At 71.7% G+C, this 56,987-nt stretch carries 49 protein-coding genes (2 of these 49 running past the window's edge); 26 read left to right on the top strand and 23 right to left on the bottom strand.

Going from position 1 to position 56,987, the window contains the following annotated elements; genetic code table 11:
* Positions 1 to 1,892: the 3' portion of an ABC transporter ATP-binding protein gene (locus ABZV42_RS16520; protein WP_355976333.1), read on the top strand. Its footprint begins 37 nt before the window's first position; 1,892 of the gene's 1,929 nt are visible here — the last part of the coding sequence; its start codon lies beyond the left edge, outside the window; it ends in the stop codon at positions 1,890 to 1,892.
* A gap of 69 nt (positions 1,893 to 1,961) precedes the next feature.
* Here the strand turns inward: ABZV42_RS16520 and ABZV42_RS16515 are convergent, their stop codons facing one another.
* The 5 genes from ABZV42_RS16515 to ABZV42_RS16495 all read right to left on the bottom strand — a co-directional run bounded on the left by ABZV42_RS16515 (position 1,962) and on the right by ABZV42_RS16495 (position 9,276).
* Positions 1,962 to 3,266, bottom strand: coding sequence for an RNA polymerase sigma factor (locus tag ABZV42_RS16515; protein WP_355976335.1), 1,305 nt, complete (start codon positions 3,264 to 3,266; stop codon positions 1,962 to 1,964).
* 236 nt (positions 3,267 to 3,502) lie between these two features.
* A complete protein-coding gene (gene dnaG / locus ABZV42_RS16510) occupies positions 3,503 to 5,407 on the bottom strand; it encodes a DNA primase (protein WP_356052328.1) in 1,905 nt (634 codons plus the stop codon).
* A gap of 157 nt (positions 5,408 to 5,564) precedes the next feature.
* On the bottom strand, positions 5,565 to 6,830 hold the full coding sequence (locus ABZV42_RS16505; protein ID WP_355976339.1) for an FAD-dependent oxidoreductase: 1,266 nt from the start codon (positions 6,828 to 6,830) through the stop codon (positions 5,565 to 5,567).
* Between the two features lie 93 nt (positions 6,831 to 6,923).
* On the bottom strand, positions 6,924 to 8,378 hold the full coding sequence (locus ABZV42_RS16500) for a deoxyguanosinetriphosphate triphosphohydrolase (RefSeq protein WP_355976341.1): 1,455 nt from the start codon (positions 8,376 to 8,378) through the stop codon (positions 6,924 to 6,926).
* Positions 8,379 to 8,460: 82 nt separating this feature from the next.
* Positions 8,461 to 9,276 carry a sirohydrochlorin chelatase gene (locus tag ABZV42_RS16495; protein ID WP_355976752.1) on the bottom strand — a complete coding sequence of 272 codons (816 nt, stop codon included), beginning with the start codon at positions 9,274 to 9,276 and terminating at the stop codon, positions 8,461 to 8,463.
* A 430-nt stretch (positions 9,277 to 9,706) separates the two neighbouring features.
* On the opposite strand from ABZV42_RS16495, the gene ABZV42_RS16490 reads away from it, so the two are divergent.
* Both ABZV42_RS16490 and ABZV42_RS16485 read left to right on the top strand, forming a co-directional pair.
* Positions 9,707 to 10,429, top strand: coding sequence for an ElyC/SanA/YdcF family protein (locus ABZV42_RS16490; RefSeq protein WP_355976343.1), 723 nt, complete (start codon positions 9,707 to 9,709; stop codon positions 10,427 to 10,429).
* Positions 10,430 to 10,525: 96 nt separating this feature from the next.
* Positions 10,526 to 12,673, top strand: coding sequence for a molybdopterin oxidoreductase family protein (locus ABZV42_RS16485; RefSeq protein ID WP_356052326.1), 2,148 nt, complete (start codon positions 10,526 to 10,528; stop codon positions 12,671 to 12,673).
* A 93-nt stretch (positions 12,674 to 12,766) separates the two neighbouring features.
* On the opposite strand, the gene ABZV42_RS16480 is transcribed toward ABZV42_RS16485, so the two are convergent.
* The 3 genes from ABZV42_RS16480 to cutA form a co-directional block, all read right to left on the bottom strand.
* Complete coding sequence (locus ABZV42_RS16480) at positions 12,767 to 12,958, bottom strand: twin-arginine translocation signal domain-containing protein (RefSeq protein WP_355976347.1); 192 nt, start codon at positions 12,956 to 12,958, stop codon at positions 12,767 to 12,769.
* Positions 12,959 to 13,220: 262 nt separating this feature from the next.
* The gene (locus ABZV42_RS16475; protein ID WP_356052324.1) at positions 13,221 to 13,688 is read right to left on the bottom strand and encodes a gamma-glutamylcyclotransferase family protein; all 468 of its coding nucleotides are present in this window, start codon (positions 13,686 to 13,688) and stop codon (positions 13,221 to 13,223) included.
* On the bottom strand, positions 13,685 to 14,011 hold the full coding sequence (gene cutA, locus ABZV42_RS16470; RefSeq protein WP_356052322.1) for a divalent-cation tolerance protein CutA: 327 nt from the start codon (positions 14,009 to 14,011) through the stop codon (positions 13,685 to 13,687). Before cutA ends, ABZV42_RS16475 begins: the two co-directional genes overlap by 4 nt.
* Before the next feature lie 188 nt (positions 14,012 to 14,199).
* On the opposite strand from cutA, the gene ABZV42_RS16465 reads away from it, so the two are divergent.
* The 3 genes from ABZV42_RS16465 (at position 14,200) to ABZV42_RS16455 (ending at position 17,874) form a co-directional block, all read left to right on the top strand.
* Positions 14,200 to 15,843, top strand: coding sequence for a M4 family metallopeptidase (locus tag ABZV42_RS16465; protein WP_356052320.1), 1,644 nt, complete (start codon positions 14,200 to 14,202; stop codon positions 15,841 to 15,843).
* A gap of 721 nt (positions 15,844 to 16,564) precedes the next feature.
* The gene (locus tag ABZV42_RS16460; protein ID WP_355976354.1) at positions 16,565 to 17,083 is read left to right on the top strand and encodes a hypothetical protein; all 519 of its coding nucleotides are present in this window, start codon (positions 16,565 to 16,567) and stop codon (positions 17,081 to 17,083) included.
* A 167-nt stretch (positions 17,084 to 17,250) separates the two neighbouring features.
* Positions 17,251 to 17,874: a class F sortase gene (locus tag ABZV42_RS16455; protein WP_355976357.1), complete on the top strand. Its 624-nt coding sequence runs from the start codon at positions 17,251 to 17,253 to the stop codon at positions 17,872 to 17,874.
* Between the two features lie 161 nt (positions 17,875 to 18,035).
* Here ABZV42_RS16455 and ABZV42_RS16450 read toward each other — a convergent pair whose 3' ends face one another.
* From ABZV42_RS16450 to ABZV42_RS16435, 4 genes are all read right to left on the bottom strand, one after another.
* The gene (locus tag ABZV42_RS16450) at positions 18,036 to 18,818 is read right to left on the bottom strand and encodes a TSUP family transporter (RefSeq protein ID WP_356052318.1); all 783 of its coding nucleotides are present in this window, start codon (positions 18,816 to 18,818) and stop codon (positions 18,036 to 18,038) included.
* A 118-nt stretch (positions 18,819 to 18,936) separates the two neighbouring features.
* Entirely contained in the window at positions 18,937 to 19,584 is a 648-nt protein-coding gene (locus tag ABZV42_RS16445; protein WP_355976361.1) for a response regulator transcription factor, read from the bottom strand.
* A gap of 20 nt (positions 19,585 to 19,604) precedes the next feature.
* Positions 19,605 to 20,882, bottom strand: a complete 1,278-nt coding sequence (locus tag ABZV42_RS16440; RefSeq protein ID WP_356052316.1) for a sensor domain-containing protein — start codon at positions 20,880 to 20,882, stop codon at positions 19,605 to 19,607.
* A 10-nt stretch (positions 20,883 to 20,892) separates the two neighbouring features.
* A complete protein-coding gene (locus ABZV42_RS16435) occupies positions 20,893 to 21,648 on the bottom strand; it encodes a hypothetical protein (protein ID WP_356052315.1) in 756 nt (251 codons plus the stop codon).
* A gap of 270 nt (positions 21,649 to 21,918) precedes the next feature.
* On the opposite strand from ABZV42_RS16435, the gene ABZV42_RS16430 reads away from it, so the two are divergent.
* From ABZV42_RS16430 to nirD, 3 genes are read left to right on the top strand one after another with little or no spacing between them, the layout of a single operon-like run.
* Positions 21,919 to 23,187 (top strand): FAD-dependent oxidoreductase, encoded by a 1,269-nt coding sequence (locus tag ABZV42_RS16430; protein WP_355976368.1) that lies wholly within the window; start codon positions 21,919 to 21,921, stop codon positions 23,185 to 23,187.
* Entirely contained in the window at positions 23,187 to 25,796 is a 2,610-nt protein-coding gene (gene nirB, locus ABZV42_RS16425; protein ID WP_355976370.1) for a nitrite reductase large subunit NirB, read from the top strand. Before ABZV42_RS16430 ends, nirB begins: the two co-directional genes overlap by 1 nt.
* Complete coding sequence (gene nirD, locus ABZV42_RS16420) at positions 25,793 to 26,155, top strand: nitrite reductase small subunit NirD (RefSeq protein WP_356052313.1); 363 nt, start codon at positions 25,793 to 25,795, stop codon at positions 26,153 to 26,155. The genes nirB and nirD overlap by 4 nt, the downstream gene beginning before the upstream one ends.
* A gap of 15 nt (positions 26,156 to 26,170) precedes the next feature.
* Here the strand turns inward: nirD and ABZV42_RS16415 are convergent, their stop codons facing one another.
* Positions 26,171 to 27,100 carry an oxidoreductase gene (locus tag ABZV42_RS16415; protein ID WP_356052311.1) on the bottom strand — a complete coding sequence of 310 codons (930 nt, stop codon included), beginning with the start codon at positions 27,098 to 27,100 and terminating at the stop codon, positions 26,171 to 26,173.
* A gap of 470 nt (positions 27,101 to 27,570) precedes the next feature.
* Here ABZV42_RS16415 and ABZV42_RS16410 point away from each other — a divergent pair, with 470 nt between their 5' ends.
* Together ABZV42_RS16410 and ABZV42_RS16405 are read left to right on the top strand one after the other, a co-directional pair.
* Positions 27,571 to 28,941 carry a hypothetical protein gene (locus ABZV42_RS16410; protein ID WP_356052310.1) on the top strand — a complete coding sequence of 457 codons (1,371 nt, stop codon included), beginning with the start codon at positions 27,571 to 27,573 and terminating at the stop codon, positions 28,939 to 28,941.
* Positions 28,931 to 29,485 carry an NUDIX hydrolase gene (locus ABZV42_RS16405; RefSeq protein ID WP_355976379.1) on the top strand — a complete coding sequence of 185 codons (555 nt, stop codon included), beginning with the start codon at positions 28,931 to 28,933 and terminating at the stop codon, positions 29,483 to 29,485. Before ABZV42_RS16410 ends, ABZV42_RS16405 begins: the two co-directional genes overlap by 11 nt.
* Positions 29,486 to 30,213: 728 nt before the next feature.
* On the opposite strand, the gene ppdK is transcribed toward ABZV42_RS16405, so the two are convergent.
* Both ppdK and ABZV42_RS16395 read right to left on the bottom strand, forming a co-directional pair.
* Entirely contained in the window at positions 30,214 to 32,955 is a 2,742-nt protein-coding gene (gene ppdK / locus ABZV42_RS16400; protein ID WP_355976381.1) for a pyruvate, phosphate dikinase, read from the bottom strand.
* A 455-nt stretch (positions 32,956 to 33,410) separates the two neighbouring features.
* Entirely contained in the window at positions 33,411 to 34,637 is a 1,227-nt protein-coding gene (locus ABZV42_RS16395) for an ROK family protein (RefSeq protein WP_355976383.1), read from the bottom strand.
* A gap of 161 nt (positions 34,638 to 34,798) precedes the next feature.
* Between ABZV42_RS16395 and ABZV42_RS16390 the strand changes: the two genes are divergently transcribed.
* Positions 34,799 to 36,409 carry a hypothetical protein gene (locus tag ABZV42_RS16390; RefSeq protein WP_355976755.1) on the top strand — a complete coding sequence of 537 codons (1,611 nt, stop codon included), beginning with the start codon at positions 34,799 to 34,801 and terminating at the stop codon, positions 36,407 to 36,409.
* A complete protein-coding gene (locus ABZV42_RS16385) occupies positions 36,406 to 38,343 on the top strand; it encodes a glycogen debranching N-terminal domain-containing protein (RefSeq protein ID WP_355976385.1) in 1,938 nt (645 codons plus the stop codon). The genes ABZV42_RS16390 and ABZV42_RS16385 overlap by 4 nt, the downstream gene beginning before the upstream one ends.
* Positions 38,344 to 38,503: 160 nt before the next feature.
* Here ABZV42_RS16385 and dusB read toward each other — a convergent pair whose 3' ends face one another.
* Positions 38,504 to 39,658 (bottom strand): tRNA dihydrouridine synthase DusB, encoded by a 1,155-nt coding sequence (dusB, locus tag ABZV42_RS16380; RefSeq protein ID WP_355976387.1) that lies wholly within the window; start codon positions 39,656 to 39,658, stop codon positions 38,504 to 38,506.
* A 96-nt stretch (positions 39,659 to 39,754) separates the two neighbouring features.
* Here dusB and ABZV42_RS16375 point away from each other — a divergent pair, with 96 nt between their 5' ends.
* A complete protein-coding gene (locus tag ABZV42_RS16375) occupies positions 39,755 to 41,218 on the top strand; it encodes an MFS transporter (RefSeq protein WP_355976389.1) in 1,464 nt (487 codons plus the stop codon).
* Between the two features lie 99 nt (positions 41,219 to 41,317).
* On the opposite strand, the gene ABZV42_RS16370 is transcribed toward ABZV42_RS16375, so the two are convergent.
* Positions 41,318 to 42,292, bottom strand: a complete 975-nt coding sequence (locus ABZV42_RS16370; protein ID WP_355976391.1) for a helix-turn-helix transcriptional regulator — start codon at positions 42,290 to 42,292, stop codon at positions 41,318 to 41,320.
* 101 nt (positions 42,293 to 42,393) lie between these two features.
* On the opposite strand from ABZV42_RS16370, the gene ABZV42_RS16365 reads away from it, so the two are divergent.
* The 6 genes from ABZV42_RS16365 (at position 42,394) to ABZV42_RS16340 (ending at position 47,963) form a co-directional block, all read left to right on the top strand.
* Positions 42,394 to 43,824: an MFS transporter gene (locus ABZV42_RS16365; protein ID WP_355976393.1), complete on the top strand. Its 1,431-nt coding sequence runs from the start codon at positions 42,394 to 42,396 to the stop codon at positions 43,822 to 43,824.
* A 333-nt stretch (positions 43,825 to 44,157) separates the two neighbouring features.
* Entirely contained in the window at positions 44,158 to 45,552 is a 1,395-nt protein-coding gene (locus ABZV42_RS16360; protein WP_355976395.1) for a M14 family zinc carboxypeptidase, read from the top strand.
* Between the two features lie 114 nt (positions 45,553 to 45,666).
* Positions 45,667 to 45,882 carry a hypothetical protein gene (locus tag ABZV42_RS16355; protein WP_355976397.1) on the top strand — a complete coding sequence of 72 codons (216 nt, stop codon included), beginning with the start codon at positions 45,667 to 45,669 and terminating at the stop codon, positions 45,880 to 45,882.
* 107 nt (positions 45,883 to 45,989) lie between these two features.
* On the top strand, positions 45,990 to 46,628 hold the full coding sequence (locus tag ABZV42_RS16350; protein WP_356052309.1) for a hypothetical protein: 639 nt from the start codon (positions 45,990 to 45,992) through the stop codon (positions 46,626 to 46,628).
* A complete protein-coding gene (locus ABZV42_RS16345) occupies positions 46,625 to 46,789 on the top strand; it encodes a hypothetical protein (RefSeq protein ID WP_355976401.1) in 165 nt (54 codons plus the stop codon). Before ABZV42_RS16350 ends, ABZV42_RS16345 begins: the two co-directional genes overlap by 4 nt.
* A 121-nt stretch (positions 46,790 to 46,910) precedes the next feature.
* A complete protein-coding gene (locus ABZV42_RS16340) occupies positions 46,911 to 47,963 on the top strand; it encodes a chitinase (RefSeq protein WP_355976404.1) in 1,053 nt (350 codons plus the stop codon).
* Positions 47,964 to 48,149: 186 nt separating this feature from the next.
* Here the strand turns inward: ABZV42_RS16340 and ABZV42_RS16335 are convergent, their stop codons facing one another.
* Positions 48,150 to 49,532, bottom strand: coding sequence for a glycine--tRNA ligase (locus ABZV42_RS16335; RefSeq protein ID WP_355976406.1), 1,383 nt, complete (start codon positions 49,530 to 49,532; stop codon positions 48,150 to 48,152).
* A gap of 197 nt (positions 49,533 to 49,729) precedes the next feature.
* On the opposite strand from ABZV42_RS16335, the gene ABZV42_RS16330 reads away from it, so the two are divergent.
* Genes ABZV42_RS16330 through ABZV42_RS16315 form a run of 4 tightly spaced genes read left to right on the top strand, consistent with a single transcriptional unit; the run spans position 49,730 to position 52,854 of the window.
* Positions 49,730 to 50,692 (top strand): zinc ABC transporter substrate-binding protein, encoded by a 963-nt coding sequence (locus tag ABZV42_RS16330; protein WP_355976408.1) that lies wholly within the window; start codon positions 49,730 to 49,732, stop codon positions 50,690 to 50,692.
* Positions 50,692 to 51,477: a metal ABC transporter ATP-binding protein gene (locus ABZV42_RS16325; RefSeq protein WP_355976758.1), complete on the top strand. Its 786-nt coding sequence runs from the start codon at positions 50,692 to 50,694 to the stop codon at positions 51,475 to 51,477. The genes ABZV42_RS16330 and ABZV42_RS16325 overlap by 1 nt, the downstream gene beginning before the upstream one ends.
* Positions 51,477 to 52,379 carry a metal ABC transporter permease gene (locus ABZV42_RS16320; RefSeq protein ID WP_355976410.1) on the top strand — a complete coding sequence of 301 codons (903 nt, stop codon included), beginning with the start codon at positions 51,477 to 51,479 and terminating at the stop codon, positions 52,377 to 52,379. The genes ABZV42_RS16325 and ABZV42_RS16320 overlap by 1 nt, the downstream gene beginning before the upstream one ends.
* A gap of 58 nt (positions 52,380 to 52,437) precedes the next feature.
* On the top strand, positions 52,438 to 52,854 hold the full coding sequence (locus tag ABZV42_RS16315) for a transcriptional repressor (RefSeq protein WP_356052307.1): 417 nt from the start codon (positions 52,438 to 52,440) through the stop codon (positions 52,852 to 52,854).
* A gap of 13 nt (positions 52,855 to 52,867) precedes the next feature.
* Here ABZV42_RS16315 and ABZV42_RS16310 read toward each other — a convergent pair whose 3' ends face one another.
* The 5 genes from ABZV42_RS16310 to ABZV42_RS16290 all read right to left on the bottom strand — a co-directional run bounded on the left by ABZV42_RS16310 (position 52,868) and on the right by ABZV42_RS16290 (position 55,908).
* Positions 52,868 to 53,458 carry a YcxB family protein gene (locus ABZV42_RS16310; RefSeq protein WP_356052304.1) on the bottom strand — a complete coding sequence of 197 codons (591 nt, stop codon included), beginning with the start codon at positions 53,456 to 53,458 and terminating at the stop codon, positions 52,868 to 52,870.
* 73 nt (positions 53,459 to 53,531) lie between these two features.
* Positions 53,532 to 54,377: an isoprenyl transferase gene (locus ABZV42_RS16305; RefSeq protein ID WP_355976416.1), complete on the bottom strand. Its 846-nt coding sequence runs from the start codon at positions 54,375 to 54,377 to the stop codon at positions 53,532 to 53,534.
* Between the two features lie 133 nt (positions 54,378 to 54,510).
* Positions 54,511 to 55,257: a DNA repair protein RecO gene (gene recO, locus ABZV42_RS16300; RefSeq protein ID WP_339129238.1), complete on the bottom strand. Its 747-nt coding sequence runs from the start codon at positions 55,255 to 55,257 to the stop codon at positions 54,511 to 54,513.
* A 118-nt stretch (positions 55,258 to 55,375) separates the two neighbouring features.
* Positions 55,376 to 55,597, bottom strand: a complete 222-nt coding sequence (locus tag ABZV42_RS16295; RefSeq protein WP_355976418.1) for a hypothetical protein — start codon at positions 55,595 to 55,597, stop codon at positions 55,376 to 55,378.
* Positions 55,594 to 55,908 (bottom strand): hypothetical protein, encoded by a 315-nt coding sequence (locus tag ABZV42_RS16290; protein WP_356052302.1) that lies wholly within the window; start codon positions 55,906 to 55,908, stop codon positions 55,594 to 55,596. The genes ABZV42_RS16295 and ABZV42_RS16290 overlap by 4 nt, the downstream gene beginning before the upstream one ends.
* Positions 55,909 to 55,983: 75 nt before the next feature.
* Between ABZV42_RS16290 and ABZV42_RS16285 the strand changes: the two genes are divergently transcribed.
* Positions 55,984 to 56,817, top strand: coding sequence for a helix-turn-helix transcriptional regulator (locus ABZV42_RS16285; RefSeq protein WP_356052300.1), 834 nt, complete (start codon positions 55,984 to 55,986; stop codon positions 56,815 to 56,817).
* On the top strand, positions 56,799 to 56,987 hold the 5' portion of the coding sequence (locus ABZV42_RS16280; RefSeq protein WP_356052297.1) for a DUF397 domain-containing protein. The gene runs 6 nt beyond the window's last position; only the first 189 of its 195 coding nucleotides appear in the window; it begins with the start codon at positions 56,799 to 56,801; the stop codon falls past the right edge of the window. Before ABZV42_RS16285 ends, ABZV42_RS16280 begins: the two co-directional genes overlap by 19 nt.

Genomic DNA, 56,987 nt, shown 5'->3' with positions numbered 1-56,987 from the left:
GCCCTGACCAGCGCTCGATGGATTTCAAGGTGTCGGGCCGTCGGCTCCTCGCCCATTTCAAGCCCGAGCGCGCCACGCTCTACGTGATGCTCGTCGCCGTCGTGCTGAGCGTGGGGCTCTCGGTGGTCGGCCCGAAGATCCTCGGCAGGGCCACCGACCTGGTCTTCGCGGGGATCGTCGGGCGCCGGATGCCGGCCGGGGCCACCAAGGCCCAGGCACTCGACTCGCTGCGCGCGCACGGCAAGGGCGCCGTCGCCGACATGCTCTCGGGGACGGACTTCATCCCCGGCCAGGGCATCGACTTCACCGCGGTCGGACACGTCCTGCTGTTCGCGCTCGGTACGTTCCTGCTGGCCGGCCTGCTGATGGCGGTGGCGACGCGGCTGGTGAACCGGGCCGTCAACAAGACCGTCTACCGCATGCGCGAGGACCTTCAGGCGAAGCTGTCGCGGCTGCCGCTGTCGTACTTCGACAAGCGCCAGCGCGGTGAGGTCCTCAGCCGCGCGACGAACGACATGGACAACATCCAGCAGACCCTCCAGCAGTCGATGGGCCAGCTCGTCAACTCGCTGCTGACCATCGTGGGCGTGCTCGCGATGATGTTCTGGGTCTCGCCGCTGCTCGCGCTCGTCGCGCTGGTCACGGTGCCGCTGTCCTTCGTCGTCGCCACCCGGATCGGCAAGCGCTCGCAGCCGCACTTCGTGCAGCAGTGGCGCACCACCGGCAAGCTCAACGCCCACATCGAGGAGATGTACACCGGCCACAACCTGGTGAAGGTGTTCGGGCGGGCGGACGAGTCGGCGGCGCAGTTCGCCGAGCAGAACGACAAGCTGTACGAGGCCGGGTTCAAGGCGCAGTTCAACAGCGGTGTGATGCAGCCGCTGATGATGTTCGTGTCGAACCTGAACTATGTGCTGGTGGCGGTCGTCGGCGGTCTGCGGGTCGCCTCGGGCTCGCTGTCGATCGGTGACGTGCAGGCGTTCATCCAGTACTCCCGCCAGTTCTCGATGCCGCTCACCCAGGTCGCGTCGATGGCGAACCTGGTGCAGTCGGGTGTCGCGTCGGCGGAGCGGGTCTTCGAGATCCTGGACGCGGACGAGCAGGACGCGGACCCGACGGTGTCGGCCCGTCCCGAGGAGCTGCGCGGGCGCGTGGCGCTGGAGAACGTCTCCTTCCGCTACGACCCGGACAAGCCGCTCATCGAGGACCTCTCGCTGAAGGTGGAGCCGGGTCACACGGTGGCCATCGTCGGCCCGACCGGCGCCGGCAAGACGACGCTGGTGAACCTGCTCATGCGGTTCTACGACGTCACGGGCGGCCGGATCACCCTCGACGGGGTCGACGTGGCGACCATGTCCCGCGACGAGCTGAGGTCCGCGATAGGGATGGTGCTCCAGGACACCTGGCTGTTCGGCGGCACGATCGCCGACAACATCGCGTACGGGGCCTCGCGGGACGTCACGCGCGGGGAGATCGAGGAGGCGGCGCGCGCGGCGCACGCCGACCGGTTCATCCGTACGCTGCCCGATGGCTACGACACGGTGATCGACGACGAGGGGTCGGGGGTCAGCGCGGGCGAGAAGCAGCTGATCACCATCGCCCGGGCGTTCCTGTCGGACCCGGTGATCCTGGTGCTCGACGAGGCGACCAGCTCCGTGGACACCCGGACCGAGGTGCTGATCCAGAAGGCGATGGCGAAGCTGGCGCACGGGCGGACGTCGTTCGTGATCGCCCACCGCCTGTCGACGATCCGGGACGCGGACACCATCCTCGTGATGGAGGACGGGTCCATCGTGGAGCAGGGCGCCCACGCGGAACTGCTGGAGTCCGGCGGAGCCTACGCCCGCCTCTACCAGGCCCAGTTCGCCCAGGCGGTGGCAGAGGTCGACTAACGGTTCGGTTCTCGAACGCCGGAGGGGCCCAGGAACCCGGTCCCTCCGGCGCACGGGGAGCTTCCCGCCTCAGTCCAGGTAACCGCGCAGCTGGTCGGCGAAGGCATGGTCCCTCAGTTTGTTGAGGGTCTTGGACTCGATCTGCCGGATGCGCTCACGCGTGACGCCGAAGATGCGGCCGATCTCCTCCAGCGTGCGCGGCCGCCCGTCCGCCAGCCCGTACCGAAGCTGGACGACCTTGCGCTCCCGCTCCCCGAGGGTGGAGAGCACCGCCTCCAGATGCTGCCTGAGCAGCAGGAACGCGGCGGACTCCACCGGAGAGGTCGCGTCGCCGTCCTCGATGAGATCACCGAGGGCCACGTCGTCTTCCTCGCCCACGGGCGCGTGCAGGGACACCGGCTCCTGGGCCAGCCGCAGGACCTCGCTCACCCGCTCGCCGGACAGGTCGAGCTGGGCCGCGACCTCCTCGGGCGTGGGCTCGTAGCCGCGCTCCTGGAGCATCCGGCGCTGGACGCGGACCACCCGGTTGATCAGCTCGACCACGTGCACGGGGACGCGGATGGTGCGCGCCTGGTCGGCGAGCGCGCGCGACATGGCCTGCCGGATCCACCAGGTGGCGTACGTGGAGAACTTGTAGCCGCGGGCGTAGTCGAACTTCTCGACGGCCCTGATCAGGCCGAGGTTGCCCTCCTGGACCAGGTCGAGCATGGTCAGACCGCGGCCCACGTACCGCTTGGCCACGGAGACGACGAGCCGCAGGTTCGCCTCGATGAGCCGCCGCTTGGCCATCCGGCCCATGACGACGATCTTGTCCAGGTCCAGGGCGAGCCGGTCGTCCAGGCCGTGGGTGAGCCGCAGCTTCTCCTCGGCGAACAGCCCGGCCTCGACGCGGCGGGCGAGTTCGACCTCCTCGGCCGCCGTGAGCAGCGGGATCCGCCCGATCTCCCGCAGATACTGGCGGAACAGGTCGGACGAGGGGCCACCGGTGTCGGCGGCGCGGCTTCGGACCGGTTCCACGGGTTCGGGGGCCTCGGTCTCCACCTCGACCGCGGCCTCCGCGCCGGGACCGTCTCCGAGGGCCTCGGGAGGGCTCTCCGGCCCGCCCTCGGGGTGGTGCGCGGCGCGGCGCTGCGCGGGGACCGCCCCGACGACGCCGGGTTCCGCGTCCGTGTCGGTGGTGTTGTCGGTCTGGGCGAGGGTCTGGGTCTGCACGGGGGCGACCTCCAGGGATGTCGCTGCTGGGGCGTGCGGCAGCGGTACGTCGGGGATGGGGTCGACGGCCTCGCCGCTGTCCATCCCGCAGTCGTTTGACGGAACCGCGGGGATGGGGAACCCGTCGCGTGCGGGTCGGCCGCGCTCCGAGGACTCAGGCACCGGAACCCAGTGTGGAGTACGACACATCGCCGCCACGAGGGGCGTGCGGTGACTTTTTGCGTCCGGTCCGTGACCGCGTGGTTACCGTCTCTGACGAGTGCGCAGCTCAGCGGAGGCTAAACCTTCGAAGGCGGATGCGGGATTGGCACATGCGCGGGCCGCTTCCGCCGCCCGTCGCGCCCCGCGGGCCCCGCCTGGCACCTCCCGGAACAGGCCCTCGGAGGTGTCCTGCGGCCTCAGAGGGCTTCGGCGCCCCGCTCGCGCAGCGCCTGACCGTACTGCTGGAGCACCCACAACTCGTTCTGCACGGCGGCCAGCTGAGCCGGGTCGCCGCCCGCGCTGAGGCGGGACAGGGAGCCCTGGACGTCCCGGATCCGGCGGTCGACGGCGCGGCGGCGGACCATGACGAGCTGGTCGCCCGCGTAGGTCTCGTCGACGGTCTTGCGCAGGATCGCCTCGACGGCCAGCTCGGTGACCATCGCGCGCACCGTGTCGTCCGGGGCCTCGTCGCGGACCCGGATCAGATACTCCTGGGGGTCCTGGACTCCGTACTCGGTGCCGCCCGCGTCCATGACGGCCTGGCGCACGGCGGCGTAGGGCGGGGCAGTGAACTCGTCCATGCCGTACGCGTCGAACGCCGGGGCGACCAACTCGGGCCGCTGGAGGGCGAGTTTGAGCAGTTCTCGCTCGGTGGCGAAGACGGGGTTGCGCAGGGTGAGAGCCGGGCCGCCGGTGGGTGCCTGGGGAGCGGCGGCATAGGTCTGCTGCGGACGGCCGCCGGCCGGGGCGGGGCCCATGCCGCCGCGGTCGCGGGCCCAACGAGCCAGCTGGGACACCCTCTTGACGACGAACTGGGTGTCGAGGATGCCGAGCATGCCGGCGAGCTGTACGGCGACCTCGTGCTGTGCGCCGCTGTTCTTGATGCGGGCGACGACCGGGGCGGCCTCGTCGAGGGCGGCCGCGCGTCCCGCCGGGGTCTCCAGGTCGTAGCGCAGGACGATCTGGCGCAGCGCGAACTCGAAGAGGGGGGTGCGGGGTTCGACCAGGTCGGCGACGGCCGCGTCGCCCTTGGCGAGGCGCAGATCGCAGGGGTCCATGCCGTCGGGGGCGATGGCGATGTAGGTCTCGGCGGCGAACTTCTGGTCGTCCTCGAAGGCGCGCAGGGCGGCCTTCTGGCCGGCCGAGTCGCCGTCGAAGGTGAAGATCACCCGGGCCGAGCCGTTGTCCATCAGCAGCCTGCGGAGGATCTTGATGTGGTCGCCGCCGAAGGCCGTGCCGCAGGTCGCGATGGCCGTGGTGATCCCGGCCAGGTGGCAGGCCATGACGTCGGTGTAGCCCTCGACGACGACCGCCCGGCTGCTCTTGGCGATGTCCTTCTTGGCGAGGTCGATGCCGTACAGGACATGGGACTTCTTGTAGATCGCGGTGTCGGGGGTGTTCAGGTACTTCGGTCCGTTGTCGGACTCGTAGAGCTTGCGGGCGCCGAAGCCGACGACCTCGCCGCCGATGTCGCGGATGGGCCACATGAGGCGGCCGCGGAAGCGGTCGATGGGGCCGCGGCGGCCCTCCTGGGCGAGTCCGGAGAGGACCAGCTCCTTGTCGGTGAAGCCCTTGCCGCGCAGGTGGCGGGTGAGGTGGTCCCAGCCCTGGGGGCTGTAGCCGACGCCGAAGTGGGCGGCGGCGGCCTGGTCGAAACCGCGCTCGGCGAGGAACGTACGGCCGGTGTCGGCCTCGGGGCTGGTGCCGAGCTGCTCGATGTAGAACTGGGCGGCGGCCTTGTGCGCCTCGACCAGGCGGATGCGCTCGCCGCGCTGGTTGGCGGGGTTGTACCCGCCCTCCTCGTAGCGCAGGGTGATGCCGGCCTGGGCGGCGAGGCGCTCGACCGACTCCGAGAAGGTGAGGTGGTCGACCTTCATCACGAACGTGATGGTGTCGCCGCCCTCCTGGCAGCCGAAGCAGTGGAAGAGGCCCTTGCTGGGGCTGACCTGGAAAGACGGTGACTTCTCGTCGTGGAAGGGGCAGAGTCCCTTGAGGTTTCCGCCGCCCGCGTTGCGCAGCTGAAGGTATTCGGACACCACGGCGTCGATCGGGACCGCGTCCCGAACCGCCTTCACGTCCTCGTCATTGATCCTGCCTGCCACGAGGTGATTCTACGGGGCCGCACCGACACTCCCGGGGCAGGTGGACTGCCACCGTGCCGGGTCCGGGGGCGCACCCCGGATATTCCCGGCACGGCGGACGGTACGGACCCGGCCGGAACGGCGGCGGTGGAGCCGCCCGGCCGGCGTCATGGGCCCGTCACGGGGCCAGGCTCTCCAGCGGGACGCGGGGGTCGGCGAGCGCCTCGGTGTCGATCCGGGCCCGGGAGCGGATCAGCCGCTGGATGGGATCCGTGACGTCCCACACGTTCACGTTCATCCCGGCGAGCAGCCGCCCTTCCTTCACCCAGAAGGCGATGAACTCCCGCTTGCCCGCGTCGCCGCGGATCACCACCTGGTCGTACGTCCCCGGGGGCGCCCAGCCCGAGTACTCGAGGCCCAGGTCGTACTGGTCGGAGAAGAAGTAGGGCACCCGGTCGTACACCGCACCGCGGCCCAGCATCGAGCGGGCGGCGGCCGGTCCGCCGTTGAGGGCGTTGGCCCAGTGCTCGACGCGCAGCCGGGTGTCGAAGAGGCCGTGGTGGAAGGAGGCGACGTCACCGGCGGCGTACACATCGGGGTCGGAGGTGCGCAGCTGGTCGTCGACCGCGATGCCGCCGCCGTGCGCGCGGTCGGCCATCTCCAGGCCGGCGGCCTCGGCGAGGCCGGTGCGCGGGGCGGCGCCGATGGCCGCGAGGACGTCGTGGGCGAGGTGCTCCTCGCCGTCGTCGGTGCGGGCGGCGAGGACCATGCCGTCCTGGCCGACGATCTCGGTGAGCTGGGCGCCGAAGTGGAAACGCACCCCGTGCTCGCGGTGCAGTTCGGCGAAGAGCTCGCCCAGCTCGGGGCCGAGCACGTTGTGCAGCGGGGTCGCCGCGGGTTCGACGACGGTGACCTCCGCGCCGTACTCGCGGGCCGCGGCGGCGACCTCCAGGCCGATCCAGCCGGCTCCGGCGATGACGAGGTGGCCGTTGTCACGGCCCAGCGCGGCGAGGACGCCCTTGAGTCGCTCGGCGTGGGCGAGGCGGCGCAGATGGTGGACGCCGGCGAGGCCGGTGCCCGGGATGTCGAGGCGGCGCGGCTCGGCGCCGGTCACGAGGAGCAGTTTGTCGTAGTGGACGAGGGTGCCGTCGTCGCCGAAGCGGACGGTCTTCGCGGCGCGGTCGATCGCGTCGACGGTCTGGCCGAGGTGCAGCTCGATGTCGTTCTGCGCGTACCACGCGGGTTCGTGCACGAAGACGCTGTCGCGCTCCTCCTTGCCGAGGAGGTAGCCCTTGGACAGCGGCGGGCGTTCGTAGGGGTGGTCGCGTTCGTCGCAGATCAGTATCACGCGGCCGGTGAAGCCCTCCGCTCGGAGCGTCTCGGCCGCCTTGGCTCCGGCCAGGCCTCCTCCGACGATGACGAATGTCTGATCCGCGTCGACCACTTGATGCCTCCTCGTAAGGATGTCGCCATATGCGAGCGTCCCGCACGGAGCGTGATGCGGGAAGGGGTAGTGGCCCGATCAGGCCACGCAGGGTCACACCTGTCCGCCTCCATGGGAACGCGTGGTGAGTCTGAGGTGCAGGGAACGCGCCGAGGCATCGGTGAGAGATGCGATCTGGTCCACGATCACGCGCTTGCGGGCGCGGTCGTCGGCCGCGTGCTCGAACAGTGCCCGGAACTGCGGATCCAACACCTCGGGGGCGCGTGCGGTGAGCGCCTCGGCCAGTTCGGCGACGACGATCCGCTGGTCGGCGCGGAGCAGTTCCTGTTCGGCGCGCTGCATCACATACCGGTCGGCGACGGCCTTGAGGACGGCGCACTCCAGCCGGGCGGCGCGCGGGACGACCAGTTCCGCCGCGTAGCGGGTGAGGCGTCCGCTGCCGTACCGGGCGCGGGTGGCACCCTCCGCGGCCAGGCAGAAGCGGCCGATGAGCTGGCTGGTCGCGTCCTTCAGCCGGGCCTGGGCGACGGCCGATCCGTCGTAGCCGTGCGGCCACCACTCCTGGCCGAGGAGCCGGTCGAGGGCTTCGGCCAGCTCGGCCGGATCGGTGTCCTCGGGCACGTACCGCCCGACGGCCACGGCGAAGATCTCCCGGCGTTCGGGTCCGGCGTGCAGGCTGGCGGGGTCGATGTGGCCCGCGTGCAGGCCGTCCTCGATGTCGTGTACCGAGTACGCCACGTCGTCGGCCCAGTCCATCACCTGGGCCTCGAAGCACGTACGCGTGCCGGGGGCGCCCTCGCGGATCCAGTCGAACACCGGCCGGTCGTCCTCGTAGACCCCGAATTTCGGCGACTTCGGGTCGGCGGGACGGGCGCCTCTCGGCCACGGGTACTTGGTGGCGGCGTCCAGGGCGGCGCGGGTGAGGTTGAGGCCCACGCTGACGAGATCGTCGCCCGCGGCGGCGGAGGCCGAGGTGACCATGTCGCGGCGCACGAAGCGCTTGGGCTCGATCCGGGTGAGCAGGCGCAGCGACTGGGCGTTGCCCTCGAACCCGCCGCAGTCCTCGGCGAATTCGTTGAGCGCCTGCTCGCCGTTGTGCCCGAAGGGCGGATGGCCCAGGTCGTGCGAGAGGCAGGCCGCCTCGACCAGATCAGGGTCGCAGCCGAGGGCGGCTCCGAGCTCGCGGCCCACCTGGGCGCACTCCAGGGAGTGGGTCAGCCGGGTCCGCGGGCTGGCGTCCCACAACTGGATGGGCGCACCGCCCGATCCGGCGGTGCCGAGCACCTGGGGAAGGGTTCCGGGGGTGACGACCTGGGTCTTGCCCGCCAGACGGCGCAGGGCCGCGGAGTGCAGTACCCGCGCGCGGTCGCGCTGGAAGGCGGTGCGGCCCGGCCGTTTGTCGGGCTCGACGGCCCAGCGCTCGACGGCCGACGGGTCGTACTCGTCGTGGGCCGTGTGGCTCTCGGGGGCCGTGTGGAGATGGTGGGCGGTGTGGTTCTCGTGTGCCTGCGGTGCGGTGTCTTCGGTCCTCGGTGCCATGCCTTCCATGCCCCGACAGTAGACGCAGGCGGTGACAATCGGGACGGGGGCGCCGGCGGCGCGGAAGCGGGCACGGCCGAGGGGGCCGGGTTCAGGCCGGGATCAGGGTGCGTTCCTGGGCGGACTCGGGGGCCGCGACGGCCTGGTCGTAGCGGTGCAGGACGAGACGCGCCATCGCGGGGTGGTCGCCCAGCGGCTCGGCGCAGATCCAGGGGGCCTCCTCGGCGCACTGCGTGGCGAAGCGGCCCGGGGCGGTGAAGTACGAGGCGACGGCGATCCGGTGGCGGCCCCGGGCGGCGAGCGAGCGCACGGCGGCGGGAACGGTGGGCGCGGCTGCGGAGGCGTACGCCGGGACGACGGGGACACCGAGGCGTTCGGCGAGCAGCTGGGCGGTGCGGCGGGTGTCGGCCGCCGAGTCCGGGGCGCGGGACCCGGCGGACGCGAGGACGACGGCGCTCGCCCGGCGGGCCGAGTCGCTCATCCGGGTGCGCCATCCGGCCTCGACGAGGCGGGCGTAGAGGGTTTCCACGAGCAGCGGGTGCGGGCCGAGCGGGGTGGCGAGGCGGGCCCGCAGGCCGGGGACGGCGGCCGCGGTTGCGGGGATGTCGCGCCGGACGTGGTGGCCGCGGCCGAGCAGCAGCGGTACGAGGACGGCGTCCTGCCGGCCGGCCAGGGAGGAGAGCGTGTCGCCGAGGAGGGGCTCGTTCAGCTCGATGTGACCGAGGTCCACGGGCAGGTGCGGGCGCAGCTCACGGACACGTTCGATCAGGGTGCGTACGGTGGCGAGCGCGCGCGGGTCGCGGCTGCCGTGGGCGACCAGCACGAGCGCTGGCGGCGGCGGACGGCGGGTGCCGTCGGGCGAGACGAGACTCAGCCGGCTGCCGAGCTGGCCGGCGATCCGGTTCATGAGCTGAGCCGCGCTGTCGAGGTGGCCTTCGCGATGGTCTTCGGGATGACCTTCGAAGTGGGTGCCGCGGGGCGGCGGACCGCCGAGGCGGTGGGAGAGCGCGTCGCGAGCGGGGTTCGAGGCCGTCATGGGTCGATCCTGGCGGCAGGAGGTTGCCGGGCGGTTGCATGGGCATGTCGGGTGTTTTCCAGTGGTTCACGGAACGGCGGCAGCCCGTTGTGAGGGGGCCCGGCCGGGTGTCGGGGGCTTCCTGGCCCGGGGTGAGGGGGTTCCCCGGCCGGTATGAAGGTTCCCCCGGTCCGAGGTGAAGGGCTCTCACCTGCGGCTTCCTCCTGTCGGATGGCCCGGGTCGGCGTACCCGGGCGAACCGAACGGCCTTACGATGCGTCTTCCGTTGTCGAAACGGGACGACACCTGGGGGACATCGATCATGCCGCGCCTGCCGCGCCCGAAACGCCCGAGCCTGCGCGGACCGGGTCTCTTCCGCCTGCCTCCGCTGCCGCGCACCCGCACGGCGCAACGGCGGGCCGTGCAGGCGTTGATGGTCCTGTGCGTGCTGGCGCTGCTCCCGATGACATGGCTGTACATGTCGACGGGCGACCGGCTCCGGACGACGGCGGACGCCCCGCGCACCCAGGTCGCGATCGTCTTCGGCGCCGGGCTGTGGGACGGCGAGCCGTCCCCGTATCTCGCCCACCGTCTCGACGCGGCCGCGAAGCTGTACCGGGCCGGCCGGATCGAGGTCGTCCTCGTCACCGGCGACAACAGCCGCAAGGACTACGACGAGCCCGACGCGATGCGCTCCTATCTCACCGCGCACGGGGTGCCCGACCGGCGGATCGTCAGCGACTACGCCGGCTTCGACACCTGGGACTCCTGCGTCCGCGCCCGGAAGATCTTCGGCGTCCACGAGGCCGTCCTGATCAGCCAGGACTTCCATATCCGCCGGGCTCTCGCCCTGTGCCGGACGGCGGGTGTGCGCTCGTACGGCATCGGGGTGGCCGCCAAGCACGACGTCACCTGGTACTACGGCAACACCCGGGAGATCTTCGCGGCGGGCAAGGCCGCACTGGACACGGTGTTCGAGCCGGATCCGCATTTCCTCGGCCCGAAGGAGCACGGGGTGACCCGGGCCCTGGCGGCGGCACGGTGACCTCACGGCGGGTCCCGGCGGGCCGGGAGGTCTCCGCCGCGGTGGCGTAACGGCCGCCTCCCCGGCGCGTAACACGTCCGCCGCAGGCTGGGGGCCATGACGGCCTCCGTGACGCCCACCCACTGCCCGTACTGCGCCCTTCAGTGCGGGATGAATCTGACGCCCGCGCCGGGCGGCGGCGCCGAGGTGAGCGAGCGTACGGACTTCCCCGTGAACCGGGGCGCGCTGTGCGGCAAGGGGCGCACGGCTCCCGCGCTGCTGTCCTCCCGGGTGCGGCTCACCTCGCCGCTCGTCCGCTCCGGGGGTGTCCTCAGGCCCGCGGGCTGGGACGAGGCCCTGTCCCGGATCGCCGAGGGCCTCGCCCGCACGCGCGCGGACCACGGCCCGGACGCGTGCGGGGTGTTCGGCGGCGGCGGGCTGACGAACGAGAAGGCCTACGCCCTCGGGAAGTTCGCCCGTGTCGTCCTCGGCACCTCGCAGATCGACTACAACGGCCGCTTCTGCATGTCGTCCGCGGCGGCGGCCGGCGTCAGGGCCTTCGGTCTCGACCGGGGACTGCCCTTTCCGCTGGAGGACGTTCCGCGGACCGGCTGTGTGATCCTCGTCGGCTCCAACCTCGCCGAGACGATGCCGCCCGCGCTGCGGTTCGTCACCGAGCTGAAGGAGAACGGCGGCACCCTGATCGTCGTCGACCCGCGCCGCACCCGCACCGCCGAACAGGCGGACCTGCACCTGGCACCGCGCCCGGGGACGGATCTGGCGCTCGCGCTCGGCATGCTGCACCTGGTCGTGGCCGAGGGGCGTACGGACGAGGAGTACATCCGGGACCGCACGAGCGGGTGGGAGGAGACGCGGGCGGCGGCGATGGCGCACTGGCCGGAGTACGTGGAACGGATCACGGGGGTGTCCGTTCCCGAACTCCGGGCGGCCGTAAGGATGTTCTGTGCGCCCGAGAACGCGATGGTCCTGACCGCACGCGGGCCCGAGCAGCAGTCCAAGGGCACCGACACGGTGAACGCCTGGATCAACCTGTGCCTGGCCACGGGTCGTTCGGGCCGGCCGCTGTCCGGGTACGGCTGCCTCACCGGGCAGGGCAACGGCCAGGGCGGGCGTGAACACGGGCAGAAAGCCGACCAGTTGCCCGGCTACCGCAAACTCACCGACCCGGCGGCACGACGGCATGTGGCCGAGGTGTGGGGCATCGACCCCGACACGCTGCCCGGTCCGGGGCGCAGCGCGTACGAACTCCTCGACGCGATGGGGACCGACATCCGCTCCCTGCTGCTGATGGGGTCGAACCCGGTGGTGTCCGCGCCGCGGGCCGCGCACATCGAGGAGCGCCTGAGGTCGCTCGACTTCCTCGCGGTCGCCGACGTCGTCCTCTCCGAGACCGCCGCCCTCGCGGATGTCGTCCTGCCGGTCACCCAGTGGGCCGAGGAGACGGGCACGACGACGAACCTGGAGGGCCGTGTGCTGCTGCGCCGGCGCGCGCTCACCCCGCCCGAGGGAGTACGCAGCGACCTCGACGTGCTGCACGGACTCGCCGCCCTCCTCGGCGTGGAGAAGGGTTTTCCCACCGATCCGGAGGAGGTCTTCGGGGAACTGCGCCGGGCGAGCGCGGGCGGCCCTGCGGACTACTCGGGGATCACCTACCGCCGGCTGGCGGAGGAGAACGGGGTGTTCTGGCCGTGCCCGGCCCAGCAGGCCCCCGAGGCGGACGCGGGTCAGGCCAACGGGCCCGGTGGCGACGACTCCGGCGCGGCCCACCACCCGGGCACGCCCCGCCTCTTCCTCGACCGGTTCGCCACCGAGGACGGCCGGGCGCGGTTCGTTCCCGTGTCGCACCGGCCCGCCGCCGAGGAGCCGGACGAGGAGTACCCGGTGCTGCTGACCACCGGGCGGGTGGTGGCCCAGTACCAGTCGGGGGCGCAGACGCGGCGCGTCGACGAACTGAACGCGGCCGCGCCCGGCCCGTTCGTGGAGATGCATCCGCGGCTGGCCGAACGGCTCGGCGCGGCGGACGGTGACGCGGTGACGGTGGTGTCGCGGCGCGGCCGGGCCGTCGCACCGGCCCGGATCACGGCCTCCATCCGCCCCGACACCGTGTTCATGCCCTTCCACTGGCCCGGGGAGGGCCGCGCCAACACACTCACCAATCCGGCTCTCGACCCGGTCTCCCGAATGCCGGAGTTCAAGGCGTGCGCGGTGCGGGTGGAGGCGGTGGGCGAGGGCCGGCGGGGGTGAGCCGGGGGGCGCCGGTGCACGAGTGAGCGGTGCACGGCCAGTGGTCACCGGCCACTTGTCACTTGTCACTTGTCAGCCGTCAGCTGTCACCTGTCAGCCGTTGCCCGGGTTTTCCGGCCCGGACCGTCCTACGGGGTCGGGGACTTCGGTCGGGCCGGAGCCGGAGTGTCCGGCCGGTTCGGGAGCCTCTTTCGAGCAGGAACTGAGTCCGATGCCCAGGGCGGCGCCGACGGCCGCCCCGCTGAGCGCGAGGACACGTCGTCTGGTCAGGTCGCGGTCGGTCATGGCCGGACCCTAGGGGCGGTGACGGTCCCGACTCCGGGGGCGCACGGAACGGCCACCCGCACGGGCGCACCCCGAATCCGCCGGGGCCCACCCGGGCCTCTCCCCGCCCGCGCCCCGCGCCCCGCGCCATGGCACCCGGACCCGCCTGGCCCGTCCCGGCCCGCGCCATGGCACCCGAACTCACCGGACGCTCCCCGCCCGCACCATGGCTCCCGAACCCGCCGGGCCCACCCCGGCCCACCCCCCGCCCGCACGGGCGCGCTCAGCCGGGCCGGTGGGCCGGGGTGTCTCCGCGGTCACCCCGCCAGTCCCCGTCCTCGACCGGCGCGCCGCCTGCCCGCAGGCGGGCCGTCACCGGGGGCGCGGCGACGTACACCCAGGCCCGCACGACGGTGACGCCGTCCGCCCGCACGGCGTCACGCGCGACGCGTTCGTACAGGCTGCGCGCGTCACCCGGCACGTACTCCTCCAACTCGTCGAGTTCCGCGAGGAGTTCCTCGTACGCCCCGGGCTTCGCGGTCACGATCTCGCCGCACACCGTGCCGCCGGGTCCGTCGACGGCGTACGGGTATCCGGGACCCTCGTAGAGCACGAGCCCGCGCATCCGTCCCGGCTCCTCGGAGCGCGTACGGCCGCGCAGGAACAGGTCGTGGTTGTGCTCGCCGGGGCGCAGGGTGCCGTAGACGAAGAAGGGCAGTTCCGCCTCGCCGCGGGGGTTCGGCGGGCTCAAGGGGCTGTCTCCTCCCCCAGCCAGCGCAGGTAGTCCGGGCTTCCCGCCACGACCGGGGTCGCGATGATCTCGGGCGTGTCGTAGTCGTGGGCGTCCAGGAGATACGCCTCGAGCGCCGGGTAGCGCGCGGCGGTCGTCTTGAACTGGATCCGCCACTCGGAGGCCGTCTCCACGGCGCCCTCCCAGCGGTAGACGGAGATGACCGGCCCCGAGATCTGGGCACAGGCCGCGACCCGGGCCGCCACCGCCCCCTGGGCCAGCGCTTCGGCTTTCTCCGCCGCGTCCGTCGTGGTCAGGACGGACAGGCAGGCCGGCAGTTCCATGATCGCCTCCATTCGTGAGGGTACGGAAACGATTCTCGCCGCATCCCGTACGCACCACGCAGGCGCTATGGACATGACATGTCATGCACCTTTAAATCGGATGCAGCTCTGAGCGCCACCCCCACGCGCCTCCCCCACGGGCCCCACCCCCCACATGCCGTCCCCAAGGCACCTTTTCAAGGAGACCGATGAGTCGAATACGGCACATCCGAGGTTCCTCTCTCGCCACCGCCGGAGCGGCCGTGACCACGGTCACCCTGCTGGCCGCCGCGCTCGCCCCGGCCGCGCACGCCGACAGCCCGCCGAACCGGGCGACCGCGATCGAGAACGCGGTCTCGGCGCTGGCGGCCCACGCCACGAACCTGGGCCTCACCTCCGCTCAGCACACCACCGTCCGGGACGTCGTCATCGACAAGGACGGCACCCAGCATGTGCGCTACGACCGGACCTACCGCGAACTTCCCGTGCTCGGCGGCGACTTCGTGGTCCATCTGGCCCCGAACGGCGCCTACCGCGGCGCGAACCGCGCGACGAAGAAGGCCATTTCGCTGACCAGCGTCACCCCGGAGCTCTCCGGCGCGAAGGCGGCCGGCCTGGCGGTGGACGCGCTGCGCGCCGCCAACCCCGGCCAGGCGCTGAAGAAGGTGGCGGCGAAGCCGCGGCTGATCGTCGACGCCCTGCACGGGGCTCCGAGGCTCGCCTGGCGCACCGACGCGGTCGCCCAGGACTCGCTCGGCAACCCGGTCGCCCGCACGGTCCTGACCGACGCCCGCACCGGCGCGCGCATCGACGCGTGGGACAGCGTCGAGACGGCGACCGGCGACGGCAGTTCGCTCTACAGCGGCACCGTTCCGCTGGAGACGACGGCGTCCGGATCGGCGTACCAGCTGAAGGACCCGACACGCGGCAACACGTACACCGGCGATGCGGCGAACAAGACGGACCTGTGCATCTTCGGGATCTGCTTCAGCCGGGCGCCCGCGACGCTGTTCACCGACGCGGACAACCACTGGGGCACGGGAGCGACTTCGGACCGTTCCTCCGCGGCGGTCGACGCGCAGTACGGAACCAACGAGACCTGGGACTACTACAAGAACGTCCACGGCCGCAACGGCATCGCGGGCGACGGAAAAGGCTCGTACAACCGCGTCCACTACGGCAACAACTACAACAACGCCTTCTGGGACGACAGTTGCTTCTGCATGACGTACGGGGACGGTGACGGCTCGACATTCGGGCCGCTGGTCGCGCTGGACGTCGCCGGGCACGAGATGTCGCACGGGGTGACCTCGAAGACGGCCGCGCTGACCTACTCGGGCGAGTCCGGCGGTCTGAACGAGGCGACCTCCGACATCTTCGGCACCATGGTGGAGTGGTACGCGAACAGCGCCTCGGATCCCGGCGACTATCTGATCGGCGAGAAGATCGTCCGCCCCGGCTTCGGCAAGCCCGCCCTGCGCTTCATGGACAAGCCCTCCAAGGACGGCAACTCGGCGGACTGCTGGAGCAGTTCGGTCGGCAACCTCGACGTCCACTACTCCTCCGGCGTCGCCAACCACTTCGCCTATCTGCTCTCGGAGGGCAGCGGGGCGAAGACCGTCAACGGCGTCGCCTACGACTCCCCCACCTGCAACGGCGCCACGGTCACCGGCATCGGCCACGACAAGGTCGGCAAGATCTGGTACCGCGCGCTGACGGTCTACATGACCTCGTCGACGAACTACGCGGGAGCGCGCACCGCCACGCTCAACGCGGCCAAGGATCTGTACGGAGCGGGCAGCGCCGAGTACAACGCCGTGGCGGCGGCCTGGTCGGCGGTCTCCGTGGGCTGACCCGCACCGGACGCCTCCCGTCCCGGAGGGTCCCCGGTCGCCGTGGGCAGGCGCCGTCAGGTTCGCCTGCCCACGGCTCGCCGGGAGCATGTCCGGCCCGGACGGGTCCTAGTCCTCCCGCACCGGCATGCACACGCTCGTGTCCGCGGCCGTCCCCGCGGTTGGGGCGGATACGCGTTCGAGCGGGCGTTTCATCCCCGCCCGGAGGAGAAAGCGCCGGAGAACACGCGCTCGGGCGGCGGGCCCGGAGTCGGCGTCACACCTGCTTCGCAGGCAGGCCGGAGTCGGCGCCGCGCCCGCGTCACCGGCGGAACCGGAGTGACCGGAGAGACCGGCGGGCTCGGGCGGTCGAGAGCGGGCCCGGGCCGCCTCAAGCGGTCCTGGGCCGTCGGAAGCGAGCCTGGTCCGTCGGAAGCGGGCCCGGTTCGTCGGGAGCGGGCCCGGCCCGCCGGAAGCAGCCCGGTCACCCATTCACACCCCCGGCCCCGCCCCCTTCGGGTTCTCTCGCGCGGCACGCCGGGCGCACACCGGTGACCTGCCGGAATGCCGGGGGTTCCGCCGCTCCCGGGGTCCCGTCTGACACCCGTTCACATCCTTTCTGACGCTCCATCAGAGAGCGGTCACGGGCATGTGCCACTTACCTCGGAAGGGCAGGGGCACGACCGACGCTGCGGCACTTGGGGGTGTCGCGGGCCGCGCCCCCCTCGGAGGAGCTGGCACGATGCGACGTACCGCCCGTCTGCTGACCGGTACCGCGCTCGCCGTCGCCGTCGCGGGTCTGGCCTCCGCGCCCGTGTACGGCGGGGACACCAGAAGCCTGGAGGTGTTCCCCTCCAGCGTCGTCCCGGGCGCCGACGTCACCGTCAACACGGCCGCGTGCGGCTCGGACGGCACCGCGAGCGGGGACGCCGAGGCGGTGGGCGGCGGTTCCTTCACACTGGCCGCCAGCGCGCACGAGCACGACGTGATCGGCCAGTTCCAGGTGCCGCCGAGCGCGCAGCCGGGAACGTACGAGATCGTCGCGACGTGCTCCCACGGCCGCCGCGTCACCGGCGATCTGATGGTGAACCTCGCCGCCACGCGCGAGCAGGTCGAGCCGCGCGGGCATGTGGACACGGGTGTCGGCGGCGCGCTGGGCCCCGATCCCGTACAGACCGCGGCGGGAGTGGCGGCTCTGGCCGTCGCCGCCGCGGGCGGTACCTGGCTCCTGCATCGCCGGGCGAGAGGCGACGGGATCTGACGGGCACCCTCCGCTGTCCGTCCGCCGGTACCGCCGTCCCTCCCCCTCCGTGGCCCGACGCCCCTCGCGGCCCGGAGGGGAAGGGACCGGCACCGTCAGCACACCCCCGGCCGTCGCGGGCACCGGCCGGTCCCGTCCCCGGAAGGGAACCCCGTGAGGAGGCTCGCGTGCGCCGGGTCAGCAATGCCGTCATAGCGTCGGTCACGGTCGTCGCCCTGTGTTCGGGTGCCTGGCTGCTGGGCAGCGGCTCCGAGGCACACCCTCCGCCGCAGCCGTCCGCGGCGCAGGCGGCGGCCTCCGGGACCCCGGCGCGGTCCGTCGCTCCCTCGATGCCGCACTCCCCGCCGGACCGCATCCGCATCCCCGCGATCGGCGTGGACGCTCCCCTGATCGGCCTCGGCCTCACTCCGCAGGGCAGCCTGGACGTGCCGCCCGCCCAGAAGAAGAACCTGGCGGGCTGGTACGAGGCCGGGACCAGCCCCGGTGAGCGCGGCACGGCGATCGTGGCCGGGCACGTCGACAACGCGGAAGGCCCCGCCGTCTTCTACGACCTGGGCTCGCTCCACAAGGGCAGCACGGTCGAGGTGGACCGGCTCGACGGCAGAACGGCCGTCTTCACCGTCGACGCGGTCGCGGTCTACGACTCCGGGTCCTTCCCCGACGCGAAGGTGTACGGCGCCGCGCATCGGCCCGAACTGCGGGTCATCACCTGCGGCGGCGGCTACTCGCGGACCACGGGCTACCAGGGAAACGTGGTCGTCTTCGCCCATCTCACCGGCAGCAGCCGGTAGTCCGGGCGAGTCGTGGATGCCTGCGGAGTGGCGCGTCGGGCCACGGACGGCTGCGGAAGGCCGCGTCGGGCCCCGGACGGCCGTCGGGGCGGGCGCGTCGGGTCACGGAGATCGCGACGGACGGCCGCGGTGGACGGCCGCGGTGGACGGCCGCCGAGCATTCAGGCGAGCCACTGCTGGTACGCCAGGTTCGCCACCAGCGCGAAGACCACCGTCAGCAGCACCGCCCGGACGAACCCGCTGCCCTGCTTGAGCGCGGTCCGCGCCCCCACCATGCCGCCCGCCAGGTTGAACACGGCCATCAGCGCGGCCAGCTCCCAGAACACCGTGCCCTTCCAGGCGAAGGTCGCGAGGGCGCCCACGTTGGTGCAGCAGTTGACGATCTTGGCGGTGGCGGAGGCCGTCACCAGGTCGAGGTGGAGCAGGGCGGTGAGGGCGAGCACGAGGAACGTACCCGTGCCGGGGCCGATGAGCCCGTCGTAGAAGCCGATGCCGAGGCCCGCGAGCCCGATGGCGGCGAGGACGCGGCGCGCGCTGACCGGGGTGGTCGGCGGTGCCGTGCCGAACGCGGGCCGCAGGATGACGAAGGTGCCGACGGCGAGCAGGACGACCATGACGACCGGCTTGAGCACGTCGGTGCTCAGCCCGGCCGCGACGAACGCGCCCGCCGTCGAACCGGCGAGGGCCGCGAGTCCGATCCGGACGGCGAGCCGCACGTCCACGGTGGTCTTGCGCGCGTACGTCACCGCGGCGCCGGTGGTGCCGACGATCGCGACCGCCTTGTTCGTGCCGAGCGCGTACGCCGCCGAGGTGCCGGCGGGCAGCCCGAGCAGCATGGCGGGCAGCAGGAGCAGCCCTCCGCCGCCGACCACGGCGTCGATCCAGCCCGCCGCAAGGGCGGCGGCACAGAGCACAAGAAGCGTGGTCAGCGATATGTCGGGCATGATCGCGACCCTATGGGACGGATCGATGCGCGATGCACGGACCCCGGGAAGCTTGAGCGACTCCAGAGGTTCGGGCGGCGAGTCGCCACCTTCGCCGGCCCTGGCCCCGCGTCCGGCTTCAGTTCACCGAGTCCAGGTAGCGCAGGACCGCGAGGACACGGCGGTGGCCGGTGTCCGACGGGGGCAGGTCGAGCTTCAGGAAGATGTTGGCGATGTGCTTCTCGACGGCACGTTCGGAGACGGTGAGGACGGCGGCGATCGCGTGGTTGGTGCGGCCCTCGGCCATCAGGGCGAGGACCTCGCGCTCGCGGGGTGTGAGGGCGTCGAGGGCGCGGACCCGGCGGCTCGCGCCGAACAGCTGGGCGACGACCTCGGGGTCGAGGGCCGTGCCGCCCGAGGCGACCCGCTCCATGGCGTCCACGAACTCGCCGATGTCGACCACGCGTTCCTTGAGGAGATAGCCGAACCCGGCCGGATCGCCGAGCAGTTGGGTCGCGTACCTCGTCTCCACGTACTGCGAGAAGACCAGCACCCCGGTGCCGGGGTGCTCCTCGCGCAGCCGCACGGCCGCCCGGATGCCCTCGTCGGTCTGGGTCGGCGGCAGCCGGATGTCTACGACGGCCACGTCCGGCCGGTGCTCGGCGACCCGTGCCAGCAGGGACTCCGCGTCGCCCACGGCCGCCGCCACCTCCACACCGCGCAGCTGGAGCAACTGGGCCAGTCCGTCCCGCAGCAGGGCCGAGTCCTCGGCGATGACGACGCGCATGGGGCTCCCGTTCACCAGGGTCAGCAGGGCAGTTCGACGGTGACCACGGTAGGCCCTCCCGGCGGGCTGTCGCAGGCCAGCGTGCCGTCGACGGTCCGCACCCGGGCCAGCAGGCCGGTCAGGCCCGAGCCCGCGCCGATCACCGCTCCCCCGCGGCCGTCGTCACACACGCCCAGCCGCAGGAACCCGTCCCGGGCGGTCACCGTGATGCTCGCCCGCGTGGCCCCGCTGTGCTTGGTGGCGTTGGCGAGGAGTTCGGCGGCGCAGAAGTAGGCGATCGACTCCACGGCCGGGATCGGCCGCGCCTCGATGTCGGCGCTCACCTCGACGGGCAGCGGGCTGTCGGCGGCGAGGGTGGCAAGTGCCGTGTCGAGGCCCTGGTCCAGTACGGGCGGATGGATGCCCTTGACGAGATGACGCAGGTCGACGATGGCCTGACGGGCGTTGCCCTGCGCGGTGCCGACGACGGCGAGCAGCCGGTCCTCGGGGGCCCCGGCGCGGATCAGTTCCCTGATCATCGTGAGGTGCATCGCGAGGCCGACGAGCCGGGCCTGGGTGCCGTCGTGCAGGTCGCGTTCGATGCGGCGCAGGGTCGCCGCCGCGTCGTCCACGGCTTGGGCGCGGGTCTCCTCCAGGGTGCGGATCCGCCGGTCGGCGGGGTCGGGGCCGAGCAGTGTGGCGATCCAGGACCGGTGCGGGGCGAGCGCCTGGCGCAGCAGCCAGGCCGCGCCGGCGAGGAGCAGCAGTCCGAGGGCCACCGGGATGAGCCAACGCGGCCAGGTGTCGACCTGGAAACCGAAGAACCCCAGCGACACCCGGCGCTCCGTGCCGTCCGCCGCCCGCCGGGTGTCGTAGTCCCAGTGTTGGAGGACGGGGTGGAGGGTGAGCAGGACGCCCCAGACGTAGCCGATGACCACGGCGAGGTAGCCGAAGACGGCGGTGAAGGGGGTCGCGAGCGCGCAGGCGACGGCGCGCCAGCCGGCGCGGTCGGCGAGCAGCGACCGCCGCCAGCCGAGCACCCCGGCACCCGGGCGACGCTCGGGTTCCTCGATGTCCATCCCTAACAGGCTCCGGGCCAGGACGCGTTGGAGCCGGCCGAGGGCGAGTGCCCCGCGTACGGTGACGGCGATCAGCCACAGTCCGAGGGTGGTCACGGACAGCGCGCCGCCGACCAGCAGGCCCGCGAGCGTGAGGACGAATCCCGCCAGGGCCAGCGGGAACGCGATCAGCGCGTAGAGGAGGGCCGCGAGGGCCCGTCGCCCGAAGGGGAAGCCCAGTACGGCGCGGAGGCGGTTCATGGACCCCAACCTAGGAGAGGAGCGCCGCGGCGAGGCGGAGCTGGACGGCGGCCATGGCCCGGCCGAGCCACGGCATGATCAGCAGGAAACCGAGGCCGCCGAGGAGGGCGTGGAAGGCCCAGGCTCCGGCGAAGGTGGGTCCGCCCCAGGCGCTCGCGTAGTCGGAGCCGGCGCGCAGGGGCCAGCCGAGGTTCATCGGCACGATGGACCAGCCGTAGCCGGTGACGGCCAGGACGAGCAGGTTGAGGGGCGTCGCGAGGAGTGCGTGGGCGAGCCCCTCCATGGGCCCCGGCGGCCCTGCGCTCCCCGGGCGGCTCACCGGGCGGCCGCCTTCGGGGATGCCCTCGGGGATGCCCTGGGGGATGCCCTGGGGGATGCCTTCGCGGAGGCCGAGGAAGCGGTGGGCGAGCGTCCGCTGCCACCGTCCGGTCGGAGCCCCCAGCAGCGACAGGGGTACGCAGGCCACCCCCACCGGCAGGGCCAACAGCGCGTACGCGACCCGCCGCCAGGTGTCCGCCCGGAACGGCTCCCGGACGAACCTCCATACGCGGACGGAGGCCTCGTCGCGGACGGGGGCGGGCCGCGGCCCGACGACGTCGGCCTGCCCGGGGTGGGGGTGGGGGCGAGACTGAGGCTGGGGCTGGGAGTGCGGCCGGTGCTCGGGCTGGGGCTCGGAGTGCGGCCGGCGCTCGGGCTGGGAGTGAGGCGGGCGCTCGGGCTGGGAGTGGGGCCGGCGCTCGGGCTGGGGTGTGCGGGTGGTCACCATGGTGGGTCCCCTGGTCGTGGACGGGCGGGCTCCGGCCTTTCCCGGAGAGGGTCCGGTCCTTGAAGGATTCCGTTCCGGGGCGCCCCGGTCGATCGTGCCCGCACGTGAGCCGGGGGTTCGGCTGGCCCCACCCCCACCCCGATTCCTCCCCCGCTCCGTCCCCGCCCGCGGGAACCCTCACAGGACCGCCCCGCCCCCGCTGAGGGCAGCGTTCCTCCCGGGAAACAGATGTGATGCGACCGGGTAACACCGGCACCGCACGGTGTGGTCATGACCTCGAATACGCGTGTGGTGGTGATCGGCGCCGGACTCGCGGGCGTCCGGCTCGCCCGGCGGCTCGGTGAGCTCGGGATGCCCGCGCTGGTGGTCGGCGAGGAGGAGCACCGGCCCTACAACCGGGTACTGCTCGCCGAGGTGCTGGCCGGACGCTACGAGCCGGAGGTGATCTCGCTCCCGGCCCCGCCGGAGCTGGTCCGCGCCAAGGCCACCGGCATCGACCGCCTCGCCCGTACCGTGCGCTGCGCGGACGGCGGCGAGATCGCGTACGACACGCTGGTCCTGGCCACCGGCTCCAACCCGGTACTGCCCCCGCTGCGGGGCCTGTTCACCCCGGACCACGAACTGCCCGAGGGCGTCCACGCGTTCCGCACCATGGACGACTGCCTGGGCCTGTCGAAGGCGGTACGGCCCGGGGTGCGGGCGGTCGTCGTCGGCGGCGGGCTGCTGGGCGTCTCGGCGGCCCGCGCGCTCGCGGTGCGCGGCGCCCAGGTGGTCCTCGCCCAGCAGGCCGAGCGGGTCATGGAGCGCCAGCTCGACCCGAGCGCCTCGAAGCTGGTGCTGCGGCATCTGCTGGACCTCGGTGTCGAGGTGCACACCGAGTGCCGGGTGCGGGACGTCCGCTGCCTGGGCGGCGCGGTCCGCTCGGTGGAACTGGCCGACGGCTACGCGCTCGACGCCGACCTCGTGGTGCTGGCCTGCGGGGTGCACCCGCGCACGGGCCTGGCCGAGGAGGCCGGACTCGCCGTCCACAAGGGCGTCCTGGTCGACGACGAACTGCGCACCTCCGACCCGCACATCCACGCGGTCGGCGACTGCGCCCAGCACGACGGCACGGTCTACGGCCTCGCCGCCCCCGCCCTCGAACAGGCAGACGCATTGGCCGAGTTGCTCGCCGGTGAAATCAACACCCGCTACACCGGCACCCGTTCCCTGACCCGGCTCACCCTGACCGGACGGGACACCCTCTCCGGCCGCACGCCTTCCGGTCGCACACCGTCCGCCCCCACCCCCTTCGACTTCGACCTGGCCGCGTTCGGCGAGACCGAGCCGCGCCCCGGCGACGACGTCGTCCAGCTCACGGACGCCACCCGCGGCACCTACCGCAAGGTCGTCGTCCGCGACGACCGCCTGGTCGGCGGGGTCCTCGTCGGCGAACTCGGCACCGTCGGCGCGCTCGCCCGCGCCTGGGAGGGCGCGGAGCCGCTCCCCGCGCACGGCGCGCCCCTGCTCCACCTGCTCACCAACGATGGAGGCTCCTGATGTCCACGACCGCAACCGTCGGGGGTCCGCCCCGCCCCACGATCGTGCTCGTCGGCCACGGCATGGTCGGCCAGCGCTTCCTGGAAGCGCTCGCCGAGCGCGGCCTGACCGCCACGCACCGCGTGGTCGTGCTGTGCGAGGAGCCGCGCCCGGCGTACGACCGGGTACGGCTCACCTCGTACTTCTCGGGCAGCACCCCCGACGAACTCTCGCTCACCGACGCCGAGTTCATCGATGAGCACGGCATCGAACTGCACCTCGGCGACCCGGCCGAGACGGTCGACCGGGCCGCCCGCACCGTGACGGCCAGGTCGGGTCTGACGGTCGGCTACGACACCCTCGTACTGGCGACCGGCTCCTTCCCCTTCGTTCCGCCGGTCCCCGGCAAGGACGCCGAGGGCTGTTTCGTCTACCGCACGATCGAGGACCTGCTCGCCATCGAGGAGTACGCGAAGTCGCGGGCGAAGACCGGCGCCGTCGTGGGCGGCGGTCTGCTCGGCCTGGAGGCGGCGGGCGCCCTCAAGGGCCTCGGACTCACCAGCCACATCGTGGAGTTCGCGCCCCGGCTGATGCCGGTGCAGGTCGACGAGGGCGGCGGGGCCGCGCTCCTACGCACGATCGAGGGGATGGGCCTGGCCGTCCACACGGGTGTGGGCACGCAGGAGATCCTGGTCGGCGAGGACGGCGCGGTCACCGGTATGAAGCTCTCCGACGGCTCCGAACTCGCCGCCGATCTGGTGGTGTTCTCCGCCGGTGTCCGCCCCCGCGACCAGCTGGCCCGCGACTGCGGTCTGACGGTCGGCGAGCGCGGCGGCATCACGGTCGACGAACAGTGCCGTACGGCCACGGACCCGCGGGTGTTCGCGATCGGCGAATGCGCGCTGGCGGCGGACGGCCGGGTCTACGGACTGGTGGCGCCCGGTTACGAGCAGGCGGAGACGGCCGCGGCGACCATCGCCGAGGACGAGAGGGCGTTCACGGGCGCGGATCTGTCCACCAAGCTCAAGCTGCTGGGCGTCGACGTGGCGTCCTTCGGCGACGCCCACGGCACCACCGAGGACTGCCTGGACGTCGTCTACTCCGACTCCCGAGCGGGCCTGTACAAGAAGCTGGTCATCGGCCGGGACGGCACGCTCCTCGGCGGCATCCTGATCGGCGACGCGGAGGCGTACGGCACACTGCGCGCGTTCACCGGCTCGGTCCCGCCCGTATCGCCGGAGTCCCTGGTCCTGCCGGCGGGCGCGGGCGCCCCGGTGGCCCTCGGACCCTCCGCCCTGCCCGACTCCGCGGTCGTCTGCTCCTGCCACAACGTCACCAAGGGCACGATCCGCGGCGCGGTGACCGAGCACTCCTGCACGACGGTTCCCGAGGTCAAGAAGTGCACCAAGGCCGGTACCGGCTGCGGCAGTTGCGTCAAGGTGCTCGGCCAGCTGGTCGGCGCCGAGCTGGAGGCCGGCGGCATCGAGGTCGACAAGGGCCTGTGCGGCTGCTTCGGACAGACCCGCGAGGAGCTGTACGAGATCGTCCTGGCACTGCGGATCACCTCGTACCGGACGCTGCTCGACCGGTACGGCCGCGAGGACGCCCGGGGAGGTGACGGCTGCGAGGTCTGCAAGCCCGCCGTCGGCTCGATCATCGCCTCCCTCGCCCCGACGATCGGCGCCGACGGCTACGTCCTGGACGGCGAACAGGCCGCGCTCCAGGACACCAACGACCACTTCCTCGCCAACCTCCAGAAGAACGGCTCGTACTCGATCGTGCCGCGGATCCCCGGCGGCGAGATCACTCCCGAGAAGCTCATCGTGATCGGCGAGGTGGCACGGGACTTCGGGCTCTACACGAAGATCACCGGCGGTCAGCGGATCGACCTGTTCGGCGCCCGGGTGGAGCAGCTCCCGCTGATCTGGGCGCGGCTGGTGGACGCCGGCTTCGAGTCCGGGCACGCGTACGGCAAGTCGCTGCGGACGGTGAAGTCCTGCGTCGGGCAGACCTGGTGCCGGTACGGCGTGCAGGACTCGGTCCGGATGGCGATCGACCTGGAGCTGCGCTACCGGGGACTGCGCTCCCCTCACAAGCTGAAGTCGGCGGTGTCGGGCTGCGCCCGCGAGTGCGCGGAGGCCCAGTCGAAGGACTTCGGCATCATCGCGACCTCCAACGGCTGGAACCTCTACGTCGGCGGCAACGGCGGCGCGACCCCGCGCCACGCGGATCTGCTGGCCCAGGATCTGGGCGACGCCGAACTGGTCCGGCTCATCGACCGCTTCCTGATGTTCTACATCCGCACCGCGGACCGCCTGGAGCGCACCTCGACCTGGCTGGAGCGGATTCCCGGCGGCCTGGACCACGTGCGCGAGGTGGTCGTGGAGGACTCGCTCGGCATCTGCGAGGAGCTGGAGTCGCTGATGACCGCGCATGTCGCGAACTACCGGGACGAGTGGGCCGAGACCATCAACGACCCGGAGAAGCTGGGCCGGTTCGTGTCGTTCGTGAACGCCCCCGACACCCCGGACCCGGTCGTCGGCTTCGTCCCCGAGCGCGACCAGATCAAGCCCGACCTGCCCCTGCTGACCATCGGACTCCGCCCCCTGGAAGGAAGTGCCCAGCGATGACCCTGGCACCCGAGACGGCCCGGCCGGCGACGGCCCTCACGCTCCAACTCCTGCTGGAGGACGACTGGTTCACGGTGTGTGAGCTGTCCCTGCTGACTCCGGGACGGGGTGTCGCCGCGCTCCTCCCGGACGGCCGCCAGGTCGCGCTGTTCACCGACCGCGCGGGACGCACGTACGCCATCGACAACCGTGATCCGTTCAGCGGGGCCGCGGTGCTCTCCCGCGGGCTGACCGGCGCCCGTCAGGGCCGCCCGTTCGTGGCCTCCCCGCTGCTCAAGCAGCGCTTCGACCTGGAGTCCGGGCGGTGCCTGGACGACGAGGACGTGCGCGTGGCGACGTACGAGGTGCGCGCCGCCTGAGCCGGGCCCCGGCCATCAGCCCTTGAGCCCCTCGAAGGTGACGCCCGTCAGCCGCTCCGAGGCGGCCCAGAGCAGTTCGGCCCTGGTGTCGTCGCGGGTGCGGCGGGCCCGCCAGGAGGTCGAGGGCGAGCCGCGCCACATGGCGAAGGACGGTCCGACGAAGGTGTCGGGCCGTACGCCGGGTGCGGTGGCCGCGTACAGCGTCGGCAGGGCCCCGGCCTCGGCGCTCTGCCCGAGGACGCGGTTGCCGATCTCCATCAGCCGCTCCGCGCCCCTGCGCCCCTCCAGCCGTGGCCCGGCGGTCTGGAGGTTGGTCGAGGCGTACCCGGGGTGCGCGGCGGCCGCGACGACATCGGACCCGGATCCGGACAGCCGGCGCGCGAGCTCGTGCGTGAACAGGAGGTTGGCGCTCTTGGACCGGCCGTAGGCGATCCACTTGCGGTACGGCCCGTTCTCGCTGTTGAGGTCGCCGAGGTCGGGGTCGGCGAGCGCGTGGACCATGCTCGACACGGTGACGATCCGCGCGTCGGGGGTCTGCGCGATCACCGGGAACAGCAGTCCCGTGAGCGCGAAGTGCCCGAGGTGGTTCACGCCGAACTGCGTCTCGAACCCGTCCGCCGTCGTCCGGTGCGGCAACGCCATCACACCCGCGTTGTTGACGAGCAGGTCGAGGCGGTCACAGGAGAAGGAGTCCGCGAACTTCCTTACGGACGCGAGGTCACCGAGGTCGAGCCGGGCGAACTCCACCTCGGCGCCCGGCACTTCGGCGGCGATCCGCTCGACCGCCTCGCCGCCGCGGGCCTCGCTGCGGCAGGCGAGCACCACCCTGGCCCCGTGGCGTGCCAGTTCCCGCGCGGTGACCAGCCCCAGCCCGCTGTTGGCCCCGGTGACGACGGCGACCCGCCCCCGCTGCCCGGGTATGTCCTTCGCACTCCAGCCACCCACGACCCGCTCCTTCCGATACCTGGCCCCCAGCCTACGAGCACCGCTCCGCCGGCCGAAGGCCGACGCCGAGGACAGCCGCGCCCGCCCTGCGGTTCCCATGCCCTCAGTCGTCGGAATCGGTCAGGCAGCGGTGGCTGGAGACCACGACCGCCTCCCGGGGCGGTCCGGGGTTGTCGCCGGGGCGGGTAGCTCTGACGGGGATTGTCCAGCACGCGCCCGGAACTCCGGAGGAGTAGGACGAGGCATGGCTGCCAGCCTTCCGTGAAGGGCTGTCAGTTAGCCACCAGAACTGGAACCTCAGAGATGGGGCAGGTCAACCTCACCCAACCGTGCGGCAGACCCGTCGGTTCGTGGCTCTCCCCGGCGCTGGGCAAGTCGGAGACCGCAGGCGGTGCACGAATGTCCGTTGTTTCGCTGATCGGCACATGCTGAACTGGCTCACGTATGGACGCCGCAGAAGGGGCTGGTACATGACCGCGGTCCTCAGCACAGGGTGGGACAGCGTACGGCAGCGGGCCAGGTTGAGCGCCCAAGCGGCCGGGGCCGCCACCTCAATGGAACGGCTGACCGCGCTCGGGCGGGCGGAGCTGCTCGGGCGGCTGCGCTGGGAAGTCCTCCAGGGCGGCTCTCTGTTCCTGACCTATCCCCAACTGCTCGATGGCGCCGGCTTCGCTGCGCTCCGGCCCGCCGCACTCCTCGACGAGTTGGCGATCCGGGGGATCGGCGGTGGTGCCGTGTTGCCGATCCGGGTGAACTCCCGGAACGCAGACCTGGCCGGCCAGCTGATTGCGATGCTCTCCACTGGTTTCCTCTTTTCTTCCCTTCCGATCCCCGATGACCAGTGCCTGCGACTCCAGCGGGAGCTGGCCGTGCGCGCAGACGTCGAGTCTGCGGTCGCGGCCCTGGCCACGGAGGGGCCGATCGGTATGGCGGACCGGCTGCTGGCGGCGACCGGTGTCCTTGAGATTCCGTTACGGCGGCGCACAGTTGCCCGGTGGGGTGACTGGCTGGAAGCCGCCGAGCGCGGCCTTTTGGACGTCAGCCCCCTGGTGCCGGCCGACTACGCGACCGCGTACGCGTTGCGGCCTCCGCCGCGCCCGGAGGATGCGGCCAGTGACGAGGGCCGGGCGGTGCTCGCTGCCTGGACCAGCGGGGAGTTCGACGCGAACGGGCTACCCAGCCGAAGCCTCCTGCACGAGAGACTTGACCCCCTACAGCGCTCCGGTGACCCCGCAGCGCAAGCGGATGCTCAGATGCTGCGTGAGTCCTTCGACGAGACGTACTACAGAGCCATCGCAGCGAGCGAAGGTTGCCTGCTTGGGTTGGCTTCGCCCAGTCGCGGCATCCGGCGCCGAGAGGCAGCGGCGCTGGGGGAGCAGACACCGGTCGTGATCTATCCGACTCGCTTCGAACTGCGGCTGGGCCTGATGAGCGGTGCTCAATGGCAGCGTTACACGGATGACGCTGCCGATGCCCTCACCAGTTGGTGGCATCGGCGCGACCTTGCTGCTTTGCAGGAGGTGGGCGACCTGCTCGCGGAGCGTACGAAAGAGCCGCCGGCCGCTGACGTGGGCGAGGTGTCGGTGACCCGACTCCAGCGGTTCGCACAGAGCCGGCGTGGGGTCACTGCTCAGATGGTTGCGGGCGGTGGATTGAGCCTGGCGACTGGCCTGCTTGGCGAGGGGACGCCTGGAGTGTTCGCGGCCGGCGCGGGCGGAGCGCTCGCGCCGGTTGTCGTTGCGGCCGTAGCAGCAGGTGTGACCCACTTGGGCGATTTCCGAGGGCGGTATGACGTGATAGAGCTTCCAGGAGTGCTGCGAGGAGGGCCTGATGGACACTGAGGCGCCACGTACGCACACCCACAAGGCCTACACCGATGCTGACGGCGGGCGATGGTGCGAGGTCTACCTGGACACCTATCGCCTGCCCTCCGGCGCGGAGACCGTCCGGCACCGCATCCGTGTTGGCGGTGGCCGTACAGGAGTCGTGGTGCTGGCACGACGAGGCGATGACATTCTGCTGGTCCGCCAGTGGCGGCCGACGGTCGCTCGGTGGGCCTGGGAACTGCCACGCGGATTCGGCGAGACCGATCCTGTCTCGGACGCGCTGCGAGAACTGGTCGAGGAGGCGGGACTGGTGGGCTCCGCAGCGGTTGCAGTGGCGTACCTGGACATCGACTCTGGCATGTTGGAGAACGAGGTTGCCGTCGTCGAGGTCTCGGTTCAGGGCGATGCCCCGCTGCGCCCCGGCACGGTTGACGACGGCGAGATCGCCGCCGCGCGCTGGTGGAGTCCACACGAAATCGCAAAGGCGATCCGTGCGGGAGAGCTACGGGATGGCTTCACCCTTGCCGCGCTTGGGGCAGTCGGCGCAGCCCGCGGCTAGGCGAGGTGCTGCTCAGCAGGCGTGGGTTCCCCCAGGCGTCGCCCGACAGGACCAGGATGAAGAAATCCCGAAGGTTGCAGGGGGTAACCCGGTGCTTCCCCCTGTGAGGGCCTTGCGGGGCAGGGGTGGGGCAAGATGCCGGCAACAATGCGTGTGTGCTGGTCAGGATGTGCCACGCGCGCGGTCTGTAAATCTACCGGCTCGCGACTCGGCTCTGCCGCGCGGGCGACGCCCATCGCGAATCTGGGCCGTCTGTGGGCCGTCCGACGGGGACCAGCAACAGCCATCAATGACCAACAGCGACCCCAAACCGCCAGCTCACCGGCGAGGCGCGAGATGACGCCGCACCTCGCCAGACGGGGCATTCAATACCAGCGCAACAAGCGGGATTCGAAGCCTTGTGCCGCCACACTCCCTTTGTTGTGCGGCCTGGCGATCGGAGCGCTGCCTCGAGCTGGAACCCCGTCTCGACTTGTGCGGACGACCGTGAACGGAACCGAACCGCGCCCGGCAGGGCACAACGGCTTCGCGTGGCTTCAACGGCAGTCAACGCCAGCGAACGCCGTTCTGCCTGGTCAGCCGCGTACCTTGACAGTCTCCGCAGAGCACGCCCGAAAGGGCGACACCCCCGCACAGGGTGTCGCCCCTTCTCGTGGGCCGGGGCCGCCGCCCATCGGTGTTGAGGGTCGGGGACAGGCGGCGGCTCCGGGGTCTTTTCGCCCCGTGGGCTAGCGGTGGTCGCTGCCCTTCGAGGTGGAGGCCGCGCGGCCCGCTTCCAGTCGGGCGACCGGGATGCGGAACGGGGAGCAGGAGACGTAGTCGAGTCCCACCTCGTGGAAGAAGTGGACCGACTCGGGGTCGCCGCCGTGCTCGCCGCAGACGCCGAGCTTGAGGTCGGGGCGCGTCTCGCGGCCGGCCTTGACGGCGGACTTCACCAACGCGCCGACACCGTCCCTGTCGATCGTCTCGAAGGGGCTGACGCCGAAGATGCCCTTCTCCAGGTACGCCGTGAAGAAGGATGCCTCCACGTCGTCGCGGCTGAAGCCCCACACCGTCTGGGTCAGGTCGTTGGTGCCGAAGGAGAAGAACTCCGCGGCCTCGGCGATCTGGCCGGCCGTCAGCGCGGCGCGCGGCAGCTCGATCATCGTGCCGATCGCCAGCTTCAGCCGCACGCCGGTGGCCGCCTCGACCTCGGCGATGACCTGGTCGGCCTCCTCGCGGACGATCTCCAGCTCCTGGACCGTGCCGACGAGCGGGATCATGATCTCCGCGCGCGGGTCGCCCTTGGCGTTCTTGCGCTCGGCGGCCGCCTCCGCGATGGCCCGTACCTGCATGGTGAACAGGCCGGGGATGACCAGGCCGAGGCGCACACCGCGCAGGCCCAGCATCGGGTTCGCCTCGTGCAGGCGGTGCACCGCCTGGAGCAGGCGCAGGTCGTTCTCGTTGGCGTCCTTGCGGGACTCGGCGAGCGCGACACGCACCGACAGCTCGGTGATGTCCGGCAGGAACTCGTGCAGCGGCGGGTCCAGGAGACGGACCGTGACCGGGAGGCCGTCCATCGCCGAGAACAGGTCCACGAAGTCCTGCTTCTGGAGCGGCAGGAGCGCCTTCAGCGACTCCTCGCGCTCGGTGTCCGTGTCCGCGAGGATCAGCCGCTCCACGAGCCCGCGGCGGTCGCCGAGGAACATGTGCTCGGTACGGCACAGGCCGATGCCCTGCGCGCCGAAGCGGCGAGCCCGCAGCGCGTCCTCGGCGTTGTCGGCGTTGGCGCGTACGCGCAGGCTGCGCTTGCGGTCGGCGAAGGCCATGATCCGGTGAACGGCCTCGACCAGTTCGTCGGCGTCGTCGGCGCCCGCGTGCATCCGGCCCTCGAAGTACTCGACGACCGGGGACGGGACAACCGGGACCTCGCCCAGGTAGACCTTGCCGCTGGAGCCGTCGATCGAGATGAGGTCACCCTCCTCGACGACGTGCCCGCCGGACACGGTCATCCGGCGGCGCTTGGTGTCGACCTCCAGCTCCTCCGCGCCGCACACGCACGTCTTGCCCATGCCGCGCGCGACGACGGCCGCGTGGGAGGTCTTGCCGCCGCGCGAGGTGAGGATGCCCTCGGCCGCGATCATGCCGTCGAGGTCGTCGGGGTTGGTCTCCCGGCGGACCAGGATGACCTTCTCGCCTGAACGGGACCACTTGACCGCGGTGTACGAGTCGAAGACCGCCTTGCCGACCGCGGCGCCCGGCGACGCGGCGATGCCCCGGCCGATCGGGGCGACCTTCGCCTCGTCGTCGAAGCGCGGGAACATCAGCTGCGCGAGCTGCGCGCCCGTCACCCGCTGGAGCGCCTCGGCCTCGTCGATCAGGCCCTGGTCCACCAGCTGCGTGGCGATGCGGAAGGCCGCGCCCGCCGTGCGCTTGCCGACGCGGGTCTGGAGCATCCACAGCTGTCCGCGCTCGATGGTGAACTCGATGTCGCAGAGATCCTTGTAGTGGTTCTCCAGGGTCTCCATGATCTGCATGAGCTGGTCGTACGACTTCTTGTCGATCGACTCCAGCTCGGCGAGCGGGACCGTGTTGCGGATGCCCGCGACGACGTCCTCGCCCTGGGCGTTCTGGAGGTAGTCGCCGTAGACGCCCTGGTGGCCGGAGGCGGGGTCGCGGGTGAAGGCGACGCCGGTGCCGGAGTCGGGGCCGAGGTTGCCGAAGACCATGGAACAGATGTTGACGGCCGTGCCGAGGTCGCCGGGGATGCGCTCCTGGCGGCGGTAGAGCTTGGCGCGATCGGTGTTCCAGGACTCGAAGACCGCCTTGATGGCGAGGTCCATCTGCTCGCGCGGGTCCTGCGGGAAGTCCCGGCCGGCCTCGGTCTTGACGATCTTCTTGAACTTGGTGACGAGCTTCTTGAGGTCGGCCGCCTCCAGGTCCGTGTCGACGGTGACCTTCTTGAGGTCCTTCGCCGCGTCCAGCGCCTCTTCGAAGAGTTCGCCGTCCACACCGAGGACCGTCTTGCCGAACATCTGGATGAGACGGCGGTACGAGTCCCACGCGAAGCGGTCGTCGCCGGCCTGCCGGGACAGGCCCAGGACGGACTTGTCGGAGAGTCCGATGTTCAGGACGGTGTCCATCATGCCGGGCATGGAGAACTTGGCGCCGGAACGGACGGAGACGAGCAGGGGGTCGTCGGCCTGGCCGAGCTTCTTGCCCACCTTGGCCTCGAGGGCGTCGAGGTGCGCACTCACCTCGTCACGCAGTGCCACCGGCTCCTCGCCACTGTCGAGGTACGTCTTGCACGCCTCGGTGGTGATGGTGAAGCCGGGCGGGACGGGAAGGCCCAGGTTGGTCATTTCGGCGAGGTTGGCACCCTTGCCCCCGAGCAGGTCCTTGAGGTCCCTGTTGCCCTCGGTAAAGTCATAAACGAACTTCGCTCCACCAACGCCGCTTTCGGCTACGTGGGGATCTTTGTTTTCCGACACGAGTCTCGACTCCTCGACGTCGCGGTGGCTGCCCTGACGACGGGGAACATACCCAGATCGAAGGCGTCTGGGTACGTCCACTTGCGCGTCATGCGCCTGTAACCACTCGTCCGCCACCAGATCCAAAGTCAAGGCTTGGCAAGTCATCAGGGGCCGATGTTTTCACTTCTTGAACGAATGAACCCCCACAGGCCACTCTACACGCTCACATGAGCACGCTTCAGCACGTCTGAGTTTAATCGATGAACGATCAGACAGTGGCACTGAGTGCCACCCCTTAGGGAAGTGCAGTCGCTCAAGATCCGCTCATCTGAGCGTGACCCCTATCAAGGGTGGCGAGAATCACGCGATCCGGAGGAGCCAGATTTCAGGATGCGGACCAGGATCCGGGCACGACACACGGAGATACGGGCACGACACACGGACGGCTCACCCGGACGGCTCACACGGACGGCTCACACGCCGAGCGCGGCCAACCGCTCCTCGACCCGCTCAGGCGCGTACAGGTACTCCACGACCAGCGCCCCCGCGCCCACGAGCCCGGCCCGCTCGCCGAGCCGGGCGGTCACCACGTCCAGATGAGCGGTGGAGCGGGGCAGCGCCCGCTGGTACAGCAGCTCCCGGACGCCCGTGACGAAGGGGGTTCCGGCCAGATCCCCGGCGATCATCAGCACGCCGGGGTTGAGCAGGGTCACCACGGTGGCCAGGACGTCCCCGACCTGCCGGCCCGCCTCCCGCGCGAGCGCCGTCGCCTCGGGATGCCCGGCCGCCAGCAGCTCCCGCACGTCCGAGCCGGACGCGGCCCGGACGCCGGACTCCGCGAGCCTGCGCGCCACCGCGCCACCACTGGCGACGGCGGCGAGACAGCCGTACGAGCCGCACCGGCACAGCGCGTCGGCGCCCACCCGGATGTGCCCGATGTCGCCGGCGCCGCCGTCGACGCCCCGGTAGACGGTGCCGCCGACGACCATGCCGGCGCCGATACCGGTGGAGACCTTGACCAGCGCGAACGCCGAGCAGTCGGGAAAGCCGGCGCGCTGCTCCCCGTAGGCCATGAGGTTGGCGTCGTTGTCGACGAGCACGGGGACGCGGACGGCACCCGCGCCGGTGTGTTCGGCGAAGGCCCGGCCCAGCCGCCCTCGTATGTCGTAGCCGTCCCAGCCCGGCATGATCGGCGGCTGGACCACCCGGCCGGTCTCGCTGTCGACAGGGCCGGGCACCGCCAGCCCGATGCCGCAGACGGCGTCGGCGGGCCGGCCCGACTTGCCGACCAGCTCGGCGAACCAGCGCCCGAGCTCGCCGAGGACCGCCTCGGGACCGTCGTCGATCACCAGGGGGCCCGCGTGCTCGGCGAGGATCTCGCCGGTCAGGGTGAGGACGGCGGCCCGGCCGTGCCGGGTGTCGAGGTCCCCGGCGAGGACGACGGCGTGCTCGTCGTCGAACTCCAGGGTGATGGAGGGGCGCCCGCCGAGCGGCGAGTCGACGGGACCGCCCGCTCCCTCGCGGAGCCAGCCCGCGCGGAACAGCCGGTCCAGGCGCTGGCCGACCGTGGCCCGCGACAGACCGGTGGCCCGCTGGAGCGCGCCGCGCGTGTTGGCCCGTCCGCTGCGCACCAGTTCGAGCAGGTCTCCGGCACTTGCCTGGTTCCCGGTCTTCACGGTCCTCCCCGCCTTGTTCGTCATGCGCACCCTCTTGCGTTCCCCAACTCTGCATTACATATTGAGTTTTGCGTGTTAAATAGACGTAACCCTACGGCAGATGATGCCGAACCGGCCGGCCGGACGTCTTCGGGGAGACCTGAGTGGACAGCACAACCCAGCTCACCGCCCTGCACAAGGGACCCATGAACCCCGTGCGCGCCCACGGCACACCCGCGCACGCCTCCGGCCCGCCCTCCCCGTCCGGTGCGGACGGCGTCGTCCGGAGCGGACCATCCGTATACGGTCCCGGCGGGCCGTCGGGGTCGCTGCACCTCAGGGCCTGCCGGGTGCTGGACGGCAACTGGACCGGAACCTCCACGGTGCCCTCGCGCGGGCTGTATCCGCATCAGTGGTCCTGGGACTCCGCGTTCATCGCGATCGGCCTGCGCCATCTGTCCCCGCTGCGGGCGCAGACGGAGCTGGAGACGCTGTTCCGCGCGCAGTGGGCCGACGGGCGTGTCCCGCACATCGTGTTCAACCCCTCCGTCCCGCTCGACGCGTACTTCCCGAGCCCCGACTTCTGGCGCTCCTCGACCGCCGGGCGCGCGGCGGGCGCCCCGCGCACGGTACAGACGTCGGGCATCGTGCAGCCACCGGTGCACGCGCTCGCCGTGTGGCTGGTGCACCGGGCGGACCCGGGGCTGTCCAGGGCCCGTTCGTTCCTCTCCCGGATGTATCCCCGCCTCGCGGCCTGGCACCGCTATCTTCTGCACCGCCGGGACCTCGGCGGCGGGGGGCTGGCGGGCGTGGTCCACCCCTGGGAACAGGGAATGGACAACAGCCCCTGCTGGGACGCGCCGCTGAGCCGAGTCACCCCGGCGCCGGCCCGCTCCTTCCGGCGCGCCGACCTCGACCACGGCGCCGCCGAGGACCGGCCGACGGACCTCGACTACGGGCGGTACGTCCGGCTGGCAGCCGACTACCGGGACCGGGGATACGCGGACGGCGGCGGCGAGTTCGCCGTCGAGGACCCCGGGTTCAACGCCCTGCTGATCGCCTCCGAACACGCGCTGGCCGAGATCGCGCGAGAACTGGGCGCGACGGGGACGGCCAGGCACGCGCGCGCGGAACGGCTGACGGCGGCGCTGGTGGAGCGGCTGTGGGACCCGGCGGAGGGCATGTTCTTCTGCCGCGACGAGCGGAGCGACGGAGCCGGCGGGAGCGGTGGGAGCAGTGGGCGTGGTGCGTTGATCCGCGAGCGCAGTGTCGCCGGGCTCCTCCCCCTCATCCTCCCCGCGCTGCCGCGCGACATCGCCGCCACGCTCGTACGGACCGCGGGCGGGCCGCACTTCGGTCTCGGCGGGGCGACGCGGCTGGCGCCCAGTTACGACCTGACCGGCGAGGCGTTCGATCCGCACCGCTACTGGCGCGGGCCGGCCTGGTTCAACACCAACTGGCTGCTGGAGCGCGGGCTGCGGCTGCACGGGGAGCACGGACGGGCGGACGCGCTGCGGGCCGCCCTGCTGGACACCGCCGGGGAATCCGGGTTCGCCGAGTACGTGGACCCGTTCACCGGCGAGGCCTGCGGAGCAATCGGTTTCAGCTGGACGGCGGCGCTGGCGCTCGACCTGCTGCACGAGCCCTCCGGGGCGGAATCGGTCGTGTCCCCCTGGGGGCGCGCCGCGTTGACCGACACGGCACCCGGCATCGGCGCCGACGGTGCCGGTGCGGGCGCCGGTGACTGCCGCGCCGACGGTGCGGCACAGCGCGTATTCGAGTTCGGTACGGAAGCCAAGGGAGGGGACCGGGGATGACGGACCGGCATCATCTGCTCGTGCACGGTGGAACGTTCGCCGCCGTGGGCGACGGCGGGGACATCAGCGGAGTGCGGGGCAGCGGCTCTCCGGACGGATTATTCGTACGGGACGCCCGGCATCTCAGCCGCTGGCAGCTGACGGTGGACGGCGCGGTGCCCGAGGCGCTCACGCCGGTCGCGGACGGTGACACGGCACGCTGCGTGCTGGTGCCGCGCGGCGGCCGCAACGAGCCGCCCGCCTACACACTCTTCCGCGAACAGGCGGTCTCCGAGGGCGCGTTCGTGGAGGCGCTGCGCGTCACCAGCAACCGTCCGACGCCCACCACGGTCCGGATCGCGGTCACCGCGGACGCCGACTTCACGGACCAGTTCGAACTGCGCTCCGACCACCGCACGTACGCCAAGACGGGCGTCGTACGCCAACGCCAAGTCCTCGACGACGGTATCGAGTTCAGCTACCGGCGCGGGGAGTGGCAGTCCCGTACGACGGTCACCTCCGAGCCCGCGCCGGACGGGGTGGAGGAGACGGGCACCGGCGCGCGCCGCCTCGTCTGGACCCTCGGCCTCGAACCGCACGGCTCGGCGGAGCTGGCGCTGCGCGTCGCGGCCCGTCCGCACGGCGCCGCCCACGAACCGAGCGTGCCCGCCTCGCCCGCCGCCGCCAACGAGCAAGTCCTCGCTCTGGAGGACGAGTTCGCACAGGGAGTGCCGTTCCCGACCGGCTGGCCCGAGCTGGCCGCGGCCTGCGCGCGAGGCCTGTCCGATCTCGCCGTGCTCCAGGTGCCGGCGACGGGCCCGGACGGAGAGGAGCTACGGGTTCCCGCGGCCGGAGTGCCCTGGTTCCTCACCCTGCTGGGCCGCGACGCGCTGCTCACCTCGCTCTTCGCACTGCCCTACCGGCCCCAGCTCGCCGCCGCCACCCTGCCCGCGCTTGCCGCCACCCAGGCTGTCGAGGTGGGAGCGGGTGCGGTCGCCCAGCCCGGCAAGATCGTGCACGAGGTGCGGCACGGCGAGCTGGCGCACTTCGGGCAGGTGCCGTACGGGCGCTACTACGGCTCGGTGGACGCGACGCCGCTGTTCCTGGTGCTGCTCGGCGCCTACACCGAGCAGACCGGCGACGTGGCGCTGGCCCGCCGGCTCGAGTCCAACGCCCGTGCGGCGGTGGGCTGGATGCTGGACCACGGCGGGCTGACCTCACGCGGCTATCTCGTCTACCGCGCGGACGGCGGCGGCCTCGCGAACCAGAACTGGAAGGATTCCCCGGGCGCCATCTGTTCGGCCGACGGCAGCCGCCCCACCGGCCCGGTGATGGCGGCGGGCGCGCAGGGATACGCGTACGACGCGCTGCGCCGCACCGCCCAACTGGCCAGGACCGTCTGGTTCGACGAGGTCTACGCGGCGCTCCTGGAACAGGCCGCCGCGGACCTGCGCGACCGGTTCCAGCGGGACTTCTGGATGAGCGAACACGCCTTCCCCGCACTGGCGTTGGACGGCGACGGCCGCCATGTCGACGCGCTCGCCTCGGACGCGGGTCATCTGCTGTGGTCCGGCCTGCTGGACAAGGAGTACGGCGAGCTGGTCGGCCGCCGGCTCCTCGAACCGGACTTCTTCTCCGGCTGGGGTGTGCGCACGCTCGCCTCCGGCCAGCCCGCGTACCACCCGCTGTCGTATCACCGCGGTTCGGTCTGGCCCCACGACAACGCCCTGATCACCCTGGGGCTGGCGCGGTACGGACTGCACGACGAGGCCCGTACGGTGGCGCACGCGCTGGTGGACGCGGCCACGGCCGCCGGCCACCGCCTCCCCGAGGTCATCGCGGGCTACGACCGTGACACCCACGCCCAGCCGGTGCCGTATCCCCACGCCTGTGTGCGGGAGTCCCGTTCGGCGGCGGCACCACTGGCCCTGCTCGCGGCGGTGGGAGGCGCCTGAGGCCCCGGACGGCGGGCGGCCCGCGGCTCGCGACGGCTGAGCGGCTCAACCACTCAGCCGCCCAGCCGGTCAGCAGCCCAGCCGATCAGTCGGTCAGCCGATCAGTCGGTCAGTCGGTCAGTCGGTCAGTCGGTCAGCAGCTTCAGCCACCTCAACCGTCTCAACCGCCGGAGGTGTCCAGTTCGGCGTCCTCGGAGAGGCCCGCGCAGTCGTAGGGGTCCTTCAGCCAGCCGTCCGGCAGGACGACCCGGTTGTTGCCCGAGGTGCGGCCGCGGGGTCCGTCGGCGCCCGTCGGCCACGGCTGGTCGAGGTCCAGCTCGGCCAGTCCGTCGGAGAGTTCGGCGAGCGAGGACGTGATCGCGAGGCGCTTGCGCATCTCGGAGCCGACCGAGAAGCCCTTGAGGTACCAGGCGACGTGCTTGCGGAAGTCGATGACGCCGCGTGCCTCGTCGCCGATCCACTCGCCGAGGAGCGTGGCGTGGCGGACCATGACGGCGGCGACCTCGCGCAGCGTCGGCCGCGCGTAGTCGCCGGGGCGGCCCTCGAAGGCGGCCACCAGGTCGCCGAACAGCCACGGCCGGCCGAGGCAGCCGCGCCCGACGACGACTCCGTCGCACCCGGTCTCGCGCATCATCCGCAGCGCGTCGTCCGCCGACCAGATGTCACCGTTGCCGAGGACGGGGATCTCCGGCACGTGCTCCTTCAGCCGGGCGATGGCGTCCCAGTCGGCGGTGCCGCCGTAGTGCTGGGCCGCCGTCCGGCCGTGCAGCGCGATGGCGGTCACCCCCTCCTCGACCGCGATGCGCCCCGCGTCGAGGAAGGTGATGTGGTCGTCGTCGATGCCCTTGCGCATCTTCATGGTGACGGGCAGGTCCCCGGCGCCGCTGACGGCCTCACGCAGGATCGCGCGCAGCAGGTTGCGCTTGTAGGGGAGGGCGGAGCCACCGCCCTTGCGGGTGACCTTGGGGACCGGGCAGCCGAAGTTGAGGTCGATGTGGTCGGCGAGGTCCTCTTCCGCGATCATGCGGACGGCCTTGCCGACGGTCGCGGGGTCGACTCCGTAGAGCTGGATCGAGCGCGGCTTCTCGGTCGCGTCGAAGTGGATCAGCTGCATGGTCTTCTCGTTGCGCTCGACCAGCGCCCGCGTGGTGATCATCTCGCTGACGAACAGGCCCTTGCCGCCGCTGAACTCGCGGCACAGCGTGCGGAACGGCGCGTTCGTGATCCCGGCCATGGGGGCCAGGACGACGGGCGGCTGCGCCGTGTGGGGACCGATCGAGAGCGCGGAGTTCACCGTGGACGTGGGCGTGGGCATTCCCCCATTGTGGCGTACGGCGCCGGGTGCTCGCGCGGAAGATCATGTAGCGGTCATTAGTTAGACACACTATCGACAACGACGTACGCTGAGGGAATGCCTGAGCTCAGCCACCGTCACCGGATGCTGGTGCTCGCGATCTGCTGCATGAGTCTGCTGATCGTGAGCCTGGACGTCACGGTTCTGAACGTCGCCCTGCCCTCGATGCAGCGGGAGCTGCACGCGAGCGTCGCCGGCATGCAGTGGACCATCGACGCGTACACGCTGGTGCTGGCCTCCCTTCTGATGCTCGCGGGCTCCACCGCCGACCGCATCGGCCGGCGCAAGGTGTTCATGGCGGGCCTCGTCCTGTTCACCATCGGCTCGGTGCTCTGCTCCCTCGCCCCCAACCTCGACACCCTGATCGTCTTCCGGATGGTCCAGGCCGTCGGCGGCTCGATGCTCAACCCGGTCGCGATGTCGATCATCACCAACACCTTCACGGACCCGCGCGAGCGGGCCCGGGCGATCGGCGTCTGGGGCGCCGTGGTCGGCATCTCGATGGCCGCCGGACCGATGGTGGGCGGACTGCTCGTCGACTCCGTGGGCTGGCGGTCGATCTTCTGGATCAACCTTCCCGTCGGTCTCGCCGCGCTCGTGCTGACCCTGCGGTTCGTGCCCGAGTCCCGCGCCCCGAAGGCCCGCCGCCCCGACCCGGTCGGCCAGCTCCTCATCATCGCCCTGCTCGGCTCCCTCACGTACGCGATCATCGAGGCGCCCACCGCAGGGATCGCCCACACCCTGTCCTTCGGCGCCATCGCCCTCGCCGCGCTGACCGGCCTGCTGTGGTACGAGCCCCGGCGCGACGAACCCCTCGTCGACCTGCGCTTCTTCCGCTCGGTGCCGTTCAGCGGGGCCACCGTCATCGCGGTGAGCGCGTTCGCCGCGCTGAGCGGCTTCCTGTTCCTGTCGACGCTGTACCTCCAGAACGTCCGCGGTCTGAACGCCCTGCACGCGGGCCTGTGGATGCTGCCCATGGCGGTCCTGTGCTTCGTCTGCGCGCCGGTGTCGGGACGCCTGGTCGGCAGCCGCGGTCCCCGGCCGTCCCTGCTGATCGCCGGTGTCGCGATGACCGTGAGCGGTGTGCTGTTCGCGGCGTTCGACGCGGAGACGTCGAACGTCACGCTCGTCGTCGGCTACATCTTCTTCGGCATCGGCTTCGGTTTCGTGAACGCGCCCATCACCAACACCGCCGTCTCCGGCATGCCCCGCTCCCAGGCGGGCGTCGCCGCAGCCATCGCCTCGACCAGCCGGCAGATCGGCGGCACCCTCGGGGTCGCCGTCATCGGCGCGGCCCTCGCCTCCGGCATCCAGGCCTCCGCCTACCGGGAGACCTACGTCGCGGCCTCCCGCCCCGGCTGGTGGATCATCACCGTCTGCGGTGTCGCCGTCCTCGTGCTCGGCCTGCTCAGCAGCGGGCGCCGGGCCCGCGCTTCGGCCGAACGCACGGCCCGCCTGCTGGAGTCCCCGGAGATCCGGGACGCGGCGGGCGTACGGACCCAGGATCCCTCCGCCGCCTGACGGGGCCGGCGTCGCCGGGCCGGTGTCGCGGACCGGCGGGGCGCGGGGGCCGGCGTCGCGGGCCCGCCCCCGGGCCGGGTCAAGCCACCCCGGACCGGGTCAGGCCACCCCCGCCACCTCGGCCCGGGACGCTCCGCCCCGGGCCTCCGCCTCCAGCGCGATCGCGTGCAGCCTCTCCAGCCGTTCGCGGCTCTCCTCGTCCTGGGGCGGGTACGTCACCATGCGGGCACCCAGGTCGGGGGCGAGCCACAGGTCGGTGTGATCGACGGTGACCAGGCCGACGTACGGGTTCAGGAACTTCTTGGTCTTGCCGCGGGTGGCGGCCACCTCGTACCGGTCCCAGTTCTCGCGGAACTCGGCCGACTCGGCCCGCAGCCGCTTCAGCAGGGTCTTCCAGGCGGGCTCCCCCAGGTGCCCGGCCATCGACGCGCGCAGCTTCGCGGCCATCAGCCGCGTGGTCTCGTCGAGCAGGACGATCGACGCGCGCCACTCCGCGTCGGTGTACGCGAGGAGCACGCAGTTGCGGTCGGCGGGCGGGACCGAGTCGAGGTCGCGCATCATCAGCCGCGCGTAGGTGCGGTTGTAGGCGAGGATGTCGTACCGGCTGTTCTGGATGCAGGCCGGGACCGGCTCCAGCTGCGTCAGGAGCCGGCGCAGCGCCGGGGTGATCACCGGGCACTGTGCGGCGGGGGTGGGGTCGACCGCTCCGGCGAGCTGGAAGAGGTGGGCGCGCTCGCTGGCGTCCAGCAGGAGCGTGCGGGCCAGTGCGTCGAGGACCTGTTCGGACACCTGGATGTCGCGCGCCTGCTCCAGCCAGGTGTACCAGGTGACCCCCACGGCGGAGAGCTGGGCGACCTCCTCGCGGCGCAGACCCGGCGTACGGCGTCGGCGGCCACGCGGCAGCTGGACCTGCTCGGGCGCGATGCGTTCGCGCCGGCTGCGCAGGAAGGTGGCCAGCTCGTGCCGCCGGATCTCCCCGGCCCGGGACGCCACGCCGGCGACCGGACCCGCCCCGTCACCGGCCGGTCGCGACGGCCCGGTACCGGTGGTCGTCTCGTGTGCCATCGTCGTCATGTCTCCAGCCTGCCGCTCGGCGCAGCCTGTTGCCAGGTAGTGCTTGTACCAGGATAAGGAGACTCTGGTACCCGTCTGAGTCCAGGTGAAGTCTTGGGGACGTGACCGATACCGGAACTCTCACGACCACCGTCCGTGCCCCCACGGCGCCACCCGCGCTCGGCGGCCTCGGACTCTTCACCGTGCTGCTCGGCGCGGCACTGCCCCTGATCGACTTCTTCATCGTCAACGTGGCCCTCCCGACCATCGGGCGGGACCTGAACGCGAGCGAGGCCGTCCTCGAACTCGTCGTCGCCGGCTACGGGGTCGCGTACGCCGTCCTGCTCGTCCTCGGGGGACGCCTCGGCGACCTCTTCGGGCGCCGCCGGCTCTTCCTCGGCGGCATGGCGGCCTTCGGCCTGACCTCGCTCGCCTGCGGCCTCGCACCCACCGCGTGGACCCTGGTCGCGGCACGCGTCGCCCAGGGCGCGGCGTCCGCGGCGATGCTGCCGCAGGTCCTCGCCACCATCCAGTCCACGACCTCCGGCCCCCGCCGTGCCAAGGCGATGGGCCTGTACGGCGCCACGGCCGGCCTGTCCATGGTGGCCGGGCAGATCCTCGGCGGCCTTCTGGTCGCGGCCGACATCGCGGGCACCGGCTGGCGCTCGGTGTTCCTCGTGAACGTGCCCGTCGTCGTGCTCGGACTGGTCCTGGCCCGCCGCGAGGTCCCCGAGACCCGCTCGCAGCGCCCGGAGCCGGTCGACGCCCTCGGCACGGTCCTGCTCGCGGTCGCGCTGCTGGCCCTGCTCACCCCGCTCACCGAGGGCCGGGCCGCGGGCTGGCCGCTGTGGACCTGGCTGTCCCTCGCCCTGTTCCCGCTCGCGGCCGCCGCGTTCTACCTCGTCGAACGCCGTGCGGACCGGCGCGGCCGCACGCCGCTGGTCCCGCCGAGCCTGTTCCGGCTGACCTCGCTTCGCCGGGGCCTGATCATGATCGTGCCGTTCTCCATCGGGTTCAGCGGCTTCATGTTCGTGATCGCGGTGGCCCTGCAACGCGGCGAGGGCCTCGGTCCCGTCCCGGCCGGGCTGGCCCTCGCGCCCATGGCGGTCGTCTTCTTCATCACGTCCCTGTGCGGACCGAGGCTGATCGCCCGCCACGGCACACGGGTCGTCACCGCGGGCGGACTGCTCCAGGCCGTGGGCCTCGCCCTCATCACACTGGCCGCCTGGCGCTCCTGGCCGGACCTCGGGGTGATGGAACTGCTGCCCGGGGCGGCCGTCGCCGGCGCGGGCCAGGCGCTCCAGCTGCCCGTCCTCATCCGGATCATCCTCTCCGAGGTGCCGGCCGCCCGGGCGGGCGTGGGCAGTGGCGTGATGGCCACCACCCAGCAGGCGGCTCTCGCCGTGGGAGTGGCCACCCTCGGCACCCTGTTCCTGTCCCTCGTCCCGTCCCACGGCATGCGGGACGCCCTGGTGACGACCCTCCTGGTCCAGCTGGCGGGTGTGGCCCTGACCACCGCACTGAGCCTGCGACTGCCACGCACCATCAGCTGAGGGCCCGCCGGCCCGGGGTCGGGAGCACTCCGCGGACGGGGGCGACCCATGGTCATGGCGACCCGCGGACGGGGGCGGCCCACGGTCATCGCGACCCGCGGACGGGGGCGCCCCTCGGTCCGGGCGGCCCTCGGCCGCCGGGCGAACCGCGACGGGGCCAGCCGAGGGGCGACCCCCGGCCGGGCCCTCGGCCGGCCCGTGCCCACCCCCCGTACGGCCACCGGCATATGCACTGGCCATGAGCCTGCCGCCTTCCCCCCAGGGGCTGTTGACACCAGTGGTGCGCCATGTCGTACTGAGTCGCACCGAAGTCGAACGGAGACGTGCCCGGCGATGGCCCGGCGCGTTCCGTCCGGCCGACCAGCGATCCACGATCCGAGGAGACTCCGTGGCCGAGATCAAGATCCGCGCGCTGGACCGGAGACGGACCCGGGACGACAGCGGATCCGGACACTGAGCTATCCCACACCCGCCGACGTCACCCGCACCGCCGAGGCCCTGACCGCCCGGTATCCCGGCCTGTGCCGGCTCAGCACGATCGGCCACTCCCGGCACGGCGTCCCGCTGCGGATGCTGAGTGTCGGAAAAGGGCCACGGCACGCCCTCGTGGTCGCGGGCGCACACCCGAACGAGTACGTCGGCGGGGGCACTCTTCTGGCGCTGGCCCACCGGGCACTGGGCGGCGAACGTCCCGGCACCGTATGGCACTTGGTGCTGTGCCTCGACCCGGACGGAGCGCGCCTCAACGAAGGCGGACACCGGGCCGACACCCTCTTCGACCACTACCGGTCCTTCTTCCGGCCCACCGCCGACGAACAGCCCGAATGGGCACCCGCCCTGCCCCGCCCGCGGGTACTGCCGGAGAGCCGCGCCCTGCTCGACGTCATCCACCGGCTGCGGCCCTACATCCAGATCTCCCTGCACGGCACGGACATCGGCGGCACCTTCGCCCAGCTCACCCGGGACGTCCCCGGCCTGGACCGGACCCTCGCCGCCTCCGCCGAACGGCTCGGCATCCCCGTCGAGAGGGCCCCGCTCGACGCCCTGCACTGGCCCACGAACGCTCCCGGCGTGTTCGTCCTGCCGCCGCCCGGAGCGCCCGAACGCCCCACCGCCTTCCCGGAGAACGCCCACCGTTCCACCTGGCTCGCCCCGCACGCCCACGGCGGAGTCACGGCGGTGCTCGAGGTGCCGGTCTGGGCCGCCGCCGGGTTCGCCGACCTCGCTCCGCACCCCGCGCCCGAACAGCGGCTGCGGCACTGGGCGGACCGGCTGCGGGACTACGCCCACATCGTCCGCGGCCACTACGAGCGGGCCCGTCCCCACCTCCCGGCCCCCGGCCCCGACCCGGGCTTCAGCATGCGCAGGGCCGTGGCCGAGACACTGCGCGTGTGCGGCCCGCTGGCCGACAGCTGGGACCCCGCACACCCGTCGTTCACCCCGCTCCCCGGCCTCACCCGCGCCCGCACGGCCAGCATCGAGGGCTTCGCCCGGCGCACTCCGCTGCGGGCCGCCGCCATGCTGCTGCGCCTCCTGGAGGAGTACGCGCCGGCCCCGGGGACCGCGTCCCAGCGCGCCGAGCTGGAGGCACTCGTCGCTCGCTGGTGCGCCGCCTACTCGGCCAGTTTCACGGCGACCTGGGTGCCGGTGGACCGGCAGATAGAGCACCAGGTCAACGTCACCACGGCCGCCGTCGAGGCCGCCGAGGGACACCTCGCCCCGTCCTGACCGCGAACGCGCCCGCGCGGACCGCGCGAACTCACCCCCCAAGAACCCCCGTTGATCTTCACCATGCTGCACACTCCTTGCTGCGCAGACGAAGCGGGAGAACCAGGAGGCGTCATGCTTCAGATCAACACGAGCAAAGTGAGCCGCTGGGACCAGCACGGCCGCGAGCACACCGTCCGTGTGCAGCGGGCCGGTGTGCAGCGGACCATCAGGTGCGAGACGTGCGGCTGGCGCAAGAACACCCAGTTCCTCCCCTGGCTGAAGGCGGAGGAGCACCTGGCCGAGGAGCACCAGGCGACGGTCGACCCCAAGAGGCCCGACGAGGGCTGAAGGGGTCCGAAGCTGTCCGAAACGGCCTGAGGGTCGGCCTCCAAGGGGAGTTGAGAAACGGCGCGCGGATCACGGTCCGGGGACGGGACGGACCGGGGATCCCGGAAATGGGATGGCCGGCCGGGGCCGCGCGGGGCGAGACTGAGGGCTTTGCCGCGACGCATGAGAGACAGGCCCGGACACTGACGTACAACCGAGACTCCCTGCCCTTCCCCGGCAACCTCGTACCCCGCCTCCCCCTCGGGACCACGTTCGACTGGAACCGGCTCGACCCGGCCCTGCACCCCTTCGTCTGGGACGGCGAGGAGGAGGCCCGGTTCCACGCACTGATCCGTCCCTGGGTGCCGCCCGTGCTCTCCGGGCCGGCGGGCTGGTGGGCGGGCGAGCTGTGGTGCGAGGAACAGGTGGACGCGATCATCCGGGAGCGCTACGGCAGTTGGGCCTTCGCGTGGAACTGGGACGAGGGGTACGGCGGGCACGTCGACGGCTGGGGCAGCGCGCACACCTCGGTCACGACTCCCGACGGGACCGCGGCCCGCGCGGCGGCCGGGCTGCTGAACTGGCGGAGGTCGCTGGAGTGGCTCGCCCGGCGCTTCGCGGAACTGGCGCCGCCGCCCGGCGCCTCCCCCGAGGAGCGCAGCCGGCGTCTGGAACGGTCCTGCGTACGGCTGGTGACCGAGTGGACCGGGACGACGCCGGCCGGGTGGTGGAGGCCGCGATCGGCGGCCGGTTCGAAAGCTGGGTGACCCCCGCCACGCCCTCGCCGATCGAGTCGATCAGCACGGGCGAGGTCGGCCCGCTCCGGACGACGCGCTACGCCGACGACCCCGAGGGCGCCGCCGACCTGGCTACCCTCATCGGCGTGCTCGCCCGCGGCCGCGCCGCACCGGCGTCCGGCCGCCCCTGACCGAAGGCCGCACGCCCGGATCCGTCAACGCCACTTTGGTCCAGACCTATTGACGAAAGGTCTGGACCGCGCGACTGTCATGCCTACGACACCTCACCGCACCCCCACCGGGAGGCCTCGCATGATTCGCCGAAAGATGCGTCTGCTCGCCGTGGCGCTGGCCGCGGCCGTCCTCACCCCCTTGTCGATCGCGGGCGCCCCCGGCGCCTCGGCCGCGGACACCTGCGCGGTGAAGTCCCGTCCCGCCGGGAAGGTCCTCCAGGGGTACTGGGAGAACTGGGACGGTTCGGCGAACGGCGTGCACCCGCCGTTCGGCTGGACGCCGATCACCGACTCCCGTATCGCCGCGCACGGCTACAACGTGATCGACGCCGCGTTCCCCGTCATCCGCTCGGACGGCACCGCGCTGTGGGAGGACGGGATGGACACGGGCGTGAAGGTCGCCACGCCCGCAGAGATGTGCGCGGCCAAGGCGGCGGGGCAGACCGTCCTGCTGTCCATCGGCGGAGCGGCCGCCGGTATCGACCTGAGCTCGTCCGCGGTCGCCGACCGTTTCGTCGCGACGATCGTGCCGATCCTGAAGAAGTACAACTTCGACGGGATCGACATCGACATCGAGACCGGGCTCGTCGGCGGCGGGAGCATCGGTCAGCTCTCCGCCTCGCAGGCCAACCTGGTCCGGATCATCGACGGGGTGCTGTCCCGGATGCCGTCGAACTTCGGGCTGACGATGGCGCCGGAGACCGCGTACGTCACGGGCGGCAGCATCACGTACGGGTCGATCTGGGGCGCGTACCTGCCGATCGTGAAGAAGTACGCGGACAACGGGCGCCTGTGGTGGCTGAACATGCAGTACTACAACGGCAGCATGTACGGCTGCTCCGGCGACTCCTACGCGGCGGGCACCGTCCAGGGCTTCACCGCCCAGACGGACTGCCTGGACAAGGGGCTGGTCGTCCAGGGCACCACGATCAGGGTTCCGTACGACAAGCAGGTCCCGGGCCTGCCCGCCCAGTCCGGCGCGGGCGGCGGCTACATGGCGCCGGGCCTCGTCTCCCAGGCCTGGCGCCACTACGGCACCTCCCTCAAGGGCCTGATGACATGGTCGGTGAACTGGGACGGCTCGAAGAACTGGACGTTCGGCGACAACGTGAAGGCGCTCCAGGGCCGCTGAGCCGAGGGAGGGCTCGGAGCGCGGACCGCCGGGGCTCCCGAGCCGCCCCGGCCGCGGGTCCGTGACACCACCGGGGCGCGCCCGCGCCGCCGGTGCCACCGGCGCCCGGACACCCCATGGTCCGGGACAACGCGAAGCCCCCGGTTCCCTGCTCGGGAACCGGGGGCTTCGTGAGCGGTGCTCGGGTCAGCAGCCGACGAGGCGGGCGGCCAGGTAGCCCTCGATCTGGTCGAGGGAGACACGCTCCTGCTTCATCGAGTCGCGCTCGCGCACCGTGACGGCGTTGTCGTCGAGGGTGTCGAAGTCGACGGTGACACAGAACGGGGTGCCGATCTCGTCCTGGCGACGGTAGCGGCGGCCGATGGCGCCGGCGTCGTCGAACTCGATGTTCCAGTTCTGGCGCAGCGCGGCGGCGAGACCCTTGGCCTTCGGGGACAGCTCCGGGTTGCGGGACAGCGGCAGGACCGCGACCTTCACCGGGGCCAGACGGTGGTCGAGGCGCAGGACGGTGCGCTTCTCCATCTTGCCCTTGGCGTTCGGGGCCTCGTCCTCGACGTAGGCGTCGAGCAGGAAGGCGAGCATCGCGCGGCCGACACCGGCGGCGGGCTCGATGACGTAAGGAGTCCAGCGCTCCTGGGCCTCCTGGTCGTAGTAGGCGAGGTCCTGGCCGGAGGCCTTGGAGTGCGCGCCGAGGTCGTAGTCGGTGCGGTTGGCGACGCCCTCCAGCTCACCCCACTCGTTGCCGCCGAACTGGAAGCGGTACTCGATGTCGGCGGTGCGCTTGGAGTAGTGGGAGAGCTTCTCCTTCGGGTGGTCGTACCACCGCATGTTCTCCTCGCGCAGGCCGAGACCGGTGTACCAGTTCCAGCGCTGCTCCATCCAGTACTCCTGCCACTGCTCGTCCTCGCCCGGCTTGACGAAGAACTCCATCTCCATCTGCTCGAACTCGCGGGTGCGGAAGATGAAGTTGCCGGGCGTGATCTCGTTGCGGAAGGACTTGCCCATCTGCGCGATGCCGAACGGCGGCTTCTTGCGCGAGGTGGTCTGCACCTGGGCGAAGTTGGTGAAGATGCCCTGGGCGGTCTCGGGGCGCAGGTAGGCGACGGAGCCGCTGTCCTGGGTGGGGCCGAGGTGGGTGGAGAGCAGGCCCGAGAACTGCTTGGGCTCGGTGAAGGTGCCCTTGTTGCCGCAGTTGGGGCAGTTGAGGTCGGCGAGGCCGTTCTCCGGGAGGCGGCCGTGCTTGGCCTCGTAGTGCTCCTCCAGGTGGTCGGCGCGGAACCGCTTGTGGCACGAGGTGCACTCGGTCAGCGGGTCCGTGAAGGTGGCGACGTGACCGGAGGCGACCCACACCTCGGGGGCCAGGATCACGGACGAGTCGAGACCGACCACGTCCTCGCGCGACGTGACCATGTAACGCCACCACTGGCGCTTCAGGTTCTCCTTGAGCTCGACGCCGAGCGGGCCGTAGTCCCAAGCGGCACGCTGTCCGCCGTAGATCTCACTACAGGGGAAAACGAAGCCACGGCGCTTGCTCAGGCTGACGATGGAATCGATCTTGTCGGCGGCCACGGTGCTCTCTTCATTACGAACGGACGGCAGCGAATGCTTCAGGTTACCGGCGTCGGCCACCCCCGCATCAAATCGGTTCCCGCGGTGGGCCGCTTCCTGCCGTTTGGATCCACTTGATGCCTGTTGCCGGGTGGCGTGAGGGCACTCCCACGAATGCTTGTTGACAATCGTTTCCAGATTTGTTGAAAATGACTGTCATGAACGTACGACGACGCCTCATATCGGGGTCCGCGGTCGTGGCGGCCACCGCCGTCGGCCTCGGCGCCCTCACGGCCTGCTCGGGTTCCGCCTCGGCCGACGCCCGCAGCGACGGCAGACTCGACGTGGTCGCGTCGTTCTACCCGCTCCAGTACCTCGCCGAGGAGATCGGCGGGACGCATGTGAGCGTCACCAATCTGACCCGGCCAGGCCAGGAGCCGCACGACCTGGAGATCAGCGCCCGCGAGACCGCGCGGCTCCAGGACGCCGACGCCGTCCTCTACCTCAAGAACCTCCAGCCGGCCGTCGACGACGCCGTGGCCCAGTCCGGGGTGAGGACCAAGGTCGACGCGGCCTCGCTGACGACGCTGGAGAAGCACGGCAACGAGGTGGGCGGGCACGCCGCCGCCCACGACCACAGCGAGGGCGACGAGGCCGGCGCCACCGACCCGCACATCTGGCTCGATCCCGTTCGCTTCGGCCAGGTGGCCGAGGGAGTCTCGGCCGCGCTGAAGAAGGCCGACCCGAAGCACGCGGCGGACTACGACAAGAACATGGCGGCGCTGCGGAAGAAGTTCACGGCGCTCGACACCGAGTTCCGCGACGGGCTCGCGAACACGAGGACCAGGACCTTCATCACCACCCACGCCGCGTTCGGCTACCTCGCCGAGCGCTACGGGCTGACCGAGGAGGCCGTCAACGGCCTCGACCCCGAGTCGGAGCCCAGTGCGAACCGGGTGAAGGGCCTGGAGAACCTGGCGAAGGCCGACGGCGTCACGACGGTGTTCTACGAGACGCTCGTCAGCGATAGGACCGCCGGCACGATCGCCCGGGACGTGGGCCTGCGGACGGATGTCCTCGACCCCCTCGAAGGCATCACCGGCAAATCCAGGGGCAGCGACTACATGCAGGTCATGCGGTCGAACCTGAAGGCCCTCCAGACGGCTCTCGGAACGAAGTGATCACTGTGGAGGACGTCGTGAGCGAGTCCGTCGTGTCCCTGCGCGGTGTCCGGGCGGAACTGGGCACGCGCCCGGTCCTGCGCGGCATGGACCTCTCGGTCGGCCGCGGGGAGGTCGTGGCGCTGCTCGGCGCCAACGGCTCCGGCAAGTCGACCGCCGTGCGCAGCGTCATCGGCCAGGTCGCCGTCAGCGCCGGCGAGATCGAGATCTTCGGCGTCCCGCGCCGCCGCTTCCGCGACTGGCACCGGGTGGGCTACGTCCCGCAGCGGACCACGGCCGCGGGCGGTGTACCGGCGACGGTCACCGAGATCGTCGCCTCGGGACGGCTGTCCCGCGCCCGCTTCGGCATCCTGCGCAAGGCCGACCACGCGGCCGTACGACGGGCCCTGGAGCTCGTCGGGATGGCGGACCGCGCCAAGGACTCCGTGAACGCGCTGTCCGGCGGACAGCACCAGCGGGTCCTGATCGCCCGGGCGCTGGCCTGCGAACCCGAACTGCTGATCATGGACGAGCCGATGGCGGGCGTGGACCTGGCCAGCCAGGAGGTGCTGGCCGCGACGCTGCGCGACCAGGTCGCCCAGGGCACCTCCGTGCTGCTCGTCCTGCACGAGCTGGGCCCCCTGGAGCCGCTGATCGACCGCGCGGTCGTCCTGCGGGACGGCTGCGTCCTGCACGACGGCCCGCCGCCGCGGGCCGTCGGCCAGCACGCCCTGCCGGGCCACGACCACGTACACCCGCACGCGGCTCATGACGCCGAACCCCTCCGGACGGGACTGCTCAGCTGATGGACATCCTCGACTACGCCTTCATGCAGCGGGCGCTGCTCGCCGCCGTCCTGGTGGGCGTCATCGCGCCCTCCGTCGGCATCTACCTGGTCCAGCGCCGTCAGGCCCTGATGGGCGACGGCATCGGCCATGTGGCGATGACCGGCGTCGGCCTCGGGTTCCTGCTGTCCACGTCACCGGTGTGGATGGCGACGGCCGTGTCCGTGCTGGGCGCCGTCCTCATGGAGCTGATCCGCTGGTACGGCAGGACCCGCGGGGACATCGCGCTCGCCATGCTCTTCTACGGGGGCATGGCCGGCGGCGTGATGTTCATCAACCTCGCGCCGGGCGGCTCGAACGCCAACCTGACCTCGTACCTCTTCGGCTCGCTGTCGACGGTGAGCGAGTCCGACGTGACGGCGATCTGCGTGCTGGCCGCCTTCGTCGTGCTCGTCACGCTGGGCCTGCGCCGGCAGCTGTTCGCGGTCAGCCAGGACGAGGAGTTCGCCCGGGTGACCGGTCTGCCGGTGCGGGCCCTGAACCTGCTGACGGCGGTCACGGCGGCGGTCACGGTCACCGTCGCGATGCGGGTGGTCGGCCTGCTGCTGGTGAGCGCGCTGATGGTGGTGCCGGTCGCGGCGGCCCAGCAGCTCACCCGGAGCTTCGCGGCGACCTTCGCCGTCGCGGTGGCGATCGGGGTGAGCGTGGCGATCGGCGGCACGGTGACGTCGTTCTACCAGGATGTGCCGCCCGGCTCGACGATCGTGCTGCTAACGATCGGCGCGTTCATCGCGCTGACGGCGCTGGCGTCGCCGCTGGCCCGGCGCCGGGCCCGGGCGGTGGCCGCGGCTCAGAGCGCCGGGGACCCCGCGGAGTGCGCGATTCCGGCCACCCGCGGCCCGGAGAGCACCGTCGGCGTCTGACCGCGCAGTGCCCGGGCTGGCACAATGGCCGGGCAAGGTCAGACGCTAGGAGGCAACGGTGACAACCGCTGGATCGCCCGTCCGGGGCCGCTCCACCCGGCAGCGTGCCGCCGTGGCGGCGGCGCTCGACGAGGTGACCGAGTTCCGCAGCGCGCAGGAACTCCACGACATGCTCAGGCACAAGGGCGACTCGGTCGGGCTCACCACCGTGTACCGCACGCTCCAGTCCCTCGCCGACGCGGGCGAGGTCGACGTCCTGCGCACCTCGGAGGGCGAGTCCGTCTACCGGCGCTGCTCCACCGGCGAGCACCACCACCACCTCGTCTGCCGCGTCTGCGGCAAGGCCGTGGAGGTGGAGGGCCCGGCGGTGGAGAAGTGGGCGGAGGCCGTCGCCGCGGAGCACGGCTACGTGAACGTGGCGCACACGGTGGAGATCTTCGGCACGTGCGCGGATTGCGCGGCGGCGAAGGGCTGAACCCCCGAGCGGATCAGACGCGGGTCAGGTTGCGGTCGAGGATCGCCCGCAACCGGTCCACGTCCTCGGGAGCGCGCACGGCGCGCTTGGGCAGCACGGTGAAACTGCTCGCGTTATTGTCGGGGCTGATCATGACGAAGACGTCCGCGGTCTCCCGGTAGCGGGGCTGGGCGACCCAGTTGAGCGCCGTGGTGGAGTTGTCCGTGATCACGGTCACCCCGGCGTCCGAGACGGTCACCCGGAACGTTCCCTGGCGCTCCCCGAGCCGCTGGAACTGGCGGGCGATGAGCCTGGGCGACAGCAGGAGGACCGGCACCAGAACGGCCAGCCAGATCGCCAGGAACAGGGACCCTCCGTGCCCGGTCAACGCTTTCGTGCCCTGGAGAACCGCCGCCACGGTCATGGCACCCGTCGCCCAGTACCTTCTTCGGCCCGCCTTGCTGACGCCCGCGCGCGCTTTCAGCGCCGACCTGAAGTCCGCGACGACCGGCCGGTACTCCAGCTCGACGGCCTCGTGTCGTCGCCCCTGCCCCGGCGGTTGCTCCGGCTCCTGCGGCTGCTCCGGCGACTCCTGCTGCCGCGCGGCACCCTGTCCCTCGACCACGGCCCCTCCCCAGTTCGGTGGTTTGAGCCGTGATCGTAGCGTCGGAACCGAACAGCGCCGCGGGTGGCGGGTGTCAGGAGCCGTCGCCCCGCATGTCCTGCTCCATCGCGAGCAGTTGCTCGTTCGGGACGGCGCCGCCGAAGCGGCGGTCGCGCTGCGCGAACTCGACGCAGGCACGCCACAGGTCACGCCGGTCGAAGTCGGGCCACAGCACGTCCTGGAAGACCATCTCGGCGTAGGCGCTCTGCCAGAGCAGGTAGTTGGAGGTGCGCTGCTCGCCGCTCGGGCGCAGGAACAGGTCGACGTCCGGCATGTCCGGGTAGTACAGGTACTTCTGGAGGGTCTTCTCGTTGACCTTGGAGGGGTCGAGGAGGCCGGCCTTCACGTCCTCGGCGAGCGCCTGCGCCGCGTCGGCGATCTCCGCGCGGCCGCCGTAGTTCATGCAGAAGTACAGGGTGAGCTTGTCGTTGTCCTTGGTCTGCTCCTGGGCGACCTGGAGCTCCTTGGCGACCGACTTCCACAGCTTGGGCATACGGCCCACCCAGCGCACCCGGATACCGAGCTCGTCGAGCTGGTCGCGGGTCTTGCGGATGAAGTCCCGGTTGAAGTTCATCAGGAAGCGCACCTCGTCGGGCGAGCGCTTCCAGTTCTCGGTGGAGAAGGCGTACAGGGAGATGCTCCCGACGCCGACCTCGATCGAGCCCTGGAGGACGTCGAGGACCCGCTCGGCACCGACCTTGTGGCCCTCGGTGCGGGGCAGCCCGCGGTCCTTGGCCCAGCGGCCGTTCCCGTCCATGACGATCGCCACGTGGTTCGGGACGAGCTCTCCGGGGAGTTTGGGCGCGCGGGCACCGGAGGGGTGCGGTTCCGGTGCCTTGTACTCGCGGCGCCGGCGGCCCAGGATCCCGCGTACGACCATGTGCTTCTCGTCTCCCTCTGACTCGCTCGCGTGCGCCGGGCGCTCGTCTCGCTCTGCTTGCAGTTCTTCGCTGTTCTCGCGCGCTCGCGGCGTGCTCGCGCGCTGCCGCCGCCCCGGACTGCCCGGGCGGCGCCTACTTCTCCACGTACCGCAGGGAGCGCAGTCCGCGCTCCAGATGCCAGTGCAGATAGGCCGACACCAGCCCGCTGCCCTCCCGGACGTGCCGCGGCTCGCAGGCGTCCGCGGTCTCCCAGTCTCCCGTGAGCAGCGCGCCGAGGAGTTCGAGGGCCTGAGGCGAGGGTACGACGCTGCCGGGCACCCGGCAGTCGACGCAGACGGTTCCTCCCGCCGCGACCGAGAAGAAGCGGTTCGGTCCCGGCATGCCGCATTTGGCACAGTCGCTGAAGCTGGGCGCGTAGCCGTTGACCGCGAGGGAGCGCAGCAGGAAGGCGTCGAGGACGAGGTGCGGCTCGTGCTCCCCACGGGCCAGGGTGCGCAGCCCGCCGACCAGCAGCAGATACTGCTGCACCGCGGGCTCCCCCTCGTGGTCGGTGAACCGCTCGGCGGTCTCCAGCATCGCGGTGCCCGCGGTGTAGCGGGGGTAGTCGGTGACGATCCCTCCACCGTACGGAGCGATCGTCTCGCTCTGGGTGCACAGGGGCAGCCCGCGGCCGATCAACTCGCTGCCCCGCGCGAAGAACTGCACGTCCACGTGGGAGAAGGGTTCGAGGCGCGCCCCGAACTTCGACTTGGTCCGCCTCACCCCGCGCGCCACCGCCCGTACCCGGCCGTGACCGCGTGTGAGCAGCGTGATGATCCGGTCCGCCTCACCCAGCTTCTGGGTGCGCAGCACGATGCCGTCGTCGCGGAACAGACTCATGCGGCCCATTCTCGCCTACGGCGCCCGCGCCCCGGCCCGGACGGGTCGCATTGCGTCCGGGACCCCTGCCGGGCCCCGCCGGGGCACCCCTGCCGCACTCCGGGGGCGCCCCGGCGTCTCACGACACCTCGCCGCGGCTGCGCGCGTTGGCGTACGCCGTCGCCGCGGCGATCCGCTCCACCGTGGTGGCCCGCCGCACGGCCTCCGGCGGGCAGTCCCACTCCCTGCCGCCGCCGAGCGGCCTCAGCTGCACGTACGGCCCCTCGTGACCCATGACCACGCCCACCCTTCCCGTACGGGTGTCGACGGCGCAGACCCCGGCCGGCGGTGCCGCCTTCATCGCAGGGCCGCCGCGAGCCGGGCGGCGGCCTCGACGGAGCAGCCGCCCAGGACGATCAGTGGACAGGGTGTGTCGCGCGCCACGCTCGCCAGGTCGATCCGCAGGGACGGCAAGGTGATTCCGGCCCGTGCGAGCGCCGTCCGTAAATCCTGCACAGTTTCCTCCGCCTCTTCGACGCGATGCGCCGAGTGCCGCCGACCGTCGGGCGGCGTGTGAACGTGTGATCGTCCTTGCGCCGGTACGTGTGCTCGTGCGTGTTCTTCCTTCACCCTGCTCCACCGGTCCTCGTCGACTTCACGCTTCGCGTCCACATCGTGACGCTCCGCAGCTAAAATCGTCAGGGTTCCGTCCGCTACAAGCGCGTTGCAGCGCAAGGGGGTTGGCCCATGGCCAACGGTTCGCGGCAGGCCGCCTGGGAGTTCTTCGGTTCAGAACTGAAACGACGCAGGGAGGACGCGGGTTTCACCCAGGTGGAACTGGGGGCACGGGTTTTCGTCTCCGGCGGCTATATCGGCCAGTTCGAACAGGCCATCCGCAAGCCGCAGTTGGACGTGGCCCAGCGGATCGACACACTGCTGCGGAGCGACGGCTTCTTCGAGCGGATGTGGCACAAACTCATCGACGACAAGCGTTACGCGGGCTATTTCGCTGCGGTCGTCGAACTGGAACGGACGGCGACGAAGATCGCGGAGTTCGCTCCGGCGCTGGTGCCGGGTCTTTTGCAGACGGCGGGGTATGCGCGGGCGGTGACGTTGGCCGCCAATCCGTTCGCGACCGAGGAGTACGTGGAGGAGAAGGTGACCGCTCGGCTGGAACGGGCCCATGTTCTCGCCGACGCTACAAGGCCGATGTATTGGGTGGTGCTGCACGAGAACGTGCTGCGCATCCCGGTGGGCGGGGCTGCGGCGATGTCCCAGCAACTCGGCCATCTAGTAGGTGTGGTGCGGGAGCGCAGGGCTGCCGTGCAGGTGATCCCGTACTCGGCCGGTGCGCACGCGCTCATGACCGGGGATCTCCGACTGATGGAGTTCGAGGACGCTCCGCCGACCGCCTATGCGGAGGCCTCCTTTTCGGGAACGCTCGTGGACGATCCGGCTGTGGTGAAGCGCGCGCAGCACACCTACGATCTGCTCAGGGCCGCCGCGCTGTCGCCTGAGGCGTCCCTTGCCCTGATCGAGGCGGCTGAGGAGGACTTCAGACGATGCGCGCCCATGACCTGAGCAACGCCCGCTGGCGCAAGAGCAGTCACAGCAACGGCGAGGGCGGCAACTGCCTCGAAGTCGCCGACGGGGTCCCGGGAGTCGTCCCCGTCCGGGACAGCAAGGTGCCCGCCGGGCCCGTACTGCTGGTCGGCGCGGACGCGTGGACCGCGTTCGTCGCCGGTGCCGTG

The sequence above is a fragment of the Streptomyces sp. NPDC005281 genome (genome assembly GCF_040607495.1).
GTDB lineage: Bacteria > Actinomycetota > Actinomycetes > Streptomycetales > Streptomycetaceae > Streptomyces.
The sequence above is the reverse complement of the archived record's forward strand: the minus strand, read 5'-3'. Positions and strand labels throughout refer to the sequence as shown.

Coding starts and splice junctions, on each gene's coding strand:
- ABZV42_RS16500 (WP_355976341.1), bottom strand. CDS start 8,378: ATGGAAGGCATGGCACCGAGGACCGAAGACACCGCACCGCAGGCACAC.
- ABZV42_RS16495 (WP_355976752.1), bottom strand. CDS start 9,276: ATGAACCGGATCGCCGGCCAGCTCGGCAGCCGGCTGAGTCTCGTCTCG.
- ABZV42_RS16490 (WP_355976343.1), top strand. CDS start 9,707: ATGCCGCGCCTGCCGCGCCCGAAACGCCCGAGCCTGCGCGGACCGGGT.
- ABZV42_RS16485 (WP_356052326.1), top strand. CDS start 10,526: ATGACGGCCTCCGTGACGCCCACCCACTGCCCGTACTGCGCCCTTCAG.
- ABZV42_RS16480 (WP_355976347.1), bottom strand. CDS start 12,958: ATGACCGACCGCGACCTGACCAGACGACGTGTCCTCGCGCTCAGCGGG.
- cutA (WP_356052322.1), bottom strand. CDS start 14,011: ATGGAACTGCCGGCCTGCCTGTCCGTCCTGACCACGACGGACGCGGCG.
- ABZV42_RS16465 (WP_356052320.1), top strand. CDS start 14,200: ATGAGTCGAATACGGCACATCCGAGGTTCCTCTCTCGCCACCGCCGGA.
- ABZV42_RS16460 (WP_355976354.1), top strand. CDS start 16,565: ATGCGACGTACCGCCCGTCTGCTGACCGGTACCGCGCTCGCCGTCGCC.
- ABZV42_RS16450 (WP_356052318.1), bottom strand. CDS start 18,818: ATGCCCGACATATCGCTGACCACGCTTCTTGTGCTCTGTGCCGCCGCC.
- ABZV42_RS16445 (WP_355976361.1), bottom strand. CDS start 19,584: ATGCGCGTCGTCATCGCCGAGGACTCGGCCCTGCTGCGGGACGGACTG.
- ABZV42_RS16440 (WP_356052316.1), bottom strand. CDS start 20,882: ATGAACCGCCTCCGCGCCGTACTGGGCTTCCCCTTCGGGCGACGGGCC.
- ABZV42_RS16435 (WP_356052315.1), bottom strand. CDS start 21,648: ATGGTGACCACCCGCACACCCCAGCCCGAGCGCCGGCCCCACTCCCAG.
- ABZV42_RS16430 (WP_355976368.1), top strand. CDS start 21,919: ATGACCTCGAATACGCGTGTGGTGGTGATCGGCGCCGGACTCGCGGGC.
- nirB (WP_355976370.1), top strand. CDS start 23,187: ATGTCCACGACCGCAACCGTCGGGGGTCCGCCCCGCCCCACGATCGTG.
- nirD (WP_356052313.1), top strand. CDS start 25,793: ATGACCCTGGCACCCGAGACGGCCCGGCCGGCGACGGCCCTCACGCTC.
- ABZV42_RS16410 (WP_356052310.1), top strand. CDS start 27,571: ATGACCGCGGTCCTCAGCACAGGGTGGGACAGCGTACGGCAGCGGGCC.
- ABZV42_RS16405 (WP_355976379.1), top strand. CDS start 28,931: ATGGACACTGAGGCGCCACGTACGCACACCCACAAGGCCTACACCGAT.
- ABZV42_RS16395 (WP_355976383.1), bottom strand. CDS start 34,637: ATGACGAACAAGGCGGGGAGGACCGTGAAGACCGGGAACCAGGCAAGT.
- ABZV42_RS16390 (WP_355976755.1), top strand. CDS start 34,799: ATGAACCCCGTGCGCGCCCACGGCACACCCGCGCACGCCTCCGGCCCG.
- ABZV42_RS16385 (WP_355976385.1), top strand. CDS start 36,406: ATGACGGACCGGCATCATCTGCTCGTGCACGGTGGAACGTTCGCCGCC.
- dusB (WP_355976387.1), bottom strand. CDS start 39,658: ATGCCCACGCCCACGTCCACGGTGAACTCCGCGCTCTCGATCGGTCCC.
- ABZV42_RS16375 (WP_355976389.1), top strand. CDS start 39,755: ATGCCTGAGCTCAGCCACCGTCACCGGATGCTGGTGCTCGCGATCTGC.
- ABZV42_RS16370 (WP_355976391.1), bottom strand. CDS start 42,292: ATGACGACGATGGCACACGAGACGACCACCGGTACCGGGCCGTCGCGA.
- ABZV42_RS16360 (WP_355976395.1), top strand. CDS start 44,158: ATGGCCCGGCGCGTTCCGTCCGGCCGACCAGCGATCCACGATCCGAGG.
- ABZV42_RS16355 (WP_355976397.1), top strand. CDS start 45,667: ATGCTTCAGATCAACACGAGCAAAGTGAGCCGCTGGGACCAGCACGGC.
- ABZV42_RS16350 (WP_356052309.1), top strand. CDS start 45,990: ATGGGATGGCCGGCCGGGGCCGCGCGGGGCGAGACTGAGGGCTTTGCC.
- ABZV42_RS16340 (WP_355976404.1), top strand. CDS start 46,911: ATGATTCGCCGAAAGATGCGTCTGCTCGCCGTGGCGCTGGCCGCGGCC.
- ABZV42_RS16330 (WP_355976408.1), top strand. CDS start 49,730: ATGAACGTACGACGACGCCTCATATCGGGGTCCGCGGTCGTGGCGGCC.
- ABZV42_RS16320 (WP_355976410.1), top strand. CDS start 51,477: ATGGACATCCTCGACTACGCCTTCATGCAGCGGGCGCTGCTCGCCGCC.
- ABZV42_RS16305 (WP_355976416.1), bottom strand. CDS start 54,377: ATGGTCGTACGCGGGATCCTGGGCCGCCGGCGCCGCGAGTACAAGGCA.
- recO (WP_339129238.1), bottom strand. CDS start 55,257: ATGAGTCTGTTCCGCGACGACGGCATCGTGCTGCGCACCCAGAAGCTG.
- ABZV42_RS16295 (WP_355976418.1), bottom strand. CDS start 55,597: ATGAAGGCGGCACCGCCGGCCGGGGTCTGCGCCGTCGACACCCGTACG.
- ABZV42_RS16285 (WP_356052300.1), top strand. CDS start 55,984: ATGGCCAACGGTTCGCGGCAGGCCGCCTGGGAGTTCTTCGGTTCAGAA.